A 57204-nucleotide genomic window follows, 5' to 3' on the forward strand; every position below is an offset into this window, starting at 1 on the left:
GCACCGCAACGCCACCCGGCGGGGTGCCGCCGGGCACAACCGGGCCAGCGACCGGCGAAGGCACCGCAACGCCACCCGGCGGGGTGCCGCCGGGCACGACCGGGCCAGCGACCGGCGAAGGCACCGCAACGCCACCCGGCGGGGTGCCGCCGGGCACAACCGGGCCAGCGACCGGCGAAGGCACCGCAACGCCACCCGGCGGGGTGCCGCCGGGCGCGACCGGGCCAGCGACCGGCGAAGGCGCCGGTGCGGCAACGGGCGGGTGGGTCCAGGTGCCGGGAGGAGGGAGAGGGGGAAGGGGCGGCGGCAGGGTGAGGAGGGTCTGGAGGGGGGTCGGGAGCCACGGACTGGGCGGGCGGCGGTGGGTGGCCTGCGTGCACATCGCGATGACCTGCGACGGCGAGGGCCGCAGGGCCGGGTCCTTGATCAGGCAGCGGGTGACGATCTCCCGCAGCTCGCCTGGCAGTTCCGACAGGTCGGGTTCCTCGTGCAGGGCGCGCGCGCCGAACGGTGCCGTGCCGATGGCCGCGTAGGCCGCGATCTGTCCGAGGGCGAAGACGTCGGTGGCCGGGACGGGCGGCTTGTCCGCGGCCTGCTCGGGCGAGGAGTACGCGGGGATGCCGGGGGCGTCGGCGGCCGCGCGGGTGACGCCGTAGCCCGTGACACGCGGCCCGTCCGCGGCGAGCAGCACCGTACCGGGGCCGAGCCCGGCGTGGACGACTCCGGCGTGGTGGACGGCGCGCAGCGCCTCGGCGACACCGGCGACCAGGCGCAGGACGACGGGGACGGGCAGCGGCCGCCCGGTGCCGCTGACGGCGGCGTGCAGGCTGAGCGCGGGCACGTAGCCGGCGGCCAGCCAGTAGCGGGAACCGTCGTGTCCGCTGCCGAGCACCGGAACCGTATACGGGCCGTGCACCCGCCGTACGGCCTGCACGTCGTGTTCGAAGGCGGCGGCGAAGCCGGAGCGGGCGGCGAGTTCCGGGCGGACCGCGGTGAGGGCGACAGGCCGGCCGTCGGGCGCGTAGGCGAGGTAGACCGGGCCGAGGGCTCCGACGCCGAGCCTGGCGGCGATCCGGTGCCCCGCGACGACCGCGGGATCGTCGGGCGTGAGCGGCTGGTACAGCGGCCCCGGGTGCCCGGCGTGCCCGGGACGGACCTCGCCGCCGGTGTGCTGAGCGCCCATCAGTCCCCGATCCTCGGGCCTACGCGGACAAGCCCGCCCGACGCGGTGTGCGGGCACGCTCCCGTGTCGGCCGGTGGGAGGGAGGACTGCGCGGACATGCCCCGTACCGCCCCTCCCGGCCCCTGGCCAGACGATACCGGAACACGCCGACCCGGCTGCGGCCTGTTCCGCTGCGGCCGGGCAGACGGTATGCAGGAGGCATGGACACAAAGGGCGAGGTGGCCGGGCTGCTCTTGGCGGCCGGGGGTGGGCGGCGACTGGGCGGGCGGCCGAAGGCACTGCTGCCGTACGGCGGCCGCCCGCTGGTGGAGCACGCGGTGCGCGCGCTGCGCGACGGCGGCTGCGGGCCGCTGCACGTGGTGCTCGGTGCGGCGGCCGAGGAGGTGCGGGCCACGGCGGAGTTGCCCGACTGCCTGCTGGTCGACAATCCGCACTGGCCGGAGGGCATGGGCTCGTCGCTGCGCGCGGGCCTGGCCTCGCTGGCGTCGGTGCGGCCGCGCCCGGACGCGGTGGTGATCGCGCTGGTCGACCAGCCGGGGGTGGGTGCGGCTGCGGTCGCCCGGGTGGTCGCGGCGGCGCGGGCCGGCGACGACCTGCTGTCGGCGCTGGTGTCGGCCGCTTACGGCGAGCGCCGCGCGCACCCGGTGCTGATCGGCGCCGCACGCTGGGCGGGTGTCGCGGGCAGCGCGGGCGAGGACCGGGGGGCCAGGACGTATCTGCGCGAGCACGTCACCCAGACGATCCTGGTGGACTGCTCCGACATCGCCGACCCGGCCGATATCGACACCCCCATCGACCTGCGGCTTCTGGCGCCCGATGCACCGCGTGCCACAAAACGTTGAACTTCCGCACTGCGAAAACTATGCTCCACCTTGCAGAAGCGCCCGCGGCTCGCGGCGGCAAGGCACCGCGTGCCACCAGTACGCACGACGGCGTGTCGCGCACCCGTTCTGGAGGAATGACCGCATGTCCGCACCGACCCCTTCGTCCGCAGCCGTCGTCACCGGGACGGCCGGGCACCACGTGGCGCGCGAGGAGGAGGTGCTGACCCCCGGGGCACTGGAATTCCTCGCCGAGCTGCACCGCCGCTTCGCGCCCAGGCGCGCCGAACTGCTGGCATTGCGCGCCGAACGCCGCGCGGAGATCGCCCGCACCGCGACCCTGGACTTCCGCCCCGAGACCGCGCACATCCGCGAGGACGGCAGCTGGCGGGTGGCGCCGGCGCCGGCCGCGCTCAACGACCGCCGGGTGGAGATCACCGGACCCACCGACCGCAAGATGACCATCAACGCGCTGAATTCCGGTGCGCGGATCTGGCTCGCCGACTTCGAGGACGCCTCCGCACCCACCTGGGAGAACGTCATCGGCGGCCAGCGGAACCTGATCGACGCCTACGAGCGGCGGATCGACTTCACCTCCCCCGAGGGCAAGACCTACGCGCTGCGCCCCGCCGACGAGCTGGCCACCGTGGTGACCCGGCCGCGCGGCTGGCACCTCGACGAGCGGCACCTCACCGTGGACGGCGAGCAGATGCCGGGCGGCCTGGTCGACTTCGGCCTCTACTTCTTCCACAACGCCCAGCGGCTCATCGACCTCGGCAAGGGCCCGTACTTCTACCTGCCCAAGACCGAGTCCCACCTCGAAGCCCGGCTGTGGAACGACGTGTTCGTCTTCGCCCAGGACCGGCTCGGCATCCCGCAGGGCACCGTCCGGGCGACCGTGCTGATCGAGACGATCACCGCCGCGTACGAAATGGACGAGATCCTCTACGAGTTGCGCGACCACGCCTCGGGGCTCAACGCGGGCCGCTGGGACTACCTCTTCTCCATCGTGAAGAACTTCCGCGACGGCGGCGCCCGTTTCGTGCTGCCGGACCGCAACGCGGTCACGATGACCGCGCCGTTCATGCGGGCGTACACCGAACTGCTGGTCCGCACCTGCCACAAGCGCGGTGCGCACGCCATCGGCGGAATGGCGGCCTTCATCCCGTCCCGCCGGGACGCCGAGGTCAACAAGGTCGCCTTCGAGAAGGTCAAGGCGGACAAGGACCGCGAGGCGGCGGACGGATTCGACGGCTCCTGGGTCGCGCACCCGGACCTGGTGCCGATCGCCCGCGCCTCCTTCGACGCGGTCCTCGGCGACCGCCCCAACCAGAAGGACCGGCTGCGCGAGGACGTCGACGTCACCGCGGCCGAACTCATCGACATCGCCTCCCTCGACGCCAGCCCCACCTACGAGGGGCTGCGCAACGCCGTCCAGGTCGGCATCCGCTACATCGAGGCCTGGCTGCGCGGCATGGGCGCGGTCGCCATCTTCAACCTGATGGAGGACGCGGCCACCGCGGAGATCTCCCGCTCGCAGATCTGGCAGTGGACCAACACCGGTGTCGTCTTCGACAACGGCGATAAGGCCACCCCCGAGCTGGTCCGCCGCGTCGCGGCCGACGAGATCACCGCGATCCGCACCGAGATCGGCGAGGACGCCTTCGCGTCGGGCAAGTGGAGCGAGGCCTACGATCTGCTGCTGCGCACGGCTCTCGACGCCGAGTACGTCGACTTCCTGACCCTGCCCGCCTACCGGCAACTGGCGGACTGAGCAGTCACCCGTCCCACAGCCTGGCCCCGGTCCCGCCCGGCACCGGGGCCAGGGCCGGGCCACCACCGCGGGCCTGTGACAACGCCGATCAGCCGCAGAGCGGCGTGCCCCTTCGGCGCGCCGCGCGCCGGGAGAGGAGCCAGTAGACGAGCGCCGCGGGCGGCGAGCAGCACAGCAGGATGACCAGCAGCCGCGAGTCGACCACATCGACGGGTCGAGCGGGCTCTTCCGGTTCCGCCGGCAGGTCCGCCAAGAGGACGTCGAGTTGCCCGCGGGTCTGCGCTTCGTAGGCCACCGCCACGCGCTCCTCGAGTTCGGGGAGCGTCAGCCGGCCGACCGCGAAGTGGTGTTGCAACCGCGCCTCGACCCGTTCGCGCTCGGCGTCCGAGGCTCGTAACAGGGCACTGGGCGTGTGTTCCTCGCCGTCGTTCACGACGACCTCCCCGGCAGGGTTGTGGTGTCAGAGGACGGCCGGTCCTGAAGGTCGACAAGCGTGATGACGACCCGCGTCCAGATCCCGGGGGCGTCCCGGTCGCCGAATCGGGTGGCGAGGCGGGCGATGTGGCCACGCAGCTCGGCGAGTGCCTCGTCGGTCAGTCGCAGCGCACCACGGTGAAGCTCGACCTCTCGGCGGGCGCCGGCCTGCCGGGACCGGCAGGCCGTGCTGATGTCGGCCCTGGTGGCGTCCAGCATCGAGCCCAGGAACTCGGCCATCTCCTCCGGGCTTCCGGCATCACCTGGCGGTTCCGTCACCGCGGGGGCGTAGATCCGCTCGACTTTGCCGCGCGCCAGCGGCCGGTACTCCGCAATCTCGATCAGCCCCGCCCGCTCGAGCTGCCCCAGGTGGTAGTAGAGCCGGTCAGCCGGAAGATCTGCGCTGACGGCGAGCTCACGTACGGACTGCGGCGTCTCCCAGAGCGCCTCGAGGAGCCGAATGCGCAGGGGATCGGCGAGCGCCTTGTGCACACCGTGCCATTGCCGAGGCGACACCTCGGGCTGCTGGCTGCTCATCGGCTCACCCATTCATCCCACCGTTCTCCACCGGTTGGAAAATCCTACAACCAGGTGTGAAGCGGGGGGAGTTGAATGTCAGCCACCAGTGATCGGTGTTCCGCCGATGTCCGCGGAACTCGTGGGGAAAGTCTGCCGGCCGGGGCCCGGAGTGGCCCTTTCCCGGCCACGGAGGGGGGCCTGGAGGGGCGCGGGGCCGGGGTGCGGAGCGAGGTCCTCGCCGGTCTCGCCAGACACCCGCAGCAGCCCGCTCCGGACCTCGGGAAACATGGTCTGACCTGGCCATTCACCCCCTTCACCCCTACGATCGGCCCTGGTGGAAAGGGGGCCGGATGGACCGGACCGTACGCACCGTCGAGGACCTGTTCGCGCTTTTGGACGGGCTGTTCGCATCCGGGTCCTTCGCCGGCCGGGTGGCCACCGGCGACGGCAAGGACTTCTGGGATCGCTTCTACGCCGACAGGTCGAGGCCGGTTCCCTTCTTCGCGGCAAAGCCCGACGAGAACCTGGCCGCCTACCTCGCCCAGGGCCTCATCGCTCCCGGCCGGGCCCTTGACCTCGGATGCGGGGCGGGCCGCAATGCCCTGCACCTCGCATCGCACGGCTTCGAGGTGGACGCCGTCGACCTGTCCCCGGTGGCCGTCGACTGGGCCGAGGGCCGGGCTCGCGAGGTCGGAGCTGACGTCCGCTTCCTGTGCGGTGACGCTTTCGATGCCGCCGCCACCGACTTGACCGGCCCGTATGACCTGGTTGTGGACTCGGGATGCTTCCACCACCTGCCGCCGCACCGCCGCGTCGGCTATCTGGCTCTCCTCGACCGCGTCCTGGCCCCCGGTGGGCACTTCGCGCTCACCTGCTTCGCCGCCGGCGAGGCCGGAATGGGTACGGCGCTCGCCGACGCGGACCTCTACCGCGAACGCGACTTGCGGGGCGGCCTCGCGTACACGCCCGAATCACTGCGCTGGATCTTCTCCGACCTGGTGGAGGTCGAACTGCGCCGGATGCGGGAAGAGCCTCCCGAGTCGCCGCTCTTCGGCAAGACCTTCCTGTGGGCCGCGCTTTTCCGTCGGGACGTTCGGTGCGCCGCCGCCGGGCGATGACGCACCCGGCATCCGCCGGCTGCACCCCTGGGCAACCGGCGCCGGATCGTCAGGCCGTGCGGGCAAGCTGATGGACGCGCCGCACCCGCCCGTCATCGGCGACCTCGCCCATCAGGATCCAGTCCATCGACACTCTGCCGAGCTTGCGGTGCTCCACGGCCATGCGGCAGCGCGCGGCGAACCGCCCGCCGTCGACGAGGAGTTCGTCGATCAGCAGCTCGCCGCTGATGACGTTCTTTCGCACCGGGGCCGCATGGGCGATCAGCTGCTCCCGGGTGAGGGCGGCGCCGTCGCTGAACCAGACGACATCGTCCGTCATGGTGCGGTCCACGACCACCGCCGGATCCTCGTCGGACTGGCCGATGTCGCGGGTGTAGTCGAGCAGGAGGCGGCGGGCCGCCCGTTCGGTTGCCTCGCTTGTCGCTGTCATGCTCGTCACTCTTGAGCAGCCTGTTAGGCTTGTCAACCGTGTCAGATATAAGGCGCCGCCGTCAGCGGGTGGAGGTCTCCCGCAACCGCGCCGCCCTGGTCTCGGCGGCGATCCGCATCCTCGCCTCGCGCCCGGAGGCAGGCATGGCGGAGATCGCGGCCGCCGCCGGGGTGGCGCGGCAGACCGCATATGTGCACTTCGGCACCAGGGAAGGATTGCTGACGGCAGTACGTGACGAACTGAGCCGCCAGGCGTACACCGCGCTGGAGGCCGCCGCCCCCGAGGCCGGTGGCGCCACCGAGGCCCTCGACCGGTTCCTCGCCGCCGCCGGCACGCTTCTCGCCGATCAGACGGCCCTCGGCGATCCTGAGCCCCACCCCGAGGCGGACGCCGAACGGCACGCGCCGGTCCAGGAGAGCCTCGAATCGCTCATCCGCCGCGGCCGCGAAAGCGGCGAGTTCACCACCACGCTGGACACCGACTGGCTGGTGGCGGCGACAATCGCCCTCGGCCACACCGCTGACCAGCAGGTCCGTTCCGGCCTGGTGGACCCGCGCACCGCTGCGGACCGGTTCCGCGCGTCGGTGATGCTCCTGTGCGGCGCGGACAACCACGGCCCGGCCCCACATCCTCGGCAGCACTAACCCGCAGCAGGCTCCGCGGACGCAGCTTCCGCCTTGCTCGGCACCGGGACCTGGTTGAACGCGTAGTACACGGCGAGCAATCCGTGCACCGCCAGCGTCAGCGGGGCCGAGACGAAGGCGAGGCCGACCGTGATGGGGTACGCGACCGACCCGAGAGCGAAGCGCGCCCGCGTGGCGCGAGCCGCCGCGACGTCGACCCGGTCGTCGAAGAGGTGGCCGGTGCGGGTCAGATGCCACCACAGCGCCTGGAACACCAGTGCATGGAAGACCATGAACAACCCGTAGACGGCGAGGGCGACCTGCGCCGCGTTCCCCTCCCGCAGGTAGCGAGCCACCACCGCCGCCGGCCACGGCAACGCCGCAACACCCATCAACAGCACCAGGTTGAGGAACAGCAGCTTCCGGTCCACCCGGGCGATGGACTGGAAGACGGTGTGATGGTTGACCCACATCACGCCGATGATCAGGAAGGTCACCACGTATGCGGCGTAGGACGGCCACTGGCCGCCCAGCGTCGACCACAGGTTGTCCCGCGCGTCCTCGGGCACCTTGATCTCCAGGATCAGCAGGGTGATCGCAATCGCGAAGACCCCATCGCTGAACGCCTCGACTCTTCCTGACTCATTCATCCTGTCCCCCTGGTGACAAGTCCGAGCGGCACGCGGCCCAGGCTCGCAAGCCTGGCCTCCTGAACCTACCGGCAGGGCCGCATGCGACCGAGCGGGCGTGGCGCCGGGCATCAAGATGGGGGGCTCCGTTATTGGGCTGACGTCACTCGTCAGCACGAGTGACGTCAGCCCAAAGTCTGACCGCAGGCCGGCCGTCCACGCCGCTGGCGCCGTCGCGTCCTGAGCGCCGCGGCCCGCGGCATCAGCTCGGCGAGGGCTCCTTGCGGACGAACGCCCGTCGCAGCGCGTGGTAGGGCGCCGCCGGGTCGAAGAAGACCCGCTTCATCCGGGCGAGTTCCTCGGCCCGGTAGGCCGCCAGCGGTTTGGCCGTCTCATCCCGGGCCCGGGTGTTCTTCTTCTCGGCAAGGCGCTGATGGGTCGCCGGATCCGCGGCCAGGTCCCCGGCCAGCTCCATCACCCGTGCGGCGAAGCCTTCGGGACTGCTCGGCAGGATCCGGTCCACCATGCCGAGCCGCTGAGCGGCGGCGGCGCTCAGCGGCTCGGGGTTGCGCGTCAACCAGTCGGCGGTCTCAGGACCGACCCGGCGAGGCAGCGAGTAGGTCCAGAACTCCGAGCCGGGCAGGCCCATCAGGCGGTAGTGCGGGTTGAGGACGACTCCGCTCCTGCACCACACCTCGTCGGCGGCGATCGCCAGCATCACCCCGCCGGCGGCCGCATTGCCGCCGAGCGCGGAGACGACGAACCGGTCGGTGGTGGTGAGCACCGCCTCCACGAGATCGTCGATCGCCTGGATGTTGGCCCACGACTCGGCCGACGGATCGGCGGCGGCCTCGATGACGTTCAGGTGGATGCCGTTGGAGAAGAAGTCCCGGTGGCCGCCGAGGACGATCACACGTGTGGGCCGCGAGCAGGCGTACCGGTAGGCGTCCAGCAGCCGGCGGCACTGGGCCGTGCTCATGGCGCCTCCGGGGAAGGAGAACCCGACGATGCCGACGCCTTCCTCTTCGCGGTACCGGATGTCGCTGAACGTGTCGCGCCACACGGGCAAGCCGAGCGGTACGGGCATTTCGGGGACCCGCGGCAGTGCGGCGCCGAGCGCGAGGGTGGCGGGCAGTTTGACGCCGGGCGGATCAGCGGGGGTGCGGCGGGCGCGCAACTGGGGAATCCACACGGCGCCGTCGACCGTCGCACGGCAGATCGCCTGTGCACGGGTGGCGATGACCCTGCCTGGTTCCCCGCGCAGCCGGTCCTCGGCGTGGCCACCGTGCAGGTACCACTGACCGCCCAGCAGGTCGTCGAGCACACCCGGCTGGGAGTCCGCCGCACGCAGCCTGCGCAGGACGTCTGCTGTGGCGTCGGTCCGCCAGTCGATGCGGCGCTCGCTCTGCCGCAGGTACGGCCTTGCGCCCCGGCCGCGCGGGGACTGCGGTGCGGGCCGGTGGCAGCCGGAGGCGAAACGGTCGACCGTGACGAGCACGGCGTCCAAGGCCGCGTCGGACGCCTCACCGCGGTACACATCGCTCTTGCCGGTGGGCGGCATGTCGAAGGAGGCCGACGCCCACACGTCTCCCGCGTCCATCTCGGCGTCCGCTTGAAGGACCGTCACACCCCAGGTGGATGCGCCCTCCTGGATCGCCCAGTCCAGAGCCGACGGCCCCCGGTCGCCGGGTGGACCCGGATGCACGATCAGGCAGGTGTGCCGGGACCACACGTCCTCGGGAACGGCGGTCTTGAGCATGGGAGCGATGATCAGCTCCGGGTCGTGCTCGGCGACCGCGGTCCGCACCGTATGGGCGTCACGGACCGGCGCGACGGCCACGGTGTGGCCGCGGTCGCGCAGTTCTGCCTGCACCCGCTGGGTGAGGCTGTTGACCGCGCCGGCGATGAGCAGGACTCGCACCGAACCTCCAGGACTCGCTGTCGCTCCGCCGCGGCCGACGCGATCCCGGCACATCGGGATCCAGCGCCCCGGGGGGTTCGGCCACTTGTCCCCAACATGGCACACCTCTGCTGAGCAGGGCTTCTTCGCCACGACCCACCCCGCATGTGCCGCCCGGTCGGGTGGATTCGCGATGCGGCGGCCACCACGACGAAGGGCCCCGCGGGAGGCGGGGCCCTTCTGGGTCGGGCACTTGTCGGCGGGGCCGGGGCTCAGGAGGTGGGTACGGTCCATTTCGGCGGGGGCCGCTTGCCCCCGGGAGCGAAGATCGCCGGGGGGTCGGTGACGTGCGCCGGGCCGCCCCACTTGGGCAGGCTCGCCGCGGTCACGGTGTATCCGCCCGGCAGATAGCCGGGTGAACGGGTGCCGACCGTGTAGCCGTTGCTGTCGAGCACGATGTCGTACGTGCCAGGCGCCAGGCCCTCGGTGCTGAGCAGCACCGTCAGTGTGGTGCCGTCGGCGCTGACGGAGACGGGAGTCGACATCGTGTAGTTGCTCGCCTGCTCGCCGTCCTTGGCCAGGTCCACCTCGGTGCCGAGCGTCAGGTTGCTGCCGTGGATGACCACCTGGTTCCGCGTCCCGGCCGGCCCCGACGCGGGTGCCACCGAGGTCAGGTCCGCCGCTTTGGGCGGCGTCGAGCAGTGGGAGCGGCACACGCCCTGCATCGTGTACTGGAGGGGAGGCGTGGCGCCACCCGGGCTGAGGACGAAGACCACCTGCGTCGCGGCGACACCACCGCTGACGGAGCACTGGTAGTCGAAGTCGGCCCCGCTCCCGATGCACTGGTAGCCGTAGTCGAAGGACGTGCCGTTCCAGTTGGCGCTGCTGTAGAGGCCGAGCGCCGGTGCGGACGCCGGGTCGCTGTCGGTCCCGTACACGTCGAAGCCCTGCCACGGCTTGACCTGCATCACTCCGCAGTAGGCCGTGGAGGTCTCGGTGAGGGACCCGCTCCGCAGCGAGAACCCGTCAGGGGACAGGGAGTTGGCCGTGCACTGCGACACCCAGCCGGAGGCGGTACCCACCCTCCAGGTGTCCACGTGCGCGGCGATCGGCGTGCCCGCGTAGCCGGAGGCGAGGACGATGACGGCGTATGACGTCGAGCCGCTCACCCTGCACGAGGCGCCCTGCTGCCAGCACACGATCGTGCCGGTGGCATCGACGACAAGGAGGTCCGCACCGCTGTCCGCAGCGGCGGTCGGCGTCCGCACGGACAGCCAGAGCTTGTCCGTGGCGGCGGCCTGGACGCGCAGGCAGCGGGAGTCCAGGGCCGAGGTGAAGGTGTAGCCGGTCGAAGGACCGCCGACGGTCAGCGACGCCGCGGCGGCGCAGCTCGCCGTGGACGAGACGTCCCGGCGCACGAGGTGGTAGGTGTCGGCGCCGCCCGTGCCGACGAGGACAGCGGTGTAGCCCACGCCGGCGGCGAAACGGCAGGTGGTCGCGGAACTTGCGACGGTCGCACACACCTGGTCGCCCGTGGCGTCGTACACCCGCACGGAGGCGTTGACCCGGTTGCCGGTGTTGGTGTAGTCGAACATCTCCGCCGTGGAGTGGCCGTTCGCGGGGAGGGCCAGACAAGCGGTCTGGAGCGCCGTGGTCAGCTGGACCTGGGTGCCGGTGGAGCCCCCGAACGGGGACTGCGGCCACCCGATGCAGCCGGTCGCGTCACCGGTGCGCTGGATGGTCAGCCCGTAGACACCCGCGGGCGCCGTCAGCACGAGGTGGAAGGGGGCGGTGCCGGTCAGCTTGCAGACGCCGAACGAGTACTCGTTCTCGCACTGCTTGACGCCCTCGGCGTCGTAGACCGTCTCGACGGGCCTGTCCCCGTCCTCGGAAGGACTCGCCACCAGGTAGAGGCCGTTGCCCGACGCCGTGGGCAGCGTGAGGCAGTCGCGCACGCCCGCGACGCTCAGGTCGACCCGCAGCGGGCCGCTGCTGAAGCCGGTGTCGGTCGCCGACACGCACCCCTCGGTCTGCGTGGGGGACACGAAGACCGGCGAGAAGACCGTCTCGTCGGAGTGAGCCGGCCGGAAGACCAGGGGGTACGCGCCCGCTGCCGGGAAGGTGCAGGAAGCCGCGCCCTGCACGCACAGGCGCGTGCCGTCCTGACGGTAGACCGACATCCCGCCGACGTCGTACGTGCCGGCCGCGGGCACCTGGAGCAGCCAGCAGGGGTCGGTGGAGGTGGCAGGAGCGGTGCCGTAGGCCTGGGGGGCCAACGGCGTGCAGCCCGCCGGGTCCGAGAGCCTGGTGATGCGCATGCTGTAGGTGCCGACGAAGTCGTTCGTGCTCCGGGTGATCACCCGGTACGGACCCGTGCCGGTCAGGACGCAGCCGTCCTGACTGCTGCCGTCGTCGGTGGCGGTCGAACAGGACGAGGTGCCCGCGGGATCGACGATGGTGGTGACGAGCCCGCCGTAGACGTCGGTGGCGGCCATGAGGTCGATCCGGTCGCCCGGCGCTCCGTCGAAGGGCCGGCAGTCCACCTGCACGGGGGAGCTGAGCGTCTCGTGCATCAGGGGCAGGTCGTAGGCCGTGCCCACGCTTGCCGCGCACCCGGTGGTGGCGGTCAGCGGGACGAGCGCGACCGCGTAGGAGGCGGCGAGGTAGGTCGAGCTGTTCTGCAGCAGCAGGGTGTACGTGCCGGCGCCAGGAAGGGTCGCACAGGTGGCGTCGTCCGCGTCGCCGCAGACCAGGTCGCCCTGCGCGGTGTAGAGCTTCCAGGACGTGCTGCCGCCGTCGGAGGACTGCCCGCCCTTGAGCGAGACCAGCAGGCGCCCTTCGGGCAGCGTCACGGTGTGGCACGCCGCACCGCCGGCCGGGATCGTCCCGGACCCGGCGGACTGGTCCTGGTCACCGAAGCCTGCGGCGGCGAGCACGGCGCAACCGGACGGGTGGGACAACCGGTTCACGGACACGGAGTAGGAGACGGCCCGCGCGTAGGTGTCCCGCAGGAGCAGCCGGTAGGGCGCGCTGCCGGACAGGGTGCAGGTGTCGCCGTACTGCCCGATGTCGCAGACATCGGCGCCGGCGGAGTCGTAGACCGTGCCTTGGAGCTCGTAGGACAGGCCGTCCGTCAGCAGCAGGTCGCCGCTGGCGGCGCCGTCGCCGAACGCGTAGCACGACGAAGCGGCGCCCGCGCCGAGCGAACCGGTCAGCGGCGTGCTGCCGAAGGCCAGGTCGGATTCCGTGAGGCCGGTGCAGGGCGAGGACCTGAGCGAGGACACCGCGAGGGTGTAGCTGCCGGCGCCGAAGTCGTCGGTCACCGTGAGCGTGTAGCTTCCGGGCTGCGTGGTGAGGCAACTCGCGGGCCCGGAGCCGGAGACGTAGCAGTAGAGGTCGCTGCCTTCAGGGCCGGTGAGCACACCGCTGACGTAGGCGTCCGAGGTGGAGGCGAGCTGGATCGTGAGCAGGTCGTCGGCGACGGTGGTGGTGACGGTGTAGGCATCGCTGCCGCCGTCCGGGATCGATGTGCAGGCGTGCACCTCGTCGAGCACCAGCGGACCGCCGCACTGGGCGGCCTGGGTGTCCTTCGCGGTGACCGAGGCCGCGGCGCGTTTCGCAGCCTCGGCGCGCAGGGCCTTGACCTTGGCGGCGGAGGGTGCGGTTGGCGGCTTCTTCGCCGTGCCGGTGCCGGTGGCGGTGGCGGTGGCGGTGGCTTTCGACGATGCGGACGGCTTGGACGGCTTGGACAGTGCCGGGGCCGTCGTCCTGCCGGTGCCGGTGCCGGGTGTCGGGCTCGCCGCGGGTGTGCCGGCAGCCGCGGGCTTCGCGGCAGCCGGCCCTGTGCTGGCGTAGGTGGGCCCCACACATCCGAGAATCGTGACGGCAATGCCGGTGACCAGCGCGGTGAGCGCGGCGGCGCCCGCTCTCCTTCGGTGACGCTCGTGGCGTCGCCCGTGTCCGGGCAGCTGAGACATACGTTCCCCCCCAGGAAACCAAAGCCCGCCCCTGTGACGACCACAGGGGCCTCAGGGCTTGCGAAGTGTAACGACCGCATCCGACAGCTCACCAGGGGGATTCGGCCCGTGATCCGCGCGCAGGCGACGCCTCATACCGAGTCCCCCACTGACCAGGCGGGGTGTCAGCCGACGCACGCCTGCGCGACCGCGACGTCCTCGGAGACCTGACCACCGGAGACGCCGACAGCGCCGATGACCCGGCCGTCGGCGTCGGTGACGGGCAGGCCGCCGCCGAAGCTCACCAGGCCGCCGTTGGTGACTTCGATGTTGTAGAGGTCACCGCCCGGTTGGGACAGTTCGCCGATCGCCGCGGTCGGCATCTTGAACAGTGCGGCGGTCCTGGCCTTCCTGATCGAGATGTCGATCGAGCCGAGCCAGGCGTCCGCCATCCGCGAGAAGTGCAGCAGATGCCCACCGGCATCGACGATCGCGATGTTCTGGGGGACGCCCATCTCGGTGGCCTTGGCGATGCCCGCCGCGGCACGGTCCATCGCGTCCTGCAACGTCATAGCGCTCAATTTCCCTCAGTCCCTTTTCAGTTGCGGCGCATCGCTCCTGACCGGGTGCCGTCGTGGCGGGAGCACGCGGCTGCGCACTGCTTGTCGTGGGGTGCCAATCTCACGATCCCGTGCCTGCTGCCCGGGTACACCTGCCGGGCGGCCGAATCACTCCGGTGCAGTCGCGCTGGTGGTCGCCCAGGCCACACGACGGGGCAGAACGGGTGCAATATTGCACCTCCGAACCGCCCGTCGCACGGCATGCAGATGCCCGGGCCCCGGCGTTCGTGCCGGGGGCCCGGGCAGGGCTCACGATGTCGGTCCCGTGCCGGTCGACGGGGCTGGGTTCACCTCGGCGGCCGGGCCCGGGGTCGCCGTCAGCGCGGGGAGTCGCCGTCCTCCCAGTGCCGGGTCACGGGAGTCGCGATGACGTCGCCGGAGTACACCAGCGCCACACGGTGGTTGAACTGGATCGTGTACATCGTCTTCGCGCCCGTGACGACCGTGCCGCTGGACTTGAAGTAGTCCACCGTCGCGGTCGGCGGCCGGGTCGCGACGTACGCCTGGCCCGCCGGCAGGGAGTACATGCCCAGCGGGGCCTGCGTCGAGGCGCCGAGGCCCGCCGGGTACTCGGAGGCGTCGGGGTAGCTCGAACCGTAGAGGGACACCGGCGCGGTGCCCGCGGTCCTGACGGTCTTCACTCCGTAGGCCTGCCGGGTGTTGCAGCCGCCCGGGTCGAGGAACCACACCTTCGTGCCGCTGTACCAGATCGCGGTCCAGTCGCCCTGCCGGCCGGCGACGACGAACTGCTGGCCGGCCTGCGCGGTGCTGCCCCAGTCGCTGATCCGGTCCGTCCCCGCGGCGGCGCCGTGGATCGCCTGGTCGCCGAAGAGCGGGGCGGACGCGTCCGGTGCGGTGCGCAGGAAGACGAAGTTCGACGCCTGCTGCTGGTCCGTGCACGCGGTGACGGCACCGGTCGGGTCGTCGGACGGGCAGACCTGGACGGTCTGCAGGTTGGTGTCGAAGGCGGGGTCGATGGTCACGACGGAGCCCACGGGCGCGATGCCGTGCGGCCCGGACAGCGGGGCCCGGAGCAACCGCATGAAGTGGTCCCAGTCCCAGCGCGGTCCCGGGTCCCAGTGCATCGCGGACACGGTGGCGGTGCTCGGCCCGGCGACGTTGTCGTGACCCAGGATGTGCTGGCGGTCGAGCGGGATGCCGAACCGCTGGGCGAGGTACGTCACCAGGTCGGCCGTGGCCTCGTACTGCGCCTCGGTGTACCAGGTGGCGCCCTGCGCGGCGAAGCCCTCGTGCTCGATGCCGACGGAGTGCAGGTTGGTGGAGTAGTTGCCCGCGTGGAAGGCGATGTCCTTCGTGGGCACCATCTGGGTCACAGCGCCGTCGGCTGACCGCATGACGTAGTGCGTCGACACGCCGTTCGTCGGGTTGGCCAGGCCCGCGACACCGGCGTCGTAGGAGGTCTCCAGGTCGTGGATGACGATCGTGTCGATCGTGATGCCGTTGGCCGGCCGGTCGGACACCTGCAACCCGGCGGGCGAGCCCGCCACGAACGTGCACTGCACGGACGGCGGGCACTCGGTCCCGGTGGCCGCGGACGCCGCCAGATGGAGGCGGTCCACCTGGGCGGTGGCGGGGCGCGTCGAGGGCGAGGCGTCCAGCCTGACCCGCTGCCGGTCGCCGGCCTCGGTGCTCGCGCCGCCGCGGATCGTGGCGAAGACGCGGTCGGCGAAGCTCGCCGCGGCCTGCTTCTGCGGGGACTGGCTGTAGCGGGCGACGGCCCCGTACCACTGGGCGGGGTCCGCCGGAGCGCCGCCGGTCACCTGCGTCTGGTACGAGGCCAGCAGGGCGGCGCCGCCGCGGATGTTCGCCACCGGGTCCTCGCGCAGGGCGCTTTCCCGCAGGCCGGTCAGCTTCGCGGCGGCCTGCAGGGTGTGCAGCGCCGGGTCGGCGGCCATCGCGCGCAGGTCGCTGCGTCCGACCGCGCCCGCGCCGCCGCCGGCCATCATGGCCGGGGTCACGTCGGTCAGGTGCATGGGGCCGTAGCCGCCGTCGGCGCTCGCCTGCGCGCCGTGCGACTGCCAGGCGGACTCCTGGTAGGCCACCGCCAGCAGTACCGCGGCGGGGACGTGGTACTCCGTCGCAGCGGCGGCGAACTCCTGCTGCAGGGCGGTGTCCGCGGTGCTTGCGGCGCCGTCCGCGGTGTCGGCCAGCGCGGTGATCGGCAGGGCGGCCAGGCCGCCTGCGGCCAGCATGCCCATCGCGATCACGAGGGGCAGCCGCCGCGTCTTCCTCTTGTGCAAGGTGCTCATTCCTCTACGGGGGCCGGAACTGAAAGGTCGTCGAGTCGCCGTGCACCGGGTCGCCACCGGGGACCGTGCGACGGAGCCTCGACGTGTGAGCACATTATCCGACCGGTCATCTATGCCCAAGGGTGCCCCAGGGACGTCTCCCGTCACTGCCGCCACCGTAGTCCCACCCCGCCGCCGTCGACCCCCGGCCCGGCGGGACGTGGATACCGCACCGGCCAAATCCCCGATGGCGGCGATGCCTTCACGCGAGGTCACAGCCGGGTTCGGGGAAGGCCCGGCGCCTCCCCCGACACTTCAGGGCGCGTCTGACCCGTCGGCGAACTCCCGGTGAAAAGAACGGACTTCGCCGCACCCGGGAAGCACCGCCGGCCGCGGCCGACTGCGGTTCAGCGCAGGACGGTGTCGAAGACGACGGTGAAGAAGACCTCGTAGGGGCGGGCGGAGCGCTCGACACGGGCCGCGATCAGCGCGCCCTCCCAGGCGTTGAGGATGAACCGCGCCAGCGTGTCGGCCTCGCAGGTCTGCGGCACGAGCCCGGCCCGCTGGGCGTCGGCCACCGCCGAGGCGATCGCGTCCCGCCAGCCGGCGAACGCCGCTCCTGCCGCCTGCCGGACGACCTCGCTCGCGTCGGCCGCCTCGACCGCGAGGCCGCCGACCAGGCACCCGCGGCGGAAGTCGTACCCGATGTTCTCGTCACGCAGGGACCTGAAGTGGTCGCGCAGTCGTTGCAGCGGGTCCACCGAGGTGTCCAGCAGCCCCTCGATCCCGCGCGTGAGCCCGTAACGCTCGATGGCCACCACGGCGAGGGCTTCCTTGCTCTCGAAGTGGTTGTAGAACGAGCCCTTCGGCGCGTGCGCCGCGTCGGCGATCGCCTTCACACCCGCCCGGTTGTAGCCGAGGATGTGGAACTGCTCCTCGCCGGCCTCGACGAAGTTCTCCCGCAGGCTCTTCCGGGCCATGCGCTCCTCCTTCCGTCGCCGCTTCGCGGCGCGAGCCCGGCAAAACGACCGGGCGCCTTGATCGTACCGCCACCCGCGGGCGGGGCGCCGCGCCTGGCGCACCCCCGGAACCGCCGCCACAGCCCGTGATCGGGCGGTATCCACCCGGAATGTCGCATCGCCGCGATGGGGCACGGTCGTGTTAGCTTTAAGACGACCGGTCATTTTGAGACGGACCGGCGATCATACGGAGAAGGGCTACGGCATGTCCCAGATGGCACCCCGGCACACCGTCGTGGACGGACTGCGCATCCGCTACGCGGAGAGCAGCGGAACAGGGCCCGACGCCCTGCTGCTCAGTCCCTGGCCGGAGAGCCTTTACGCGTTCGACGGCGCGTGGGACGCCCTGTCCGCGCACGCCCGCGTCATCGCCCTCGACCTGCCCGGATACGGCGGCTCGCAGGTGTCGCCCGCGCTGCAGTCCCCCGAGGCGATGGCCGGCTTCGTCCTGCGCGTGGTCGAGGCCCTCGGACTCCAGCGGCCCCACGTCGTCGGCCCCGACATCGGCACCTCGGCTGTCCTTTTCGCGGCCGCGAACAATCCCGGCGCCTTCCGCAGCGTCGTCGTGGGTTCCGGCGGCGCCGCCGTACCGGTGAACGTGACCGGTGTCCTCAAGACCTGGGTGGAGGAACCGGGGACCGACCAGTACCGGGACCTCGACCCCGCCGCCCTCGTGGACACCGTCCTCGGCACGATCAAGGACTTCGAGGCGCCCGCGCACATCCGCCAGGACTACGTGGACTCCTACGGCGAGGGACGCTTCGCCGAATCGGTGAAGTACGTCCAGCAGTACCCGGCCCAGCTCCCCCGCCTCGCGGAACTGCTGCCCTCGATCACCGCACCCGTGCGGATCGTGGCCGGAGCCGAGGATCCCGTCGTCCCGGCCGAGAACGCCCATTTCATCGCCGAGCGTGTCCCGGGCAGCCGCGTCGACCTGATCGAGGGCGCGGGTCACTTCTGCTGGGAGGAGCAGCCCGCGCGGTACGCAGAACTGGTCGCCGACTGGTGGAACACCCACTGAAAGGCCACCCGCCGGGAGGCCGGCGTGCCGCCCCGGGCCGTGCGATCACGGCCCGGGGCGGCACTGCCATGCCCGGCAGGGCATGGCCACCGGTCGGGGGCCGTCCCTCCCCGACCGGTCGTCCGACGGCTGTTCAGGCCAGGCCGGCCAGCGTCGCCAGGCGGCGCGCCTCGGCGCGGGTGAGCCGGGCGACCTCGTCCTCGTCCACCCGGGTCAGCCGCCCCCGCTCCACGACCGGCCGGCCGCCCACCAGCGAGAGGGTGACCGGGGCAGGGGGGCCCATCACCAGGGCGGCCACCGGGTCGGCGATCGACGCGTGGCCGAGGCCGTCCAGCTTCCACAGCACGAGGTCGGCGAGCTTGCCCGCCTCAAGGGAGCCGATCTCGGCGGCCCTGCCGAGGACTTGGGCGCCACCGTAGGTGCCCAGCCGCAGCGACTGCCGGGCGTCGAGCGCCTTCTCGCCGCCGCGGAGGCGGTTGATGAGCAGGGCGTTGCGCAACTCGGTGTGCAGCTCACCGGATTCGTTGGACGCGGTGCCGTCCACGCCGAGGCCGACCGGGATGCCCGCCGCGAGCATGTCGGGCACCCGGGCGATTCCGGCGGCGAGCCGGGCGTTGGAGGACGGGCAGTGGGCGACGCCGGTGCCGGTGCCGGCGAACGCGGCGATGTCGGAGTCGTTCATGTGGACGCAGTGCGCCATCCACACGTCGTCGCCGAGCCAGCCGGTGGACCGGAAGTATTCGGTGGGGCCCATGCCGAACAGCTCGCGGCAGAACTTCTCCTCCTCCACCGTCTCGCTGCCGTGGGTGTGCAGGCGGACGCCCTTGCGGCGGGCCAGCACCGCGGCCTCGCGCAGGAGTTCGGTCGACACCGAGAACGGTGAGCAGGGCGCGGCCGCGATGTGCAGCATCGAGCCGAAGGAGGCGTCGTGGTGGGTGTCGATGGCGGCCTCCGTCGCCAGCAGCGCGCCCTCGGTGGTCTCCACGGCGAAGTCCGGGGGCAGCCCGCCGTCGCTCTTGCCGCGGTCCATGGAACCGCGGGCGGCGGTGAAGCGCACCCCGGTCTCTGCGGCGGCCCTGATCTCGGCCCCGAGCAGGTCGCCGGTGCCGCGCGGGAAGACGTAGTGGTGGTCCATGGCGGTGGTGACGCCGCCGCGGGCCATCATCGCCAGCGAGCCGGCGGCGCCCGCGTGGACGATGTCCTCGTCGATCCGCGCCCACACCGGGTACAGCTCCACCAGCCACTCGAAGAGGTTGCTGTCCTGGGCGAGGCCCCGGGTGAGCCACTGGTAGAAGTGGTGGTGGGTGTTGACCAGGCCGGGGGTGGCCAGGTGCCCGGTGCCGTCGATACGGCGTGCCACGCCGGTCAGGCCCGCGGGCGCGGGTCCTGCGCCCACCGATTCGATGACGTCGCCCGCGACGACGATGTGCCCGGTGGCGTATTCGGTGTCCGCCGCGTCGACGGTCGCGACGGCGCAGTTCTCGATGACGACGCGTTCGGTCGTATCCGTTCCGGTCGTGTCGGTTCCGGTCATGGTGGTCCCCCCTTGTCAGTCCGTCACCGGGATGCGGGCCTCGGCGCCGTCGCGCAGCACTGTGCCCTCGATCAGCCCGTAGGGGCGGTCGGCGGCCAGGTAGACCTCGTTGTCGTTGTCCAGGCCGAAGGGCGCCAGGTCGGCGAGGAAGTGGTGCTTGTTCGGCAGTGACAGCCGCACCTCGTCGATCGCGGCGACCGCGGCGCTGTTGTCGATGACCCGCGAGCCCATCGCGAAAAGGCTCTGCTGGAGCGAGAGCGAGTACGTCTCGGCGAACGCGCCCAGCAGGTCGCCGCGCACCTGTGCGTAGGACTCCTCCCAGCCCGGGACGTCCTGCTCGCCGCCGGTCCAGCCGAACCGCCAGCGGGCGTTGACCTCGGTGGCGAGTATCCGGTCGCGGGTCTCCGCCAGGGTCGTGTACTCGTCCTTGACGAAGCCCCGGAACTCCGAGTCGGTGGAGTTGAGCACCACGAGGCCGGCGAGCCCGGAGACCACCTGCCAGTGCTCGCCGTCGAAGGCGACCTCGGTGGTGCGGGTCTCCTGGCCCTTGCGGACGAAGGAGTGCCCGCCACCGCCGCGGCCGCCGGCCGGTATGCGCTCCCAGGCGTACTCCTGGATCCGTATCCGGGCCCGGTGGATCGACTCCTGGCCGGTCACGAAGTGCCGGGCCAGGTGGATGCCGAAGGCCTCGGCGGAGTCGATGCCGTGCTCCTTGGCGAAGGCGAAGACGGTGTTCTTGGTGGTGTCGGTGGGCAGGACGTTGGCGTTCGACCCGGACAGGTGGACCTCGTCCATGTCGCCGGACAGCGCGACCGAGACGTTCAGGTCCTTGATGTGGTGGGTGTCGCCGTCGCGGGTGACGCGGACGACGCGGTTCTCCGCCTTGCCGTACTGGTTCTGGCCGAGCATCGTGGGCATGTCGCTAGCTCCCTCGGTATACGGAGTAGCCGAACGGGTTGAGCAGCAGCGGTACGTGGAAATGCTCGCCCGGGGTGATGGCGAAGACCACCGCGACCTCGGGGAAGAAGGCTCCGCTGTCCCTTGGACCGTGGTCCGTGCGGGGGGCGTCCTGCTGGGCCTCGGCTGGTCGGGTGTGACGTGCGAGGTACGGCGCCACGTCGAAGTGCAGCCGTACGTGGGATGTGGTCTCCGGCGGCGCGGGAAGGTCCTTGCAGCGGCCGTCGGCGTCGGTCGCGGACGTGCCGTGCGGCTCCCAGGGCGCGTCGGGGCCGCCGCGGACCGACAGTTCGACGGCCACTCCCGCGGCGGGCCGGCCGGTGCTGGTGTCCAGGATGTGGGTCGACACGGACGTCATGACGGATCCTCCTGCGCGGTCTCCGCGAGCCTGCCGAGCCTGATCCTGTTGATCTTTCCCAGTTCGGTGCGGACGATCTCGCGCTCGGTCTCCTCGTCGTTGCCGAGCCGCGCCCGGAGGGCGGCTTTCATCTGCGCACCGGTGGCGCCGGTGGCGCAGATGAGGAAGACGTGGCCGTGGGCCTCCTGGTAGGCGAGGTTGAGCGCGAGCAGTTCCGAGCGGTCCGCGGCGGCGACGCCGCTCTGCTCGCGCGCCGAGGCCGGGTCGCCCGGGGTGGGGCGGCCGATCGGCGGGTGGCCTGCCATGGCCTCGCGCAGGTCGGCGGGTGTCAGCGCCGCCATCGCCGTGTCGCTCGCCGCGAGCAGGTCGTCCACCCGGTCGTACGGCCGCCGCGCGATCACCGCCGCGCCCCAGGCGGCGCTGCCGCACACCTCGTGCAGCAGGGCGGCGGCAGCGGGGGCGGTGGCCGCGTTGAGCCGGCGCAGACCCGGCGGAGCGCTGGAAGTCACACTCGCACGCTAGGAGCCCCCGGCCGCCATCGTCAACAGTTTGTTGAAAACTTATGGTTACGCGCGCAGGTCCCCGCGGTACTGCCCGGCCACCCAGTCGTACCAGGCGTCCATGCCCTCGCCGGTGGTCGCGGACACCGCCAGCAGCCGCAGGCCGGGGTTGACCGAGCGGGCGTACTCCGCGCAGCGGTCGACGTCGAAGTCGACGTAGGGCAGCAGGTCGACCTTGTTGATGACGACGAGGTCGGCCGCCGCGAACATGTACGGGTACTTCAGCGGCTTGTCGGTGCCCTCGGTCACCGAGATGACCACGACCTTGCTGCTCTCGCCGAGATCGAAGAGCGCCGGGCAGACCAGATTGCCGACGTTCTCGATCAGGACGAGCGCGCCCGGCGCCGGTGCCAGGGTGCCGAGCGCGCCGAAGACCATCTCGGCGTCGAGGTGGCATCCCGCCCCGGTGTTCACCTGCACCACCGCGCATCCGGCGCGCTTGATGCGCTCGGCGTCCAGCAGGGTCTCCTGGTCGCCCTCGACGACCGCGACCGGGCGGGTGCCCGCCAGGTCCCTGATGGTGCGTTCGAGCAGCGTGGTCTTGCCGGCGCCGGGGGAGCTCATCATGTTCACCGCCACGACGTCACGCTCGGCGAGCCAGCCGCGGTTGCGCTCCGCCAGGCTCTCGTTCTTGGCGAGCACCCGCTGCTCGAGGGTGACCGTCTCGCCGCCGGGGTGAGGGCCGGGGATGTGCCGGACATCGTCAGCGTGGCTGTGGAGGTCACCGTGGCCGTGCGCGGCGCCGGGGCCGTGGACGTCAGCGTGGGCGTGGTCGTGCGCGGCGCCGGTGTGCTCATGGGGCACCGCGATCCGGATTCCCGCACCCCTGCCGCCGCCCTGATCGGTGCACCCGCAAGTCCCGCACATACCTCAGCCCACTCTCATCGACACGATCTCCAGTTCCCGCCCCGCCGTCACCTCGACGTCGGCACTTCCGCACGCGCACAGCAGTATCAGATCATCCAGGGTGAAATCCGCGCCGCAACTGCGGCACAAGGCCGTTCCCCGCGGCTGGTCGATTTCCAGCACCGCGCCTTCCGCGACCGTCCCGCCGGTCACCAGGTCGAAGCAGAAACGCATCGAATCCGGCACCACTGCGGTCAGTGCGCCCACCCTGACCCGGACCGTCCGCACGGGGCGCCCCGCCGCACGTTCGCATACCGCGTCGACAACGCTCTGCGTGATGGCCAATTCGTGCACGCGACCTCTTCTCCACAGCGCAGGCGACCACCGCCCGAGCCGCGTATTCACTCGCCCGGCGTATCGCCCGCACCATTCGGGTGCGGGCGGCCGGTGAATTCCCGTGTTGACAGGGCATTCACGGCGAGCCTAGATGGTAACAATGTCGCAGCACCGCACTCGCGTGGAAAGTCGGCCCGATTGCGGGACGATCCGGCTGCGAACCGGCAAGGGAGCCACTGGCGATCCCGGAAGGTGGCATGGCTATGCCGACTGACGAGGCAGTTCTTGCGGAAGACACTCTGATCCACGTCCTGTGGATCAATGCCGGTCTCAGCTGCGACGGCGACTCCGTGTCGCTGACCGCCGCCACCCAGCCGAGCATCGAGGAGATCGCCCTCGGCGCGCTCCCGGGGCTGCCGAAGATCGCCGTGCACTGGCCGCTGATCGACTTCGAGTGCGGCCCCACCGGCGGCGCCGACGACTTCCTGGAGTGGTTCTTCAAGGCGGACCGCGGCGAACTCGACCCGTTCGTCCTGGTCGTCGAGGGGTCGATCCCCAACGAGAAACTGCACGACGAGGGCTACTGGTCCGGCTTCGGCAACGACCCCGCGACCGACCAGCCGATCACCACCAGCGAGTGGCTGGACCGGCTGGTGCCCAAGGCCACCGCGGTCGTCGCGGTCGGCACCTGCGCCACCTACGGCGGCATCCACGCCATGGCGGGCAACCCGACCGGCGCCATGGGCGTGCCCGACTACCTGGGCTGGGACTGGAAGTCCAAGGCCGGGATCCCGATCGTGTGCGTGCCCGGCTGCCCCATCCAGCCGGACAACCTCTCCGAGACCCTCACCTACCTGCTCTACATGGCCACCGACCAGGCCCCGATGATCCCGCTCGACGACGCGCTGCGGCCGACCTGGCTGTTCGGCCAGACCGTGCACGAGGGGTGCGACCGCGCGGGCTACTACGAGCAGGCCGACTTCGCGACGGAGTACGGCTCGCCGAAGTGCATCGTCAAGCTCGGCTGCTGGGGCCCTGCCGTGAAGTGCAACGTGCCCAAGCGCGGCTGGATGAACGGCATCGGCGGCTGCCCGAACGTCGGCGGCATCTGCATCGGCTGCACCATGCCGGGCTTCCCCGACAAATTCATGCCCTTCATGGACGAGCCGCCCGGCGGAAAGGTCTCCACCAACGCGGTGGGGCTGTACGGCGCGACGATGCGCCGGCTGCGCGGGATCACCACGCACACCCTGGACCGGGAACCCAAATGGCGTAAGCGCGGAACCGAGCTGACCACCGGAGCCACCCGTACCTGGTGACGCCACCGCTCCCCCGACCATTCACCGCGACAACAGAAGGACGAGACGGCGCAATGACGGCGACGCAGCACAAGGGCGGCAGCGGGAAATCCGGCAAAGACGAACTGGTGGAGATGGCGTGGGACCCCATCACCCGGATCGTCGGCAGTCTGGGTATCTACACGAAGATCGATTTCAAGCAGCGGGTGGTGGCCGAGTGCCACAGCACCAGCTCCATCTTCCGCGGCTATTCGGTCTTCATGAAGGGCAAGGACCCGCGGGACGCGCACTTCATCACCAGCCGGATCTGCGGAATCTGCGGTGACAACCACGCCACCTGCTCGTGTTACGCGCAGAACATGGCCTACGGGGTCAAGCCGCCGCATCTGGGCGAATGGATCGTCAATCTCGGCGAGGCGGCCGAGTACATGTTCGACCACAACATCTTCCAGGAGAATCTGGTCGGGGTCGACTACTGCGAGAAGATGGTCGCGGAGACGAATCCGGGAGTGCTCGAAAAGGCGAACAGGACGCCGTCGCCGCACGGTGAGGCGCACGGCTACAAGACCATCGGCGACATCATGCGGTCGCTGAACCCGTTCACCGGCGAGTTCTACCGCGAGGCACTTCAGGTCAGCCGGATGACCCGGGAGATGTTCTGCCTGATGGAGGGCCGCCATGTGCACCCCTCCACGCTCTACCCGGGCGGCGTGGGCACGGTCGCGACCATCCAGCTGATGACCGACTACATCACGCGCCTGCAGCGGTACGTCGAGTTCATGAAGAAGGTCGTGCCGATGCACGACGACCTCTTCGACTTCTTCTACGAGGCGCTGCCCGGTTACGAGCAGGTCGGCAACCGGCGCATCCTGCTGGGCTGCTGGGGCTCCTTCCAGGACCCCGAGCACTGCAACTTCAAGTACGAGGACATGACCGAGTGGGGCCGGAAGATGTACGTCACCCCGGGTGTCGTCGTCGACGGGAAGCTGGTCACCACCGACCTGGTCAAGATCAACCTGGGCATCCGCATCCTGCTCGGCTCGTCGTACTACGGCGACTGGGAGGACCAGGAGATGTTCGTGACCCACGACCCGCTGGGCAATCCCGTCGACCGGCGGCACCCGTGGAACCAGCACACCAACCCGCGACCGCAGAAGCGGGACCTGGACGACAAGTACAGCTGGGTGATGTCGCCGCGCTGGTTCGACGGCAAGGACTACCTCGCGCTGGACACCGGAGGCGGCCCGCTCGCGCGGCTGTGGACCACGGCGCTGGCCGGTCTCGTCGACATCGGCTACGTCCAGGCCACCGGCAGGAGCGTGAAGATCAACCTGCCGAAGACCGCGCTCAAAGGCCCGGTGGAGCTGGAGTGGCGGATCCCGCAGTGGAGCAACACCATCGAGCGCAACCGGGCGCGCACCTATTTCCAGGCCTACGCGGCCGCCTGCGCACTGCACTTCGCGGAGCAGGCGCTGGCGGAGATCAGGGCCGGCAGGACCAAGACCTGGGAGAAGTTCGAGGTCCCGGACGAGGGCATCGGCTGCGGCTTCACCGAGGCCGTGCGCGGTGTGCTCTCGCACCACATGGTGATCAGGGACGGCAAGATCGCCAACTACCACCCGTATCCGCCGACGCCGTGGAACGCCAGCCCGCGCGACACGTACGGCACCCCCGGACCCTACGAGGACGCGGTGCAGGGCCAGCCGATCTTCGAGGAGAACGACCGGGAGAACTTCAAGGGCATCGACATCATGCGCACGGTGCGCAGCTTCGACCCGTGCCTGCCGTGCGGTGTGCACATGTACCTCGGCGAGGGCAAGAAGCTGGAACTGCTGCACTCCCCGACCCAGTCCGCGGGTGCGTGAGGTGGCCGAGCGTCCTGAGCCCGTCCCGGCCGCGACAGGCACGGCCGAGCCCGCTGGTCCCGCCGCGGAGCGCTGGCGCGCGACCGGTGAGCGTATCGACACCCTGATCGCCGCCAGCTCCTCCGGCGGGGCCGTCGCCCGCGAGCGGAGCGAGGAACTGGTCCGGCTGGTCACCGACTTCTACGGGGCCGGCCTCGAACGGCTGCTGGACCTGCTGCACGAGCAGGGCCGGCTGGACGACGGCGTGCTGGCCGCGCTGGCCGGCGACGACCTGGTCGCCAGCCTGCTCCTGGTGCACGGCCTCCACCCGTACAGCGTGGAGACCCGGGTCGAGCAGGCGCTGGAGAGCGTGCGTCCGTATCTGGGCTCGCACGGCGGCGACGTGGAGCTGGTCGGCATCGCCGACGACGGCACCGTACGGCTGCGCCTGCTGGGATCCTGCGACGGCTGCCCCTCGTCCTCCGCCACCCTTCAGCTGGCCGTGCAGGGCGCCGTCGAGGCCGCGGCGCCCGAGGTCACATCGATCGAGGTCGAGACGCCTGAGGAGGCGGCGGCCGGCGCCGGCACGGTGGTCCCGGTCGAGGCGCTCTTCACCCGGCTGCGCGACGCCGCGCCCGACCCGGCCGGCGCGTCCGGGCAGCAGGCGGCCGGCGCCTCGTGGCAGCCGGTGTCGGAACTGGCGGCGCTGGAGCCCGGGGCGGTGCTGTGCTGCGACGTCGCCGGGGTGACGGTGCTGGTCTGCCGGCTCGGGTCGGAATACTTCGCCTTCCTGGACCGGTGCGTGCGGTGCGAGGGGCCGATGGCGGGCTCCACGCTCGCCCGGCGGCTGGGCGGCGCCTCAGGCGACGTCCTGCTGCGGTGCCCCGGCTGCCGGGCGCACTACGACGTGCGGCGGGCCGGTGCCTGCGTCGACGCGGAGGGCCTGCACCTGGACCCGCTGCCGCTGCTGGCGAACGGCACGGCCGTCTCGGTCGCGGTGCCCACCCCGGTGGCGCCATGACCGTCCACGGCCGCGCGTCGTCCTCCCCTGCCGCCTCGCTGCTGCGCATCAACCGCCGCCGCCCGCCTGCCGCCCCGGGCGAGCGCTGCGAGATGTGCGCGGAGCCGGTCGCGGCGGAGCACTCGCACGTGGTGAACCTGGAAAGCCGGGCCCTGATGTGCGCCTGCCGGCCCTGCTACCTGCTCTTCGCCGCCGAGGACGCGGGGCTGCGCCACCGCGCGGTACCCGAGCGCTACCTGGCCTTCGACGGGCTCGTCCTTGACGACCGGACGTGGGACGAACTGCAGATCCCGGTCGGCCTGGCCTTCGTCTTCCGCAGCTCCGTCCAGGACCGCACCATCGCCTTCTACCCGGGTCCCGCCGGCGCCACCGAGTCCGAACTCCCGCTGGACGCCTGGGACACCATCGCCGAGGCGCACCCCGAACTGTCCGTGCTGCGCCAGGACGTGGAGGCGCTGCTGGTACGGCGCACCGACGACTGCGGCGCGGGCGCGGGGCGGCACGACTCGTGCCATCTGGTGCCCATCGACGCCTGCTATGAGCTGGTCGGACGGCTGCGCACGCTGTGGCGCGGCTTCGACGGCGGCCGGGAGGCGCGTGACGCGATGGACGCCTTCTTCGCGCGGGTGAGCGAGCGCAGCAGGACCGCCACCGCGGCGGGGGTCTCATGAGCGGGCTGGGCTTCTCGGTGCTCGACATCGTCGCGGAGCAGTACACCGCCGCACCGCAGTTGACCGCGCGGCTGCGGATCACCGAGGACTCCGGTGAGCGGGTGCACGCCATGGTGCTGCGCTGCCAGGTCCGTGTCGAGCCGCAGCGGCGGCACTACGACGAGGCGGAACGCGACGGCCTGCGTGCCCTGTTCGGCGGGAACGAGCGGTGGGCCGACACCCTGCGGCCCTTCCAGTGGATGCAGTGCGGCACCACCGTGCAGGGCTTCACCGGCACCACCGACGTCGACCTGCCGCTGCCGTGCACCTACGACTTCGACGTGGTCGGCTCCCGCTACCTGCACGCGCTTCGCGACGGTCACGTGCCGCTCGGGCTGCTGTTCTCCGGGACCGTCTTCACCAAGGGCGCCGCGGGCTTCGGGGTACGCCAGGTGCCGTGGGACTGCGAGGCCCGGTACGCCATGCCGGTCGCGGTGTGGCGGCGGATGATCGCGTCCCACTACCCGGAATCCGGCTGGATCAGGCTCGGCCAGGACGCGCTCGACAGCCTGGCCGACTTCCGCGCCAGGCGCGGGCTGATCAGCTGGGACGAGACGGTGCGCACGCTGCTGGCAGGAATCGGCGAGGTGGTCGCATGACGGCGGTGGACGCCTCCGAGACCGGCGCCCCCACGGATCTGGCCCAGGTCCGTACGATCGCCGACGCGGTGCTCTACGAGGGCTACCTGCTCTACCCCTACCGCGCCAGCTCGCACAAGAACCAGTCGCGCTGGCAGTTCGGGGTCCTCGGGCCGCCCGGCGCGGCACCCGGCAGCTTCGGCGAGGAGCCGGGCATGGCGATGCAGTGCCTGCTCACCGCGCCCGGAGCCGCGCTGGGAGCCACCTCCGAGGCCGCCCCCGGAGCCGCGCCCGAGGCCGCCCCCGCGACGGTCGCGGTCCGGCTGCGATTCCTCCGGTTGCAGGTCCGCGAGGTGCAGCGGCGCGACGGTGACGGCAGCCACCACCCGGTCGCCGAGCTGAGCGTGGACGGGACCTCGGTGCTCAGCTGGGACGAGGCGGTGGAGCACGAGATCGCCCTGCCCGTACGCCCGTTGACGCGGCCCACCGACGAACTCCACACCGTCGTCGGCGGCGAGGACATCGAGACGCTCACCGACGCCCGGGGCGAGCGGGTCGGCCGGATCGTACGGCGGCGTGAGGAGCTGACGCTACGGATCCGCACCACCGCGGAGGTCGACGGCGGCCTCGTCCGGCTGTCGGTGGCCGTGGACAACGAGCACCCGGGCACCGCCGCGGACAAGCACGCCGCGATCCGCGCCTCGCTGATCGGCGCGCACCTCATCGTCCAGGCGCGCGGCGCCCGCTTCGTCTCGCTGCTCGACCCGCCCGCGGAGGCGGCATCCGCGGCCGCCGGCTGCCGGCAGCGGCGCTGCTGGCCGGTGCTGGCCGGGCCCGCCGGTGCGACCGACACCGTGCTCGGCGCGCCGATCATCCTGTACGACCACCCGGAGGTGGCCGAGCAGAGCCCCGGCGCCCTCTTCGACTCCACCGAGATCGACGAGATCCTGACCCTGCGGATCATGACCATGACCGAGCAGGAGAAGGCGGAGGCACGGGCAACCGATCTGCGCGCAGGGGAGATCATCGACCGCTGCGACGCGATGTCGGCCGCGGACCTCCGGCAGCTGCACGGCCTGCTGCGCGACCCGCACGCGCCCCGGACCGTGTCCGGACACGGGCCCGACGTGCGGGACGCCGAGCCCGCCGACTTCGACACCGGCGGCCTTCCCTGGTGGGACCCCGCCGCGGACGCCGCGGTCCACCCGGCCGGCGACACCGTGGTCATCGACGGTGTGGCCGTGGGCAAGGGCAGCCTCGTGCGGGTGCATCCGTCCCGGCGGGCCGACGCGCAGGACATCTTCTTCGCCGGCCGGACGGCACGGGTCACCGCCGTCCTGTCCGACGTCGACGGCGGCACCCATGTCGCCCTGGTCCTCGTCGACGACCCGGCGGCCGACCTGCACGACTGGTACGGCCGCTACTTCTACTTCGCACCCGACGAGCTGGAACCGCTGCCCGCGGACAGCGCCACGCACCATCGAGAGGAGAGCCCGTCATGAGGATCCTGGGCAGGGTCACCGCGGGGCTGGCCGCCGCCACCGCGGTCGCAGGACTCGCCGCCGCAGTTCTGTCGATCCCCGACATCCGCCGCTACCTGCGTATGCGCTCGATGTGACCGGCGTGGGCGGGGGCGTGCTCGTGGCGGGCGTCGGCAACATCTTCCTCGGTGACGACGGCTTCGGCCCCGAGGTCGTCAGGCGGTTCGCGGCGGCCGGCGGCCTACCGCCGCGGGTGCGCGCCGTCGACTACGGCATCCGCGGCATGCACCTGGCCTACGACCTCCTCGACGGCTGCGACGCGCTGGTGCTCGTGGACGCCCTCGGGGGTGACGGGCCGCCCGGCACGGTCACCGTGCTCGAAGTCGGCGCCGACGACCTCGGCGCCGGCGAGTTCGACGCGCACGGGATGCATCCGGCCGCGGTGCTCGGCTGCCTGGAGGCGCTGGGCGGCAGGCTGCCCGCCTGCTACGTCGTCGGCTGTGTGCCCGCCGACGTCGGGGAGGGCATCGGGCTCAGCGAGACCGTCGCCTCCGCGGTGCCGGAGGCCATCACCGCGGTGCGCACGCTGCTGACCAGGCTGTGCCCGGCGGGAACCGGGACCGGGACCGGGACCGGGACCGGGACCGGGCCCGAGCCCGTGACCGCCGCCGTACCCGGGAGCGATGCCGTGCCCGGGACCGATGTCGTGACGCCCCGGAGGCCGTGAGATGTGCCTGGGCATTCCCGGCCGAGTCGTCGGGATCGTGGAAGGTCACGCGGGACAGCTCGCGCTGGTCGACGTGGAGGGCGCGCAGCGGCGGATCAACATCGGCATGCTGGACGCGCCGCCGGACAGCGGCGACTGGGTACTGCTGCACATGGGCTTCGCGCTCGAGGTCATCGACCGGGCCGCGGCCGCCGAGGCGATGTCGGGCCTGGAGATGATGGGGCGCGGCAGGACCGGCCGGATCCGGCGGCGCTTCGAGGTGCACGGCGTCGTCCAGGGCGTCGGCTTCCGGCCCTTCGTCTACGTCACGGCGGCCGAACTGGCGCTCACCGGCTGCGTGGCGAACACCGGGGCCGGCGTGGTCGCCGAGGTCGAGGGCGACGCGGCGGCAGTGGAGGAGTTCGGGCGCCGGCTGCGTGCGGAGCCGCCGCCGCTCGCGCGGGTGGAGTCCGTTGCGGAGTCCGAGCAGGACCCGCTCGGCGGCTCAGGATTCACCATCGGGCCGTCCGGCGGGGACGCGGCGGGCGGTGCCGGGCCGAGGACGCTCGTCTCCCCCGACGTCGCCACCTGCCAGGCGTGCCTGGACGAGATGCGCGACCCGGCGGACCGGCGCCACCGCCACCCCTTCATCACCTGCACCCACTGCGGTCCGCGCTTCACGATCGTCACCGGCACGCCGTACGACAGGGCCGCCACCACGATGGCGGACTTCGCCATGTGCGAGGACTGCCGGGCCGAGTACGAGGACCCGGCCGACCGCCGCTTCCACGCGCAGCCCATCGCCTGCCGCGCGTGCGGGCCGCGGCTCGAACTGGTCGGCAAGGACGGCACACCCCCGCTCACCGACGACGACGCGGTGCGCGCCGCGCGTGTCCTGCTCGCCGACGGCCGGATCCTCGCGGTCAAGGGGCTCGGCGGCTACCACCTCGTGTGCGACGCGCGCGACGCGGACGCGGTCGCGGAGCTGCGGCGCCGCAAGCGGCGCGGCGGCAAGCCGTTCGCGGTGATGGTGCGCGACCTCGGTGTCGCCCGCGGCCTGGTGGCGATGTCCGCGGACGAGGAGGGCCTGCTCACCGGTGTCCGCCGCCCGATCGTGCTGCTCGCCCGGCAGGCGCGGGAGCCGGAACCGGAGGGTGGATCGGGGTCCGGGCGGGAGCGCACCGGGGGTGTGTGCGACGCCGTCGCGCCGGGCAGTCCCGACCTCGGGGTGATGCTGCCCTACACGCCGCTGCACGTGCTGCTCTTCGGGATCGGGGACGACGCCCCGGGTCCCGATGTGCTGGTCATGACGTCGGGAAACCTGTCGGGCGAACCGATCGTCACCGACGATGCCCGGGCGCTCGACGACCTGGCGCCGCTGGTCGACGGATGGCTGCGGCACGACCGGGTGATCCACGTGCCGTGCGACGACTCGGTCAGCCGGTTCGCGGCGGGCGCGGAACTCCCGGTGCGCAGGTCGCGCGGGTACGCACCGCTGCCGCTCGTGGCGCCCTTCGAGCTGCCGCCGACGCTGGCGGTCGGCGCGGACCTGAAGAACACCTGCGCGCTCGGGTCCGGCCGCCACGCCTGGGTCAGCCAGCACATCGGCGACATGGACGACCTGTCCACCGTGGCGGCGCTGACCGCGACGGCCGCGCATCTGGAGGTGATCACCGGGGTGGAGCCGGGGCGGCTCGTCGCCGACCCGCACCCCGGCTACCGGTCAGCCGACTGGGCGCGCCGCCACGCGGCGGGCCGCCCGGTGCGTACCGTCCAGCACCACCACGCCCACATCACGTCCGTCATGGGCGAGCACGGGCTGGGCGCGGACGAGGAGGTGATCGGGGTCGCCTTCGACGGCACCGGCCACGGCACCGACGGTGCGGCCTGGGGAGGCGAGGTGCTGCTCGCCGGGTACGCGTCCTTCCGCAGGGCCGCGCATCTGGCGTACGTACCGCTCGCGGGCGGCGACGCGAGCGTGCTGCGGCCCTACCGGATGGCACTGGCGCACCTGCACGCCGCCGGTGTCGCCCTGGACGGCGACCTGCCGCCGGTGCGGGCCTGCCGGCCGCGCGAACAGGCCGTGCTGCTGCACCAGTTCACCACCGGCTTCGGCTGCGTGCCGACCTCCAGCGTCGGGCGGCTCTTCGACGCGGTCGCCGCGCTGATCGGTGTGCGGCAGGAGGTCGACTACGAGGCCGAGGCCGCCGTATGCCTGGAGGGCCTGGCCAGAGCCGCGGGGCCGCTGCCCGCGGGGGCCGAGGACCGCTACGCCTTCGCGGTCCTGCCCGCGGCCGACCCGGCGGGGCGGGAGCCCGCCGTCGCGGACGCGGGCCCGGTGATCCGCGCGGTGGTGGACGACGTACGGGCAGGTGTACCGCCCGAGCAGATCGCCGCCCGCTTCCACGCCTGCCTGGCCACGCTCGTCGCCGACCTCGCGGACCTCTGCCGCACGCGGTCCGGTCTGCGGCGGGTCGCGCTGGGCGGCGGGGTCTTCCAGAACGCCGTGCTGCTCGATGCCGCCCAGCGCGCCCTCACACAAAGGGAGTTCACCGTCCTGCGGCCCAGGCTGCTGCCGCCCAACGACGGGGGCATCGCCTTCGGCCAGCTCCTGGTCGCGGCGTCGGGCTGACGGCCACGACGACCGCCGCACCGCGGGATCCCGCCCGCACCACCGCCACACCGCACGGAGACGACAGCACAGTTCGCGAGACCTGTACCGCAAAGGAAGAGGCGAGAAAGCCATGTGTCTGGCAGTTCCCGGATGCATTCTCAGTACCACCGAGGTCGACGGCACCGTGATGGCCGACGTCGACTTCGGCGGCGTACGCAAAGAGGTGTGCCTGCAGTACATCCCCGACGCCGCGGTGGGTGAATACGTCGTGGTCCACGTCGGGTTCGCCATCCAGCGCCTCGACGAGGAGTCGGCCCTGCGCACCCTCGCCGATTTCGACCGGCTCGGCATCCTCGCCGAGGAGTTCGGCGACGGCTTCGAAACCCCCGCGCAGCACAAGGGTGTCCGGCCCGCACAGCCGGCACCGGACAGGTCCTGGGTGCCGGGTGCCACCGGCGCCGTCCGCGAAGGAGCCGACTCGTGAAGTACCTCGACGAATTCAGCAATCCCGCCATGGCGGAGAAGCTCCTCGAAGAGATCCACGCCGTCACCACCAGGCCCTGGGCCATGATGGAGGTCTGCGGCGGCCAGACGCACTCGATCATCCGGCACGGCATCGACCAGCTGCTGCCCGACGGCATCGAGATGATCCACGGACCCGGCTGCCCGGTGTGCGTGACGCCGCTGGAGATCATCGACCGGGCGCTGGCGATCGCCGCCAGGCCCGGGGTCGTCTTCTGCTCGTTCGGCGACATGCTGCGGGTGCCGGGGAGCAGCCAGGACCTGTTCGCGGTCAAGAGCGCGGGCGGCGACGTGCGCGTGGTGTACTCGCCGCTCGACGCGCTCAAGATCGCCCGGCAGAATCCGGACAAGGAGGTCGTGTTCTTCGGGATCGGCTTCGAGACCACCGCGCCCGCCAACGCGATGACGGTCCACCAGGCCAAGCGGCTGGGTGTGCGGAACTTCTCGCTGCTGGTCTCCCACGTCCTGGTGCCGCCGGCGATCGCCGCCATCATGGAGTCCTCCACCTGCCGGGTGCAGGCCTTCCTGGCCGCGGGCCACGTGTGCAGCGTGATGGGCACCTCGGAGTACCCCGCGCTCGCGGAGAAGTACCGGGTCCCCATCGTGGTCACCGGCTTCGAACCGCTGGACATCCTCGAGGGCGTCCGCCGCACGGTGCTCCAACTGGAGCAGGGGCGGCACGAGTTGGAGAACGCCTATCCGCGAGCCGTGCGCGACGAGGGCAACATCCCCGCCATGGCGATGCTGCGGGACGTCTTCGAGGTGACCGACAGGACGTGGCGCGGGATCGGGATGATCCCGCGCAGCGGCTGGCAGTTGTCCGACGGATACCGCGACTTCGACGCGGAGCGGCGCTTCGGGGTCACCGGCATCCACACCGAGGAGTCGTCGCTGTGCCGCTCGGGTGAAGTGCTCCAAGGCCTGATCAAGCCGCACGAGTGCGCCGCCTTCGGCAAGGAGTGCACCCCCAGGAACCCGCTCGGCGCCACGATGGTGTCCTCCGAGGGCGCCTGCGCCGCCTACCATACCTACCGCCGGCTCGAGCTGGTGGACGCCAAGTGACCGCGGCCATGCACGACATGACACAGCGGACGGCCGAGGCGCCGGCCGCCGCCCCCGACCTGGACTTCGAGGGCTGGGTCTGCCCGGTGCCGCTGCGGGACACGCCGACCGTCATGATGGGCCACGGTGGTGGCGGGGCGATGTCCGCGGAACTGGTCGAGCACCTGTTCCTGCCCGCCTTCGCCGGCGCGGCCACCGCGGAACTCGGCGACTCCGCCGTCCTCACGGTCGGCGGCTCCCGGCTCGCCTTCTCCACCGACTCCTACGTGGTGAAGCCGATGTTCTTCCCCGGCGGCTCCATCGGCGACCTCGCGGTGAACGGCACGGTCAACGACCTGGCGATGTCCGGCGCGCGGCCGCTCTTCCTGTCGACCGCCTTCGTCCTCCAGGAGGGCACGGAGATCGCCGAACTCGGCCGGATCGCCGCCGCGATGGGCGCCGCCGCCCGGGCCGCGGGCGTGCGGCTGGTGACCGGCGACACCAAGGTCGTCGAGCGCGCCAGCGGGGACGGCGTCTACATCAACACCTCCGGCATCGGTGTGGTCCCCGACGGCGTCGACATCGGACCCCGCCGCGCGCGGCCGGGCGACGCGGTCATCGTCAGCGGCGACATCGGGGTGCACGGGGTGGCGGTGCTGAGCTGCCGGGAGGGCCTGGAGTTCGGCACCGCCGTGGAGAGCGACACCGCCGCGCTGCACGGCCTCGTCGCCGACATGCTCGCCACCGGCGCGGATCTGCATGTGCTGCGCGACCCCACGCGCGGCGGCGTGGCGGCGTCGCTCAACGAGATCGCGCGGGCGTCGTCGGTCGGTGTCGACCTGGTGGAGCGGGAGTTGCCCGTCCCGCCGGCCGTGGCCGACGCGTGCAGCCTGCTCGGCCTCGACCCGCTCCAGGTCGCCAACGAGGGCAAGCTGCTGGCGATCGTGCCCGCCGAATCCGCGGACAAGGTCCTCGCGGCCGTCCAGGCGCACCCGCTGGGACGGTCGGCCCGCAGGATCGGCACCTGCGTGCCGGAGCACCCCGGCATGGTGGTCGCCAGGACAGGACTTGGCGGCACCCGGGTGGTGGGGCTTCCGGTCGGCGAGCAGCTTCCGCGGATCTGCTGAGTGAGCGGCCGCGGCGCTGCGCTCTTCGCGCGATACGCCTACCCGCCCAACGAGCTGGGCTACTGCGGGCCCGAGGACGCCTCGGCCCTGCTGCGGCCCGGCACGGCCGCGGACATCGAGCGGCGGGCCCGGGAGTTCGAGGGAGCGTGGTGCTACCTCGAATTCCTCGCCGAGAGCGCCGGGCTCGCCGACCCGCTGGACGAGCGGGTGGTGGAGGCGTACTGGATCGGCAACGACCTGCTGGACCGGGCGTCGCCCGGCGCGCTGCTCGACCGGATGCGGGACCGCTTCCGCACCCAGTCGGGCGGCACCTGGCGGGAGGCGGGGGACGGCGCCGTGGCCCATCACAGCTTCCAGGTCTTCGACGTCTACCCCTGGGCCGGGATGCTGCGCGCCTCCGGCCACCCGGCCGCGCTCACCGTGCTGGACCGGTGCCGTATCAGGACCGGCCTGGTCCGCGGTGTCGACGGCGAGTCCGCGTCGGTGGAGTCGGCGCCGCTGCTGTGGGACGGCGCCGCCATGGTGACGGGCCCGCCCCGCATCGAGCGGGTCCGCTGGTCCACCGGGGGCCGGTCGCTGATCGAACGCCCCTCACCCGGCGATCTGGTGGCGCTGCACTGGGACTGGGTGTGCGACGTCCTCACCGAGGACCAGGCCGCGCGTATCCGCTCCCTCGAAGCCCGCAGGCGGCAGGGGCAGCAGGCCCCGCCCGCCCTCGGCCCCAGTCCTGGCCCCGGCGTCTGACCGGGGCCAGGGCCCGGCGGGGGCCGGGCCCTCAGGGGCCTTCCTGCTGCGGTTTCCCATCGCGCTGCGCGTTCTCGCGGTTCAGGTAGTTGTAGACGGTGAAGCGGCTGACGCCGAGGGCCGAGGCGACGGTCTCCACGCCGTGCCGCACCGAGAAGGCGCCGCGCTCCTCCAGGATCCGCACCACCTGCTGCTTCTCCTTGCGGCCCAGCGCGGGCAGCGGCCCGTGCCTGCGCTCCAGGTCGGCCAGCAGGTGGTCGAGGGAGTCCGCCAGGTGGGGCAGCCGTACCGCCACCACCGGCTCGCCCTGCCAGCTGAGCACGACATCGTCGCCGCGGGCCCGCGCGGGCGCGACCAGCTCCCCGCCCATCGCGTCCACCAGCGGTTTCACGGCGTCGGCGAAGGGGTGCGACACCTCGTCCGCCGCGGTCACGCCCCGTCCTCCCCCAGCGTGCTGACCTGGAGCGAGACCCGGGTGGCGCCGGCGGCCAGGGTGCGCCGCAGCAGCTCGCACACGGCCGCGAGGACCTCGTCGGCGGTGCCCTCCGCGCTGTTGCCGAACGGCCCCACGTCGACCGCGTCCAGCGTGCCGCCCTCCACGACCTCCCTGGCCACCACCGCGTGGCGGGGCGGCACGTCCAGGTCGAACGGCTCGGTCGTGAATTCCAGCCTCAGTCTCACCAGGTCACCCTTCGGCGGCTGCGGTCGATGTCCGGCTGCTGCCCGCCGCCCCTGCGGCGGCGTCGCAGCCGACCCTATGCGACCTCGGCGGGCACCGTCAGGGCGGCCCGCACCGCGGCCGCCATCGCCCCGATGCCGGTCTCCAGCGTCAGCCGCGGGTGCGGGGCGAACAGCGGCGAGTGGTTCGCCGGCAGCGCCGCGAGCCGTCCCGCCGCGTCCGCGCCCCGGCCGCCCGCGGCGGCGGCCCACTGCCGGGGACCCGTGCCACCGAGCATCCAGTAGGCGGTGCGGACGCCCGGTACGCCGTGCAGGTCGAGGCCCGCGTCGCCGTAGAGCGGGAAGTCCTCGGTGGCCATCGACGGCTGCCAGCGCGCCACCCGGTGCGGCCCGAAGGCGGCCTGGTGGGCGCTCCGCACGGCCGCGGTCGCCGCCGGGTCGGGCACGGTGGGCCGGGAGCGCGAGAGCACCCGTACCGCGGGCTCGGGCGGTGCGGGTTCAGGGGCGGCGGCGGCCTCGGCGCGCACGATGCGGTGCACGGCGGCCACCGCCCGGTCCAGGCCCGCGTCGCTGAAGGCCCGCAGGGTCACTTCGAGCACCGCACGGTCGGCGATGACATTGCCGCCGCCCGGCGTGCCCGCCCTGACCGAGCCCACGGTGACCACCAGCGGCTCCCCGGGGCCGGTCTCGCGGGACACGACCGTCTGGAGCCGCATCACGACCGCCGCGGCGGTGATCACGGGGTCGGCGGCCAGTTGCGGGGCCGCCGCGTGGCCGCCCCTGCCGTGCAGCACCACTTCGAGGGTCACGCTGCCCGCGAGCAGCGGCCCCTCGGCGTGCGCGACCATGCCGGCGGGCAGCGGCACCACGTGCTGGGCCAGCACGTGGGAGGGGGCGGGGAAGCGCCGGTAGAGCCCGTCGGCGAGCATCGCCGCGGCCCCGCTCAGCGTCTCCTCCGCCGGCTGCCCCACGGCGACCAGGGTGCCGCGCCAGGAGTCCGCCGAGCCGGCGAGCACGGCGGCGGCGCCGGACAGCGCAGCCAGGTGCGCGTCATGGCCGCAGGCGTGCATCACCGGCACCGGTGTCCCGTCGGCGCCCGGGGCGGTGACCGTGCTCGCGTAGGGCAGGCCGGTGTCCTCGCGGACCGGGAGGGCGTCGAGTTCGGCGCGGATCATCACGACGGGTCCCGGGCCGTTGCGCAGCACGCCGACCACCCCGTGCCCGCCGACGCCGCCCTCGACCTCCAGGCCACAGGCGCCGAGCGCGGCGGCGAATCGGGCCGCGGTGCGCTCCTCCGCGCCGGACAGCTCGGGTTCGCGGTGCAGGGCGACGTACAGCTCCGCCGCCCGTGCGAGCGCGTCGCCGGGTACGGGGAGGGGCGCGGGCGGGGGGCAGGGCGCGGGCTGGGCCTGCGGGGCGCGAGGGGCTCGCGGTGCCTGGGGGGTCATCGGGTGCTCCTGTGCGTGCAAGCGAAGTGACAGCGGGCGGAAGGGTGATCGGTCAGTGGACGCGCGTAGAAAGGAATCGGCCGGTCCGTTCGGGACCGCGTCCCCTGCCGAGAAAAAGGAGTCACCCATGGCGATCACCAAGATGGACACGCCGCTCGCGTCGCTGGCCCAGGAGATCCTGGAGCTCGAGTCGGAGACCTTCGAGATCACCGACTACTCGGACGCCAGTGAGGTTATGCTCGGCTCCTCGACCAGCTGCTCCAGCACCAGCACCTGCTCCAGCACCACCAGCACCACCAGCTGCACCGCCTGACGGCCTGTCCGCCGTCGACCGCTCCGCGGCCCGCTGTGTGCGGGCCGCGGAGCGGTTGCGTTGCGGGCCCGTGCGCAGCCGCGGGCGTGGCCGCCTGGCGCCTTGGGGCGCCGGTGCACCGCCCGTCACGGGAAGGGGTGCGGCACCCGGCGCACCTCGGACTCGCGCAGGTCGTCGGGGCGCAGCCCGGCGCGCCGCTGCGCGGTGCGCAGCCGCGGCATGGTCAGCGCCCGCTGCCGCGCCCATCCGAAGTCGATCGGCAGCAGCCCCGGCGCGATCGTGCACACCGTCCGCAGCCCCATCGCGCGCTGCTCGGGCGCGGTCTGGTCGACGACGATGACGTCGCAGCCCGCCCGTGCCAGCTCCGCCGTGCACCACAGCACATCGTCGCGCAGGTCGAGGCCGCGCGGGCGGCGGTCCTCCCACTCGGCGTAGACCTCGGCGGGCGGGCGTACCGCGGTGGGCTCCAGGTAGCTGCCGACGTGTCGCGCCATCTGCGGCAGGCCGAAGAGCGCCGCGTGGTCGGGCAGCCGGCGCACCAGTGCGAAGTCCTCCGCCATCGCGGCGAGTTCCGCCGGCCGCTCGGTCACCTGCCGCGGCAGGTGCGGCAGGTAGGTCAGGATCTCGGAGACCGCCGCCTCCACCGCCGTCTCCGGGTCGAAGGCGGCGCCCGCGGCGAAGGCGAGCGTGCCGGGGCCGCCGTCACGGCGCACGGCGAGACCGGTGACGACGGGCACGGCCAGGTCGACGCGGTTGTCGAAGGCGTGCACGTCGTAGCCGCACAGGGCGGCCCGGTCGGTCATGGCGCGCAGCACCGGGCTGCGGCAGGCGCCGAGGTCGATCTCGGTGAGCCGGGCGTCGCCGTACCAGCCGAGCAGGAAGGCGTCCCGCTCGATCAGCTCCAGCAGGCCGAAGAGCACCGCCTCCTCCAGGCAGCTGCCGGTCGCGCAGCCGTTGGAGCACTCGAAGACGAAGTGGTCGGCGGCGGTGCCGGCGCTGTAGTAGACCAGCCGGGCCGGCACCAGCACCGGGCGGTCGTCGCGCAGCGACCAGCCACGCACCCAGGGGATCGGCCGCGACGGGTCGAAGGGGGCGATCATCGGGTCGTCGCGGTAGGTCTCCGGGGCGTAGAGGCCGCAGTCGCGCGGGTCGAGGGCGGCGTCGCCGAGGTTGTCGTACGAGTCGGTGACGATGCCGCCCGCCGCCCGGCGGTGGGTGCCCGCGTAGCGTTCCAGGCCTTCGAGGAAGGCCAGGTCGCGGCTGGCGGTGAAGGAGTGGGACTGGCCGCTCCAGGTGACGTCGGTCAGGCCCGCGTATCCGCGCATGAAGACGCTGCCCGCCACCGGTGCGGTGGTCGGCGAGGTGACGTCGCTCCAGGTGCCCGCGCCGAGCACCCCGCACACCGGGTTGGCCAGCGCGGCGGCGGGCAGGTCGTATCCGGCGGGCGAGCGCAGCCGGTAGCGGTCGGCGGCGGGCTTCTCGCGGGACACCGGGAAGTCTTCGGGCCCGGCGGCGGCCGGAGTGTGCGGGGCGTGCGGGCAGAGCGGGTCGGCCAGCAGCGGCACCGTGCTGACCAGGCCGGTCTCCAGGTCGAGCCTGGTGACCTGGGGAAGCGCGCTGCCGTCCGGCACGCCCGGCTTCCCTGACGCCGCCAGCCCGCACAGCGCCCACACCGCGTCTGCGGTGTAGTCGGGCAGCACCGGCCAGCGGCCGGCGGCGGACCTGGCAAGGCCGGTCTCCAGCGCGTCGCGTTCCGTACGGGTGCGCAGCCGCTGCCAGCGGATGGCCAGGCAGCAGCCGCAGGCCGCGGTGGCGGCGGCGCCGCCCCACGGGCCGATCAGCACGGCGTCGGCGGTGAGGTGGACGGTGGCCGCCGCGCGGGCGTCCGCGGCTGCCGCGCCCTCCAGGCGCAGCACATCGGTGCCGCCGATGACGGCGACGCGGGGTGCGGTGCCGCCCTGCTCCGCGGCCCGCGCGGCGAGCCTGCGCTCCAGGTCGCGGCCCGCGGACTCCAGCGGCAGCGGGTCGGGCGCGTGGGCGGCGCCCGCGGCGGGGCGTACGGCGGTGTCGGTCGTCATGTCCGGTTGCTCCAGCGGAAGATGCGGGCCGCGATGAGCCCGAAGACGACGGTGAAGGCGGCCAGGCCGCCGCAGTCGAGTGCCAGCGAACCGAAGGAGGCGCGTCCGGCCAGCACATCGGTCAGACCGTCGTCGAGGTAGCGCAGCGGCAGCACCCAGGAGGCGGTCCGTATCCAGCCGGGCAGCAGGTCGGCCGGGTAGAAGGAGCCGGAGAGGAAGGCCATCGGCACCATCACGCAGTTGGCGATGGCGGCGACGGCTTCCGGGGTGTCGGCGAGGCTGCCGACGACCAGGCCCATGGCCAGGAAGGCCGCCACGCCGAAGACCAGCAGCGGCAGCGCCAGTGGCCAGCTGCCGTCCAGGTGCAGCCCGAAGAAGGGCAGCAGCGCCACCGCGGTGAAGAGCACCGCCTGCGTCAGGCCGACCACGACGGCGACCACGAAGCGGGAGCCCAGTACGGTCGGCAGCGGCGTGGGGGTGCGCCAGATCAGCCGCAGGATGTCGTCGCGGCGCCAGTGCATCAGCGCGAAGGCGGGGCCGAAGAGGGCCGCGTTGCCGACGCCCCACGACAGCACGCCGGGCGCCACGTAGTTGATGTACGGCAGGCCGCCGTCGACGGACTGGCCGCGGAAGAGCAGCCCGAAGACCACCAGGAAGACCAGCGGGAAGGCGAAGGTGAAGAAGACGGTGGTGCGGTCGCGCACCGACGCCAGGAAGGTGGCCCTGGTGAGGGTGGCGTAGGCGCCGGGGACAGCGCCGGCGGGGGCGCCGGTCGTCGTGGTCATCGGCTGTGCTCCTTTCCGACGGCCGGGGTGCCCGCCTTGTCCGCTGCGGCGGCCGGCGGTGAGGCGGTCAGCCGCAGGTACGCGTCCTCCAGCGTCGCCGTCCTGGTCTGTATGGCGTCCATGTCGACCAGCGCGCCCAGTTCGATCAGCGTCCGGTTGGCGTGCCGGGTCTCGATGACGACCTCGCCGCCCTCGACCAGCACCCGCTCCGCGCCTTCGACGGCGCGTGCCTGCTCGACGGTGATCCGGTCGGCGGGAACCAGCAGCCGGGCGGGCGCCGCCATCGACCTGATCAGCGCTCCCGGGCTGTCGAGCGCGACCACCCGGCCGCCCGCGATGATGGCGACCCGGTCGCACAGCGCCTCGGCCTCGTCGAGGTAGTGGGTGGTGTAGACGATGGTGCGGCCCTCGCCGCGCAGGTCGCGCAGCACGGACCACAGCGACCTGCGGGCCTCGGGGTCCAGTGCGGCCGTCGGCTCGTCGAGGAAGATCAGGTCGGGCTGGTGCACCAGCGCGGTGGCCAGCGCCAGCCGCTGCCGCTGTCCGCCGGACAGGTCGTCCACCCGGCTGCGCTCCTTGCCGCCGAGGCCGACCAGGTCGAGCGCGTGGCGGGCCGCTGCCCGGTCCGCGCCCTGGAGGGAGGCGACGGTCTCCAGGTGCTCCCATGCGGTGAGCCGGGTGAAGAAGGCCGACGTCTGGGTCTGCACGCCGATCCTGCGCAGCAGCCCGGTGTTGCGCGGCCAGGGGCTGAGGCCGAACACGCTGACCGTGCCGGAGTCGGCCTTGCGCATCCCCTCGACGATCTCCACCAGGGTGGTCTTGCCCGCCCCGTTGGGGCCGAGCACACCGAAGAACTCGCCCTGCCCGACGCTCAGCGACACGTCGTCGAGCGCGTGCACCTCGCCGTAGTGCTTGCTGACGCCGTCGAGCACGATGGCGGTCCCCGACGGACGGGGCTGTGGTTTCATGTCGCCTTTCTCCCGCTGCTGTGGTGAGGCGCCCGGCTGCCGTACGGGCTCGGTGGTGTGCGGCTCGGTGGTGTGCGGCGCCGTCTCGTCCCGCACCGGCGCGGCCGGTACGCCCTTGCGGGCGGCGGCGCGTGCGCGCATCGCCGCAGCGCGCAGGCCGAGCACGCGCAGGAGCAGGGCGGCGGCGATCAGGGCGAGCGGCAGGTAGAAGGTCCAGGAGTCGTAGCGGCCGGGCAGGGTGGCGCGGCACAGCAGGCCCGCGCCGACGAGTGCGGCCGCGGCCAGCAGGGCGCAGCAGGCGGCGAATCCGCCGTGGACGACGCGGAGCCTGACCGGGTAGCGGGCCAGCCGTGCGCGGGCGTCGCCCCGGCCGCGGCGGAGCGATCCCGCCGCGACCGCCAGGAAGCTCCGGCTCTCGGTGGCCAGCCGCAGCGTGCCCAGGGCGTAGCCGAGGATCTTGTAGCCGTCCAGCGGCGGCAGCGGCAGCAGGTTGAGCAGGGCCATGGCGGTGCCGAGCAGCAGCAGGCCGCCGAGGGCGGGCAGCGCCTGCGCGGAGTCCGGAAGCAGGGCCCACACCGGCCAGAAGGGCAGCAGGAAGAGCAGGTTGGCCACCGCGCCCGCGACGGCGACGGCCACCTGGCGTGCCCGCCGGTCGAGGAACTGCACGTCGTCGACCTCGCAGTAGAGGTACGTCATCAGGCCCCAGACCCGGCGCAGGCCGATCTCGCCGACCCGCAGCCCGTACGCCCGTGCCACCAGGCCGTGGGCCAGCTCATGCAGGCCGAGGCTGACCCACAGCACGCAGCCGACGGCGGCCAGGGTCACCGGCTGGTGGTACAGCCGGCCTGTCTGGTCGGCCAGTTCGCCGAGTTTCACGGCGACCGCCACCGGCACCGCGGCGGCGAGCACCAGCAGCGGGACCAGTACTCCCGGCCTGCGGGCGAAGGCAGTGGCGTGGTGCAGCCGGTCCATCAGCGCGGGCGCGTCGGCGACCATCCGGGTGGTGCCGCTCATCAGGCCGGACCTGGCCGGCGGCCGGGCCACGGCGGCGGCTGCGGCGGGCGGCACGGTGACCGGGCGCCCGCCGTCGAGCAGTTGGCGGGTGGAGAGCAGCCGCAGCATCTGCTGCCACTGCGCGTCGCCCAGCCGGGCGCCGAAGCCGGCCGCGTACTCCGCGCCGATCTCGGCGAGCGACCGGGTGCCGTCGAGCCGGGCGATGATGAAGTGCTCCTTGGCGCCGACCTCCATCCGCACCCCGGTGACCGGGTCCTTGAGCAGGTGGACCACGGCGGGGCCGCGGGTGAGCGCCGGCCCGACGAGGATGCCGGGCCGCAGCGCGGGCCGCAGGTCGAGCAGGCCGCCGGTGGTCATGGCGCCGCCGTGGGGCGGGGCTCGCGCAGCGCGCGGGCCAGCACGTAGGACAGGAAGGCCTCGTCGCGGACGGTGACCGACAGCCGGTTGTTGGTCATGTGCATGTAGGGCGAGAGCAGCATCGGCAGGGCCTGGCCGGGCTCCGTGACCGGGAGGTCGCGGCTGCCGTCCCAGGACCTGAAGACCAGGTCGCCGCCGCGGGCCAGTGCCACGACCCGCTCCCGCAGGTCGAGGCAGTGCTCGGCCCAGCCGCCGAGGAAGCTCGGCAGCTTCTCGGGGGCCGGCTCCGCGACGGCGGCGCGGATCTGCTGGAAGCGGGCGGGCAGCGCGTCCATCGTGCCGTAGGCGCGGTCGTAGCCGTCCTGGGCGGTGTAGTTGGTGGTGGAGAAGGCGGAGTTCCAGAAGTCGTGGTAGCGGTCGAGGAATTCCAGCAGCGCCTGCTCCTCGCGCAGCAGACAGCCCGACATGGTCATCATCAACTGGGCGGCCACGCCGAGCAGTACGGTCCGCAGGTGCAGGTTCATCGTGCCGAGCGCCCCCGAGACCAGTTCGCTGGAGCGCTGGAAGTGCCACTCGGCCAGCTCGATCCCGGCCGGGCCGCCGTACTTGCCGTACTCCGGCTCGTAGGGCTCGGGGCTGAAGGTGTTGTTGGGCCGCAGCTTCATGTGGCCGTCCGCGTCGACCAGGCCGTTGCGCTCGCCGCCGGGGAACTCCAGCTCGAAGAGGGTGTTGTAGAGGTCGGCGAGGAAGCCGCCCTTGACCTCGTAGAGGGCGGGGCGCTCCCGCAGGAAGGCCTCGATCGCGCGGCTCACGCGGTCGGCGACCTCGGGTGCGGCGGCCGGCGAGGAGGGGCGCATCCGCAGCCGGATGTGCGGGCCCTCCAGCCAGTAGTTGATGAAGAACCAGCCGCTGAGCAGGCCCTCACCCGTCAGCTCCGCGACCAGCGGGCGGACGCAGCGCAGCAGGAAGGGGCGGGGGCTGGCGGCGTAGAAGACGTGGAAGGCCAGCCAGTCGCCGCGGGTCTCGGCGGACCCCCGGCCGCTGACGGCGGCGGGCGCCGCCTCTGAGGTGGTCATACGGCGCTGTCCTGCCTTCCTGTGCGGGCCGCGGCGGCAGGCGCCGCCGCGCGGGGGATGATCTCCACGGCCAGCTCTGCGACGTGGTGGCCGCGCGGGGAGCGCACATGCAGCTCGTCCTCGCCCGGCAGCATCTCCTCGAAGACCGTCCTGGTCCGGCCGCCGCCGGTCAGCGCGTCGAGGGCCATCAGCGACAGCGGGCTGTCGAAGTCGACGTACTGCGGCTTGGAGCCGCCGAAGACGGCGCCGAAGCCGCCCGCGGAGTCGTCGCGTTGCTCGTGCAGCGTGGCGAACACCCGCACCGGCAGACCGTGGTCGCGGCGCCAGCGCTGCCACCGCAGGTAGAAAGCGGCGTCGTCGAGGCCCGGTTCGCGCACCGGCAGGGCGCCCGGTGCGGCTGTCCAGGCCCTGCGGTGCAGCACCAGGCTGCGGTAGCGGACCCGGGGCCTGGCGGTGACGCCGTCGCGCCCGGGTGCCTCGGGGACGCCGCGCCACACGTCGAAGGACGCCCGGGAGGTCGGCGAGAGCAGCAGCAGCGTGCGCGGCACCTCGGGCAGCACCATCGGCACCAGGTAGCCGAGGTAGAGCGGTATCACCTCGCGGTCGAGCCGGCGGGAGCGGAGCACCAGCCGGTCGGCGGCCTCGTCGTGCTCGGCGTAGAGGTCGTCCAGGTCGATCCTGGCCGCCGCAGGGGCGGTGCTGCTCTCGCCAGGGCAGACGATCTCGTAGTCGGTGAGCCGGCCGTGCAGGTTGAGGTTGGTGGTGGCGGAGCCCGCGGTGATCTCGGCGAACACCGCGCCCGGCGGCTGCCAGGCACGAAGCGCGGCTCGCAGCCGCCCGGTCAGGCCGGCGTCGCCCCGCGGGCCCCCGGCGGCGGTGGCACTGTCGGCACCGGCGCCTGGGCCGGTGCCGGCGCCGGAGTCAGTGCCGGGGTCGCGGTCGGCGCCCGCGCCGGTGGCCGCGCCGGAGTCAGTGCCGGAATCGCGGTCGGCGCCTGCGCCAGTGGCCGCGCCGGTGCCCGCGCCGGAGTCGAAGCAGTGGGTGAAGCGGGTGAAGGGGAAGCACAGGCCGCCGTAGGAGTTGTTGAGCACCACCAGCGGGTCGCCGGCGCGGCGGGCGAGTTGCAGGAAGTGGCTGTGCGGGGCGAACGACGAGCCGAGCGGGGCCAGTTCCGCGGTCACCTCGGCCACCGTGTCCTCAGCGATCCGCAGTTCCTCGCCGCCCTCCGGGTGCGCCGCCCAGTGCTCGCGCATCCGCCGGGTGAAGGCGGCGCGGGCGGTGTCGAGGGCGGCGACCTCCGGCATGCCGAGCCAGTTCTCCTCCGGCGCGTGCGATCCGTCCTCAGCCCAGGGCGACTTGAGCGAGGTGAACTGGAGGTACTGCGTGAAGATGTCCTCGTGGAAGTCGTGCACGAGCCGCAGCAGGTCGTCGCAGCGGCCGCCGCGCCCGTGGCGGGCCAGGAAGAAGCCCTTGAGGGTGAGCCGCTGCGGCAGGGCCACGTCGAAGGCGGGCAGCACCCCGGTGAGCGCGTGCAGCGGATCGGCGGCCAGCCGCGTCCACTCGTCGAGGTCGGCCGCGACCGGCTCCTCGCGGACGTCCTCGTAGAGCAGCGTCTGCGGCAGCGAGGGTGCGGCAGCGCCGAGGTCGCCCTGGAGCGCGAGCAGATCGCGGCGCAGAGCGGCGAGCAGCGCGCGGCGGGTGGCGACGTCCGCGTCCCGGTAGCGGTCGACGCAGGCCGCGGGGCCCTCCAGGCGGTCCGCGACGCCGTCCGCCCAGTCGCGGCCGAGCGCGCGCAGGGCGCCGCGGAAGGAGTGCAGCGGGTCGGCGGTGTGCACATCGGTCGCAAGCCCGGTCATCTGCAGGATGCCGAGGTCGAGGAGGGTCGCGGCGTAGTGCGCGGCCTGCTCGCCTGACGCCCCGGTCTCTGTCGTCAGCCAGCCGGTCAACTCCGCGTACCGCAAATGCGGTTGGTCGCGGAAGAGCGAGGTCAGCCGCTCCAGGGTGCCGCTGTTGCGCAGGAAGAACAGCCGGTCGTGGGCCGCGTCGAAGCTGACCGCGGCGCTGTCGTCGCCCGCGGTGACCGAGCGGCGGACGTAGCGGATGCGGTCCTCGTCCAGCTCCCAGCCCGCCGACAGGGTGACCGGCAGGTCGTCGCGCCGGGCGGCGTCGGCGGCGATCAGCTCGGCGAGCCTGGCCAGCACCACGACGTTGAGACGTGGGTGGCTGGTCCAGCCGCCGCCGGTGCGCACCTCGGGGCCGACCTCGCCGAAGGTGCCCTCGCAGACCGCGGTGAAGGTGCTGAACGGGCTGGTCTTGCAGGCCGTGCGGTAGAGGTACGCCAGCAGCGAGCGTTCCTTCTTCCTGGTGCGCTTGTCCGGCACGGGGGCCCGGTCGGCGATGAAGGCGTCGAGTTGCCCGTCGAGGGTGGGCGAGGCAAGGGCGAGGGCCAGCCGCAGCCGGTCCTCGCCGGCCAGGTCGCGCAACTCGGCCCGGCTGCGCTGGAGTTCACCGTCGAGCAGCGGGCCGCCCGCGCCGCGCAGCTCTTCGAGCCGCAGCCGGGCGTCCAGCCAGCCGGTGAGCAGCTCGCCGGTGCCGCCGCCGAGTGCCGCGGCCAGCCGGCGGACCGCGTCGGGGTCCCGCGGCAGGCGGTCGTTGAAGACCTGGCGGCGCAGCGCGAGCACGGCACGGCGGTCCGCGTCGTCCTCCGTGGCCTTGACCAGGACGGTGAGCGGGTCGTTCAAGTCGGCCGCGATGGACGCCAGTTGCTTCTCGGCGGCCAGCACCTGGTCGGCCCATCGCCTGGCGCCGGGGCTGCGCAGCCGGTGCACTGCCTCGACCGGGAGACCGGCCACCCGCAGCATGAAGCGGCGGTGCAGCAGCCAGTCCCGGTGGCTGTCCCCGGTGTCCGGCGCGGCGGCGTTGACGCTCATGCCGCTCCTTTCTCTGTCCTTGGATCCGTCCGTGGATCCGTCCTCGGATCCGCTGTCCTTGCGTGCGGCGGGTTGCCGCGGCCCGGCGGCCGGGGCGGCTCAGGCGAGGTCGTAGCGGAAGTCGGCGGGGCGGGGGCGCTCGTGGCCGATCATCATGATCAGCAGCGGCACCTCGCCGGTCTCCTCGAGCGCGAGTTCCTCGGTGAAGGAGATCGCGTCGAAGCCGAGTGCCACCCCGCAGGACAGTCCTGCCGCGGCCGAAGCGGTGTAGACGGCCTGGGACATGCCCCCGATCACGGCGTTGACCAGCCGGTAGCCCCGGTCGCCCACGGCGTCGAGCACCGCGGCCGTCCGGGCGACGGGCACGATGACGGCGGCCGCCTGCTCCAGGTTGTAGTTGGCCAGGAAGTAGTTGCGCTGCAGGAATTCCCCCGGTGCGCCTGCCTTGACCAGCCGCAGCGAGCCGTCCGTACGGTCGTGCAGATAGCTGCCGGGCTCGACGCCCGCCACGTGGTTGACGAAGACGTAGCAGCGGCTGAGCGGCCCGGCGCCCGGGGTCTCGGCGTCGCTGCCGAGGGAGGCGGCCGCGTCGGCGGCGGCCAGGACGGTCGACAGCGCGTCGGCGGGCAGCGGTGTGGTGGCCTGGAAGCGGCCGAAGCTGCTGCGCCTGGCCCGCAGCGCGGTGCCGACCGGGGTGTCGAGGCTGCGCGGCGCCGGCAGTGCGGTGCGCTCGCCGCCCGCGGGCACCGGCAGCGCGAGCGCGGCGTCCAGCGCCCCGGCCGCCGGCCGGTCGGCGGCGGATTCGAGCGTCGCGGCGTGCATGCGGCGTACCGTCTCGAAGGTCATGGTGGTACGTGAGCGCTCCTGGTCGGTGTACCGCACCCGGGGCGGTACGGCCGGCGGCGCCGAGCCCGCGGCGGGCCGCTCCCAGGCGAGCGGGACGACGGCGAAGACGCCCTCCTCGTCCTGTTCGAGGCCCAGCAGCCGGCCGAGCCTGGCCTCGTCGAACCACAGCGCGGGGCCGATGTGCAGCCCGTGCGCCCTGGCCCAGATCCGCCAGGTCTGGAGCAGGGCTCCGGTGTCCATCGCCACGACGTGGTAGCTGAAGCTGTTGTACTTGAAGGCGTTCTGCCAGAAGCGCACGCCGAGGACCAGGAACTGGTCGTACTCCGCCAGGTCGCCGCCGGCTGCCGCGCGGACCTCGGCCGTGACGTCGCCCGCCAGCAGCCGCCGCATGTCGTGGTGGGGGGTCGAGTAGTAGTAGACGCCGGGCGTCAGCGGGCCCGAGGGCCCGGCCGCCCAGTGGACGCCGACCGGGTAGAGGCCGCCGCCGGACGCGGTGCCGCGCGACCAGTTGGCCTGGGTGTACATCGGCAGCGTGCCCAGGTCGGAGTTGGCCTGCACCGCGAGCCTGCGGCCGACCAGCCCGTAGGACTCCTGGAGCATCCCGGCCAGCAGCGGCAGGGTGAAGGCGCCTGCGCCCCGCGGCCCGAACAGGCCGCGCTGCACGGTCGCCGCCGCCCCGCCGGCCAGGTCCGCCGCCTGCGGCAGCGGGAAGGCACCCGCGCCGGGGAAGTGCTTGCCCTTGCGCGGCCGGTCGGCCCAGTCGGGCACGAAGTCGGCGGGCTCCATGGGATATCTGCCCCGCCGGACGATGGCGGTCGCGTACTCATGGGCGAATCCCACGGGCGTTTCCTCTCTGTGCGGGTTCGGCTGGTGCGATGGCGCGGGTGCGGGTGACGCGGGTGCGGGTGGCGCGTGCGGGGGGGCGCTCAGGGGAAGGGGTGAGGGGCCTGGTTGAGGTCGTCGGCGGTCAGGTCCCGGTCGCGCAGGCCCGCCGCACGCAGCGCGGTCCGCGTCCTGGGCAGGTGGCGGGCGCGCTGCCGGCGCCAGCCGAAGTCGATGGGCAGCAGGCCCGGCACGATCACCCCTGCGGTGTGGAAGCCGAGTTCGCGCTGTTCGGGCATGGTCTGGTCGATGACGACGACGTCGAAGCCGGCCTTGGCGACCGCCCCGACACAGGCCGCGACGTCGTCGCCGAGGTCGTCGGCCGCGGGCAGGGTGCCGGGCCCGGTCGCCGCGAGGCCGGCCGGCGCGACGAGCGGGCGGTCGCCGCGCAGCAGGAAGTCGGCGTGCCCCGCCATCTCGGGCAGCCCGTAGAGCAGCGGATGGTCGTGCAGCACCTGGACCCGGTCGAAGTCGGCGGCCAGGGACCGCAGCCGGGCCTCGTCGCGGGCGGTCCTGCGGCGCAGGTTGACCGCGTCGGTGGCGATCTCGCACAGTCCGGCCGCAATCGCCGCCTCCGGGTCGAGCCCGGCGCCGGCCCCGAAGCACAGCCGGCCCAGGCCGCCGTCGACCCGCTCGGCGACCGCCGTGACCACCGGGATCGGGAAGGTGATCCTGGTGTCGAAGAAGCGGGCGCGGTAGCCGTACATGGCGAGCCGGTCGATCATCGCGCGGGTCTGCGGGCTGCGCACGGCCGCGCCGTCGATCTCGGGCAGCGGCGCCCTGCCGTACCAGGCGAGCAGGAAGGCGTCTCGCTCGACGACCTCCATCAGGCCGTAGTAGACGGCCTCGGCCAGACTGCCGCCGGACGCGCAGCCGTTGGAGCTCTCCTGCACGAAGCGGTGTTCGAGGCCGCCGGGTGCGTGGTAGTAGGCCAGGATCTCCGGTACGAGCAGCGGGCGCTGGTCCCGCAGCGACCAGCCCCACACCCAGGGGATCGGCCGGCCGGGGTCGAAGGGGCGGACCCCCGGCTCGGCCCGGTGGAAGTCGTCCGAATACAGGCCGCAGCTGCGCGGGTCGAGCACCGGCTCCGTGGCGGCGAGTCCGTCGTACGAGGCCGTCACCGCGGTGCGCTTGCCGCGCGGGCGCATCCCGGCGAAGCGTTCGAGGCCTTCGAGCAGGCCGACCCGCTCGCTCGACCGGTAACGCGGGGTGTGGCCGCCCCAGAAGCACTCCCTGAGGTAGTCGCCGGAGCGCAGCAGGAAGGAACCGACGGTCGACGACGTGGACGCCGAGATCAGGTCGGGCACCACGGAGGGGCCGAGCATCCCGGCCGCCGGGTTGACGAACGCCTCGAAGGGCACGTCGTAGTCGTCGGCGGGCCGCAGCCGGAAGACGTCGGGCGCGGGCTTCGGGGCCGGCGCGAACGTGATCCGCGCACCGGCCGCCGTGTCCTCGGGCCGCACCCCGCAGCTCGGGCACTCGGCGTCGGGCACGAAGGCGAAGCGGGTCACCCGCAGCGTCTCGGTGTCCAGCAGGAAGGCGTACGGCAGCAGGCCGTCGCCGCCCGCCCGCTCCCGGTGCGCCGCGATCAGCGCGGCGACGGCGTCCACCCCGAACGCCGGGTCACCGGCGAGGGGGCCGGCGGCCCGGGTACCGGCCCCGGTCTCCAGCGCCTCCCGCAGGGCCCGCGACCTTACGCCCTGCCAGCGCCGCGCCAGACAGCGCGGGCAGCCCGCGTCGCCGTCGGGGGCGAACGGCCCGACGAGCACGAGGTGCCCGTAGCGGAACACCCCGACCCCGCCGCCCGTCACGTCCTCGCCCCCGCCGACGGCCAGTTCGTCCCGCACCCCGAGCGCCCCGACGACGACACCGTCGCCCGTGCGCCCGGCCAGGCCCGCCGCCAGCCGCTCGCAGGCGTCCCGCAGGGGACCGCAGTACCCGACCCGCCCCATCCGCCCGCCGTCCGGCGGGCCGCCGCCGTCACCGGCCGCGCCGGCAGGCCCGGCCACCGGGCCCGGTATCCCGACCGGCACGCCTGCCGCGACCACCTCACCCGTGCCGGGTGACGCCGTGATTGCGGCGGGGGCGACCGCGGGGCCCGCGCCCGCGAGGGCGCCCGCGGAGAAGAGCGCCGCCGTCGCGCCCGCCACGGCACCCGGCCGCGACGTACCGGCCGGAGCGCCGAGCGCAGCCCTCTCCCCCGCGCCGGGCGACACCGCGCCACCTGCTGGAGCGACGGCAGGGCCCGCGCCCGCCACGGCACCCGGCCGGGGCAGGCCGGCAGGTGTCCCGGGCAGCGCCGTGGCGGCCGGGGTCGGGGCGGGTGGCGACGATTCGGGCGGGGGTGGGGTCACCGGTGGGCCTCGGGGGTGGTGAGGAGGACGCGGGTGGTGTGGAGGCGGCCCGCGGCCAGATCGGGGGTGTGCGAAGGGGCGGTCAGCGCGTCGCGGCCCGCGGCGCGCAGGGCCGCGGCGACCGCGGGCCAGTCGGTGTCCCGCGCGGCGGCGGACGGCTCACCGCCCGGGGTGAGAGCTGCCGGGTCGAGGTCGGCCAGCAGCGGGTCGCCGAGGTCGGGCGTGCCGCCGGTCTGTACGGCGCCGAGCAGGTCGCGCACCGCGGTCAGCATCGCGTCGCGGCGGCGCAGGCCCGCGGCCACGGCCCAGCGCGGGCGGCCGCCGGCCGGGTCCACAACCCTGGCGAGGACGACCGGCAGGAAGTACCGCCCCGCGCCCAGCTCCAGGATCTCCAGCTCCACGCCGAGCCCCGCTGCGGAGCGGAGCAGGAAGGTGATCTCGGCGTCGTCCGCGTCCGCTTCCGCCGGTGCGAGCAGTCCCACGGCCAGCGAGCCGCCGAGCGCGGCGCGCAGCGCGTCGTGGGCGAGCGCGGTCCGCAGGCCGCGGGCGGCGGCCGCGGCCGGGGTCGCGCCCGCGCCGGTGCCCGCGGCGGTCGGCTCGACGATGCGGGCCTGGTTGTCGGGGCCGAACGGCCGCAGGGCCGCGGCCGGCACCAGCAGCGTCTCACCGCTGAGCAGCGATGTCGCCGGGCACCAGCGCGCGATCAGCTCCGCCGGTGTGCCGAGCCCCGAGGCGATGGTCAGCCGCGCCGGGTCGACGGCCCGCCATTTGCCGCGGGCGGCCTCCAACTCCGCGCCTGACAGGGCCTGCTGGACCGGGACGACGTGCTCGGCGTACACCTCGGCCGCGCGGTGCAGTGCCCGCAGCCGCGCCCCGGCCACATGGTGCACGTCGAAGGCGGTGACCTCCCGGCGCTCCCGGTGCCCGGTGCCCAGCACCACGGTGCTGACCTTCAACGGCGTCTGCGCCCAGTCCTCGTCCGCGTAGGCGGCGAAGACACCGGCCTGCGGCCGCACCAGCACCGCCCGCTCGGAGATCTCGGCGAGCGCGGCCTGTGCGGCGTCCTCCTCCGCGGCGCCGTCACCGACCGGCCCGCCGAGCGGCGAGACGCTGCCGGGCGTCGTGTCCGCCGCCGCACCGGCCGTCGTGCCGGTGCCCGAGTCGGCTCCCGCGCCGGGCGCCTGTCCGGCCGGCAGGGTGTCCGCGTGCGCGGGCAGTTCCGCCAGCAGTACGGCCTGCTCGGCAGTACCGGGCGCGGTCGCGCAGTGCGGGCAGCGCGGGTGCGCAAGCAGCGGCTCCGCCGTGGTGTCGAGGGAGTCGGTGTGCTGGATGAGCAGCTGGTTCTCGGTCTCGGCAGGCAGCACACCCGTGGTGCGGCGGAAGACCTCGTAGCCGAGGAGGTTGCCGATCATCGCCGCCAGCGGGCCGCCGACCGCGGGCGCGGCGCTCTCGCGCGGGCCGCCCGGGGCCATGGCGCTCCAGACGTCGGCGGCGGCGCCCGCCTCGCCGTTCGCGCCGAGGCGCAGCGCGGCGCAGGTCCAGCAGCCCGCGGCGCCGCGGGACATGAGCGGGCCGATCACCACGGAGTCGCCGAACGGCCAGGCGGGCAGCAGCAGCCGCCCCGCGGGCAGGCCCGCTTCGAGCAGCGCGGCGAGCCGCCGTGGGGCGTGCGCGCCGGTGACCAGCACCATGTCGTAGCCGTCGAGGTCGTCCCAGCCGTACGCGGCCCGGTCGGCGCCCGCGGTGTCGTCGAGCAGGGCGACCTCGGCGGGGCAGCCGGCCTCCCGTAGCGCCGCGGCCTCCGCGGTGACCTCGGCGAAGCCGTTGCCTGGGCGGTCGATGGAGTGCGGCACCGCGACGGCGGCGCAGCCGTTGCGTATCAGGCTCAGCGCGGCCCAGCGGGCGACCGCGTCGTCGCCGACGACGGCGACCCGGGTCTGCCGGAAGCGCAGGAAGCGCTCGGCTGAGCCGTCGGTGTAGTGGTCGATGTAGTCGACCTGTGCGGCGAACCGCTCGGCCACGGCCGGGTCGAGCGGCTCCGCGCCGGGGTCGACTGGGACGGCGTCGCGGGCGAAGCCACGCGCGTAGAGCGTACCGACGAGCCGGACCACCATCGCGCGCTGCTTCTCGCCGAGCCCTTCGCAGAGCGCCGCCACCGTGTGGTCGCCTGTCAGGTGCGGGACCATGAGCGTTGCGAAGCGGTAGGCCGACGGCATGACGACGCTGAAGCCGCCGCGCGCGTTGTGGAAGTGCACGCCGGTGGGCGTCTGGGTGTAGAGCACGTCCCGGCGGATCCGCGGCCGGGTGCCGGCGAGTTCGTCGTAGGTGGACACCATGTCAGTCACGCCTCCGTGGGGTGCAGTCCTGCGGCAGCGGTCCGCTGCGGTTCTGTGGTGGTGTGTCCCGAGCGGGCCGACGCGGACGCGGGCAGGGGCACGGGAAGGGACGGGCGCGGTGGTCCTGGCGGGGCGCCGGCCTCGCGGGCCGCGGCGGCGCGGGTGAAGACGCGCAGGAGTTCGTGCACCCGGTAGAGCCCGCCGGGCCCTTTCTCCAGCAGGCCCGCGCCGACCAGGCTGTCCAGGACCCGGCCGCCGTCGACGGCTTCGCCGGCCACCGGGCCCGGTGCCGCCACCGCGGCGGCCTGCGGCTGCTGCCTGCGCGACGGCCCGGCATCCTGGCCGCTGGACGACTCACCGCGCAGGATGGCCAGTTCGAGCCGCTGCAGGGCGGGCCCCGGGTCGACGCCCAGCACCTGGGCGAGGTGCGACTTGAGCCTGCGGTATTCGGCAAGTGCCTCTGCCCTGCGCCCGACCCGGTCAAGCGCCTCCATCAACTGCTCGGTGAAGCGCTCGTGCAGGGGGTGGGCGCGGGCGGTCGGCCACAGTTCGGCCAGCGCCTCGCGATGCCTGCCGCACTCCAGTTCGAGGTCGAATACCCGCTCGATCGCCCGCAGCCACTCCTCCTGGAGTTTCGGCAGTTCGTCGCGGTGCAGCAGATCCGAGGGCACGTTGGCCAGCAGCGGGGGCTGCCACAGCGCGAGCGCCGCCCGCAACAGGCGCAGTTCGGCCTCCGGATCGCCGGTGGCATAAGCAGAACCGAGCAGTTGGCGGAAACGGACCAGGTCGAGGGTGGCCGCGTCCGCGGTGAGCCGGTATCCGCCGGGCACCGCCTCGATCATGTTTCCCGCGATGCCGTACTTGCCGAACAGCCGGCGCAGCCGCAGCACGCAGCTGTGCAGTGCCGACTTGCCTTGCGCGGGTGTTTCCTCACCCCAGATGACGCGCTGGAGGAAATCCACGGAAACGACCGAGTTGGCATTCAGCAGCAATGCGGCGAGCAAAGCCGCAGGTCGCGAGGGCTGAAGCACCACTGTTTCACTGCCGTCGGTGACGGCCAGCATTCCGAGTACCGTGAAACGCGTATGGTCCACCGCCCGTAGCGGCGATACCCCATTTCCCGATGGTAATCCTGCACTGTTTTCGAGCGCGTTGGACAAGACCACCAATCCACCATCCCCGTAGCCCCGTGTCGACCCCCCGCCCCCGCCCCGCTGGTGTACACGGAGAGCAAGGTCTAAATCCAGTCGGTCCGGCTGGTTGCGGTCAGAGAGGACAGTACGGCAGGCCTCTTTACCTTGTCCAGAGAATCGGCGCGGCCTACGGGCATCAATGTCCCCGGCATCGACCGGAGCCGCAAAGGCGAATTCCTGCCCGCAAACAGGACACACCGGACCGTGCGCACCGTACACGGATGCGAGCAATCGGACATATCCCGCAGAAATTACCGGCATGTAAAGCAGCGTTAACTCTGCCCCATTACCGGAGGGCTTTCCGCGAGCCATCCCCAAGGTATCCACGAGTCATACACCAGCCATCCGCGAGCGGGACGCACCTTGGGCGGAAGGCGGATCCGAGCGAATATGCGGCGGCCCGTCCGCGACCGGGGGCGCCTCATCGCTGAGCTGCGGCGGAACCCGGCGGCCTGCGCCACGACCGGCGGCAGGACGCGGGCCGGGGGCGAACGGCATGCGAGCCGGATGCCAGCCGGGTGCCAGCAGGGGCGGCTCGCGATGGCTTGACATCGCCGCAGGAGCTGTTTCACTCTTCCACGAGACAGAATAATACTTCCGCAATACGGAAGGAGTGCATCTCGTGAGCTTCACCGCCGCGCGCTTCGACGTGAACCTCTCCCTCCTGTTCACCGAACTCCCGCTGCTGGAAAGGCCGGCGGCCGCCGCCGCCGCGGGCTTCGACGCGGTCGAGCTGTGGTGGCCGTGGCCCGAGGAGCCCACCCCGGGCAAGGCCGCGCTCGACGACCTGCGGACGGCCCTGGAGACGGCCGGCACCCGGCTGGTCGGCCTGAACTTCTACGCAGGGCTGCTGCCGGGACCCGACCGCGGCGCGCTGTCGCTGCCGGGCGCCGAGTCGGAACGCTTCCGCGCCAACATCGAGGTCGCTGCCGGCTTCGCCGCCTCCGTCGGCTGCACGGCGCTCAACGCGCTGTACGGCAACCGGATCGACGGGATCGACCCCGCGGAACAGGACGCGCTCGCCTTGGACAACCTCGTCCTGGCCGCGGCCGCCGCGGACCGGGTCGGGGCGACGCTGCTGATCGAGGCGCTCAACGCGGTGGAGTCGCCGCGCTTTCCGCTGGTCGACGCGGAGGCCGCCGTCGCGGTGGTGCGCCGGGTCGACGAGGCGAGCGGGCTCGGGAACGCGCGGCTGCTGCTCGACCTCTACCACCTGGCGATGGGCGGCGCGGATCTCGCAGCGGTGATCGACCGCCATGCCGGCCTCGTCGGGCACGTGCAGATCGCGGACCTCCCCGGGCGCGGGGCCCCGGGTACGGGCGGACTGCCGCTG

Annotated in this window: 48 protein-coding genes (1 of these 48 only partly in view); 20 read left to right on the plus strand and 28 right to left on the minus strand. The window is 73.0% G+C overall.

Features of this window, described 5'->3' with window-relative positions:
- On the minus strand, window positions 1–1183 hold a 1183-nt coding region (locus ACGFMP_RS28180; RefSeq protein WP_393675824.1), incomplete at its 3' end, for a serine/threonine-protein kinase.
- A gap of 200 nt (window positions 1184–1383) precedes the next feature.
- Between ACGFMP_RS28180 and ACGFMP_RS28185 the strand changes: the two genes are divergently transcribed.
- A complete protein-coding gene (locus ACGFMP_RS28185) occupies window positions 1384–2025 on the plus strand; it encodes an NTP transferase domain-containing protein (RefSeq protein WP_393675825.1) in 642 nt (213 codons plus the stop codon).
- Window positions 2026–2149: 124 nt separating this feature from the next.
- Entirely contained in the window at window positions 2150–3778 is a 1629-nt protein-coding gene (aceB, locus tag ACGFMP_RS28190; RefSeq protein WP_393675826.1) for a malate synthase A, read from the plus strand.
- A gap of 88 nt (window positions 3779–3866) precedes the next feature.
- Here the strand turns inward: aceB and ACGFMP_RS28195 are convergent, their stop codons facing one another.
- Together ACGFMP_RS28195 and ACGFMP_RS28200 are read right to left on the minus strand one after the other, a co-directional pair.
- Window positions 3867–4211, minus strand: coding sequence for a DUF1707 domain-containing protein (locus tag ACGFMP_RS28195; protein WP_393675827.1), 345 nt, complete (start codon window positions 4209–4211; stop codon window positions 3867–3869).
- Window positions 4208–4789, minus strand: coding sequence for an ArsR/SmtB family transcription factor (locus ACGFMP_RS28200; RefSeq protein WP_393675828.1), 582 nt, complete (start codon window positions 4787–4789; stop codon window positions 4208–4210). Before ACGFMP_RS28200 ends, ACGFMP_RS28195 begins: the two co-directional genes overlap by 4 nt.
- Window positions 4790–5121: 332 nt before the next feature.
- Here ACGFMP_RS28200 and ACGFMP_RS28205 point away from each other — a divergent pair, with 332 nt between their 5' ends.
- A complete protein-coding gene (locus tag ACGFMP_RS28205; protein WP_393675829.1) occupies window positions 5122–5889 on the plus strand; it encodes a class I SAM-dependent methyltransferase in 768 nt (255 codons plus the stop codon).
- Between the two features lie 49 nt (window positions 5890–5938).
- Here ACGFMP_RS28205 and ACGFMP_RS28210 read toward each other — a convergent pair whose 3' ends face one another.
- Window positions 5939–6319, minus strand: a complete 381-nt coding sequence (locus tag ACGFMP_RS28210) for a nuclear transport factor 2 family protein (protein ID WP_393675830.1) — start codon at window positions 6317–6319, stop codon at window positions 5939–5941.
- A 38-nt stretch (window positions 6320–6357) separates the two neighbouring features.
- Here ACGFMP_RS28210 and ACGFMP_RS28215 point away from each other — a divergent pair, with 38 nt between their 5' ends.
- A complete protein-coding gene (locus tag ACGFMP_RS28215; protein WP_393675896.1) occupies window positions 6358–6963 on the plus strand; it encodes a TetR family transcriptional regulator in 606 nt (201 codons plus the stop codon).
- Here ACGFMP_RS28215 and ACGFMP_RS28220 read toward each other — a convergent pair.
- The 6 genes from ACGFMP_RS28220 to ACGFMP_RS28245 form a co-directional block, all read right to left on the minus strand.
- Window positions 6960–7592 (minus strand): TMEM175 family protein, encoded by a 633-nt coding sequence (locus ACGFMP_RS28220; protein WP_393675831.1) that lies wholly within the window; start codon window positions 7590–7592, stop codon window positions 6960–6962. The genes ACGFMP_RS28215 and ACGFMP_RS28220 overlap by 4 nt on opposite strands.
- 241 nt (window positions 7593–7833) lie before the next feature.
- On the minus strand, window positions 7834–9492 hold the full coding sequence (locus tag ACGFMP_RS28225) for a hydrogenase maturation protein (protein WP_393675832.1): 1659 nt from the start codon (window positions 9490–9492) through the stop codon (window positions 7834–7836).
- A 251-nt stretch (window positions 9493–9743) separates the two neighbouring features.
- Entirely contained in the window at window positions 9744–13337 is a 3594-nt protein-coding gene (locus ACGFMP_RS28230; protein ID WP_393675833.1) for a hypothetical protein, read from the minus strand.
- A 275-nt stretch (window positions 13338–13612) separates the two neighbouring features.
- Window positions 13613–13999: a heme-binding protein gene (locus tag ACGFMP_RS28235; protein WP_393675834.1), complete on the minus strand. Its 387-nt coding sequence runs from the start codon at window positions 13997–13999 to the stop codon at window positions 13613–13615.
- Window positions 14000–14364: 365 nt separating this feature from the next.
- Window positions 14365–16317 (minus strand): N-acetylmuramoyl-L-alanine amidase, encoded by a 1953-nt coding sequence (locus tag ACGFMP_RS28240; RefSeq protein ID WP_393675835.1) that lies wholly within the window; start codon window positions 16315–16317, stop codon window positions 14365–14367.
- 386 nt (window positions 16318–16703) lie between these two features.
- Window positions 16704–17276, minus strand: coding sequence for a TetR family transcriptional regulator C-terminal domain-containing protein (locus ACGFMP_RS28245; RefSeq protein WP_393675836.1), 573 nt, complete (start codon window positions 17274–17276; stop codon window positions 16704–16706).
- A 244-nt stretch (window positions 17277–17520) separates the two neighbouring features.
- On the opposite strand from ACGFMP_RS28245, the gene ACGFMP_RS28250 reads away from it, so the two are divergent.
- Entirely contained in the window at window positions 17521–18336 is an 816-nt protein-coding gene (locus ACGFMP_RS28250; RefSeq protein WP_393675837.1) for an alpha/beta fold hydrolase, read from the plus strand.
- Between the two features lie 133 nt (window positions 18337–18469).
- Here ACGFMP_RS28250 and ACGFMP_RS28255 read toward each other — a convergent pair whose 3' ends face one another.
- The 6 genes from ACGFMP_RS28255 to ACGFMP_RS28280 all read right to left on the minus strand — a co-directional run bounded on the left by ACGFMP_RS28255 (window position 18470) and on the right by ACGFMP_RS28280 (window position 22945).
- Window positions 18470–19870 (minus strand): 8-oxoguanine deaminase, encoded by a 1401-nt coding sequence (locus ACGFMP_RS28255; RefSeq protein ID WP_393675838.1) that lies wholly within the window; start codon window positions 19868–19870, stop codon window positions 18470–18472.
- A gap of 15 nt (window positions 19871–19885) precedes the next feature.
- The gene (pucL, locus tag ACGFMP_RS28260) at window positions 19886–20788 is read right to left on the minus strand and encodes a factor-independent urate hydroxylase (RefSeq protein ID WP_393675839.1); all 903 of its coding nucleotides are present in this window, start codon (window positions 20786–20788) and stop codon (window positions 19886–19888) included.
- 4 nt (window positions 20789–20792) lie between these two features.
- Complete coding sequence (gene uraH / locus ACGFMP_RS28265) at window positions 20793–21185, minus strand: hydroxyisourate hydrolase (RefSeq protein ID WP_393675840.1); 393 nt, start codon at window positions 21183–21185, stop codon at window positions 20793–20795.
- Window positions 21182–21694, minus strand: coding sequence for a 2-oxo-4-hydroxy-4-carboxy-5-ureidoimidazoline decarboxylase (uraD, locus tag ACGFMP_RS28270; protein ID WP_393675841.1), 513 nt, complete (start codon window positions 21692–21694; stop codon window positions 21182–21184). The genes uraH and uraD overlap by 4 nt, the downstream gene beginning before the upstream one ends.
- Before the next feature lie 57 nt (window positions 21695–21751).
- Entirely contained in the window at window positions 21752–22549 is a 798-nt protein-coding gene (hypB, locus tag ACGFMP_RS28275; protein WP_393675842.1) for a hydrogenase nickel incorporation protein HypB, read from the minus strand.
- Between the two features lie 66 nt (window positions 22550–22615).
- Complete coding sequence (locus ACGFMP_RS28280; protein ID WP_393675843.1) at window positions 22616–22945, minus strand: hydrogenase maturation nickel metallochaperone HypA; 330 nt, start codon at window positions 22943–22945, stop codon at window positions 22616–22618.
- Between the two features lie 239 nt (window positions 22946–23184).
- Between ACGFMP_RS28280 and ACGFMP_RS28285 the strand changes: the two genes are divergently transcribed.
- The 13 genes from ACGFMP_RS28285 (at window position 23185) to ACGFMP_RS28345 (ending at window position 36613) form a co-directional block, all read left to right on the plus strand.
- Window positions 23185–24246: a hydrogenase expression protein HypE gene (locus ACGFMP_RS28285; protein WP_393675844.1), complete on the plus strand. Its 1062-nt coding sequence runs from the start codon at window positions 23185–23187 to the stop codon at window positions 24244–24246.
- A 53-nt stretch (window positions 24247–24299) separates the two neighbouring features.
- Window positions 24300–26090 (plus strand): nickel-dependent hydrogenase large subunit, encoded by a 1791-nt coding sequence (locus ACGFMP_RS28290; protein WP_393675845.1) that lies wholly within the window; start codon window positions 24300–24302, stop codon window positions 26088–26090.
- A 1-nt stretch (window position 26091) separates the two neighbouring features.
- On the plus strand, window positions 26092–27090 hold the full coding sequence (locus ACGFMP_RS28295) for a NifU family protein (protein ID WP_393675846.1): 999 nt from the start codon (window positions 26092–26094) through the stop codon (window positions 27088–27090).
- Window positions 27087–27761 (plus strand): DUF5947 family protein, encoded by a 675-nt coding sequence (locus ACGFMP_RS28300; RefSeq protein WP_393675847.1) that lies wholly within the window; start codon window positions 27087–27089, stop codon window positions 27759–27761. Before ACGFMP_RS28295 ends, ACGFMP_RS28300 begins: the two co-directional genes overlap by 4 nt.
- Window positions 27758–28399, plus strand: a complete 642-nt coding sequence (locus ACGFMP_RS28305; RefSeq protein WP_393675848.1) for a DUF6084 family protein — start codon at window positions 27758–27760, stop codon at window positions 28397–28399. Before ACGFMP_RS28300 ends, ACGFMP_RS28305 begins: the two co-directional genes overlap by 4 nt.
- The gene (locus ACGFMP_RS28310) at window positions 28396–29880 is read left to right on the plus strand and encodes a hypothetical protein (protein WP_393675849.1); all 1485 of its coding nucleotides are present in this window, start codon (window positions 28396–28398) and stop codon (window positions 29878–29880) included. The genes ACGFMP_RS28305 and ACGFMP_RS28310 overlap by 4 nt, the downstream gene beginning before the upstream one ends.
- Window positions 29877–29996 carry a DUF6893 family small protein gene (locus tag ACGFMP_RS28315; protein ID WP_393675850.1) on the plus strand — a complete coding sequence of 40 codons (120 nt, stop codon included), beginning with the start codon at window positions 29877–29879 and terminating at the stop codon, window positions 29994–29996. Before ACGFMP_RS28310 ends, ACGFMP_RS28315 begins: the two co-directional genes overlap by 4 nt.
- Complete coding sequence (locus ACGFMP_RS28320) at window positions 29993–30586, plus strand: hydrogenase maturation protease (protein ID WP_393675851.1); 594 nt, start codon at window positions 29993–29995, stop codon at window positions 30584–30586. The genes ACGFMP_RS28315 and ACGFMP_RS28320 overlap by 4 nt, the downstream gene beginning before the upstream one ends.
- Before the next feature lies 1 nt (window position 30587).
- The gene (hypF, locus tag ACGFMP_RS28325; protein ID WP_393675852.1) at window positions 30588–33197 is read left to right on the plus strand and encodes a carbamoyltransferase HypF; all 2610 of its coding nucleotides are present in this window, start codon (window positions 30588–30590) and stop codon (window positions 33195–33197) included.
- 112 nt (window positions 33198–33309) lie between these two features.
- Complete coding sequence (locus ACGFMP_RS28330; protein WP_393675853.1) at window positions 33310–33663, plus strand: HypC/HybG/HupF family hydrogenase formation chaperone; 354 nt, start codon at window positions 33310–33312, stop codon at window positions 33661–33663.
- A complete protein-coding gene (hypD, locus tag ACGFMP_RS28335) occupies window positions 33660–34763 on the plus strand; it encodes a hydrogenase formation protein HypD (protein ID WP_393675854.1) in 1104 nt (367 codons plus the stop codon). Before ACGFMP_RS28330 ends, hypD begins: the two co-directional genes overlap by 4 nt.
- Window positions 34764–34780: 17 nt before the next feature.
- On the plus strand, window positions 34781–35869 hold the full coding sequence (gene hypE / locus ACGFMP_RS28340) for a hydrogenase expression/formation protein HypE (protein ID WP_393675855.1): 1089 nt from the start codon (window positions 34781–34783) through the stop codon (window positions 35867–35869).
- Window positions 35870–36613: a DUF6390 family protein gene (locus tag ACGFMP_RS28345; protein WP_393675856.1), complete on the plus strand. Its 744-nt coding sequence runs from the start codon at window positions 35870–35872 to the stop codon at window positions 36611–36613. It begins immediately after the preceding gene.
- Between the two features lie 31 nt (window positions 36614–36644).
- Here ACGFMP_RS28345 and ACGFMP_RS28350 read toward each other — a convergent pair whose 3' ends face one another.
- The 3 genes from ACGFMP_RS28350 to ACGFMP_RS28360 all read right to left on the minus strand — a co-directional run bounded on the left by ACGFMP_RS28350 (window position 36645) and on the right by ACGFMP_RS28360 (window position 38739).
- Window positions 36645–36983, minus strand: coding sequence for a helix-turn-helix domain-containing protein (locus ACGFMP_RS28350; protein WP_393675897.1), 339 nt, complete (start codon window positions 36981–36983; stop codon window positions 36645–36647).
- Between the two features lie 59 nt (window positions 36984–37042).
- The gene (locus ACGFMP_RS28355) at window positions 37043–37294 is read right to left on the minus strand and encodes a hypothetical protein (RefSeq protein ID WP_393675857.1); all 252 of its coding nucleotides are present in this window, start codon (window positions 37292–37294) and stop codon (window positions 37043–37045) included.
- Window positions 37295–37368: 74 nt separating this feature from the next.
- The gene (locus ACGFMP_RS28360; protein WP_393675858.1) at window positions 37369–38739 is read right to left on the minus strand and encodes an amidohydrolase; all 1371 of its coding nucleotides are present in this window, start codon (window positions 38737–38739) and stop codon (window positions 37369–37371) included.
- A gap of 127 nt (window positions 38740–38866) precedes the next feature.
- On the opposite strand from ACGFMP_RS28360, the gene ACGFMP_RS28365 reads away from it, so the two are divergent.
- Window positions 38867–39052, plus strand: coding sequence for a thiazolylpeptide-type bacteriocin (locus tag ACGFMP_RS28365; RefSeq protein ID WP_393675859.1), 186 nt, complete (start codon window positions 38867–38869; stop codon window positions 39050–39052).
- A gap of 125 nt (window positions 39053–39177) precedes the next feature.
- On the opposite strand, the gene ACGFMP_RS28370 is transcribed toward ACGFMP_RS28365, so the two are convergent.
- From ACGFMP_RS28370 to ACGFMP_RS28410, 9 genes are all read right to left on the minus strand, one after another.
- Window positions 39178–41130, minus strand: a complete 1953-nt coding sequence (locus ACGFMP_RS28370) for a TOMM precursor leader peptide-binding protein (RefSeq protein WP_393675860.1) — start codon at window positions 41128–41130, stop codon at window positions 39178–39180.
- Entirely contained in the window at window positions 41127–41915 is a 789-nt protein-coding gene (locus ACGFMP_RS28375) for an ABC transporter permease (protein ID WP_393675861.1), read from the minus strand. The genes ACGFMP_RS28370 and ACGFMP_RS28375 overlap by 4 nt, the downstream gene beginning before the upstream one ends.
- Window positions 41912–42883, minus strand: coding sequence for an ABC transporter ATP-binding protein (locus ACGFMP_RS28380; RefSeq protein ID WP_393675898.1), 972 nt, complete (start codon window positions 42881–42883; stop codon window positions 41912–41914). The genes ACGFMP_RS28375 and ACGFMP_RS28380 overlap by 4 nt, the downstream gene beginning before the upstream one ends.
- Before the next feature lie 1367 nt (window positions 42884–44250).
- Window positions 44251–45330 carry a lantibiotic dehydratase C-terminal domain-containing protein gene (locus ACGFMP_RS28385; RefSeq protein WP_393675862.1) on the minus strand — a complete coding sequence of 360 codons (1080 nt, stop codon included), beginning with the start codon at window positions 45328–45330 and terminating at the stop codon, window positions 44251–44253.
- Window positions 45327–48260 (minus strand): lantibiotic dehydratase, encoded by a 2934-nt coding sequence (locus ACGFMP_RS28390; RefSeq protein WP_393675863.1) that lies wholly within the window; start codon window positions 48258–48260, stop codon window positions 45327–45329. Before ACGFMP_RS28390 ends, ACGFMP_RS28385 begins: the two co-directional genes overlap by 4 nt.
- Window positions 48261–48359: 99 nt before the next feature.
- Window positions 48360–49946 (minus strand): nitroreductase family protein, encoded by a 1587-nt coding sequence (locus tag ACGFMP_RS28395; protein WP_393675864.1) that lies wholly within the window; start codon window positions 49944–49946, stop codon window positions 48360–48362.
- 86 nt (window positions 49947–50032) lie between these two features.
- Window positions 50033–51940: a TOMM precursor leader peptide-binding protein gene (locus tag ACGFMP_RS28400; protein WP_393675899.1), complete on the minus strand. Its 1908-nt coding sequence runs from the start codon at window positions 51938–51940 to the stop codon at window positions 50033–50035.
- A 398-nt stretch (window positions 51941–52338) separates the two neighbouring features.
- A complete protein-coding gene (locus ACGFMP_RS28405; protein ID WP_393675900.1) occupies window positions 52339–54678 on the minus strand; it encodes a TOMM precursor leader peptide-binding protein in 2340 nt (779 codons plus the stop codon).
- A gap of 5 nt (window positions 54679–54683) precedes the next feature.
- The gene (locus ACGFMP_RS28410; protein WP_393675865.1) at window positions 54684–55742 is read right to left on the minus strand and encodes a BTAD domain-containing putative transcriptional regulator; all 1059 of its coding nucleotides are present in this window, start codon (window positions 55740–55742) and stop codon (window positions 54684–54686) included.
- 751 nt (window positions 55743–56493) lie between these two features.
- Here ACGFMP_RS28410 and ACGFMP_RS28415 point away from each other — a divergent pair.
- On the plus strand, window positions 56494–57204 hold the 5' portion of the coding sequence (locus ACGFMP_RS28415) for a TIM barrel protein (protein WP_393675866.1). Its footprint extends 165 nt past the window's final position; 711 of the gene's 876 nt are visible here — the first part of the coding sequence; the start codon lies at window positions 56494–56496; its stop codon lies off the right edge, out of view.

Origin of the sequence: Streptomyces sp. NPDC049040, assembly GCF_043197715.1 — a bacterium.
Taxonomy (GTDB): domain Bacteria; phylum Actinomycetota; class Actinomycetes; order Streptomycetales; family Streptomycetaceae; genus Actinacidiphila.

Bases quoted from the DNA above. Each gene is read 5' to 3' on its own strand.
- ACGFMP_RS28185 (WP_393675825.1), top strand. From the start codon at position 1,384: ATGGACACAAAGGGCGAGGTGGCCGGGCTGCTCTTGGCGGCCGGGGGT.
- aceB (WP_393675826.1), top strand. From the start codon at position 2,150: ATGTCCGCACCGACCCCTTCGTCCGCAGCCGTCGTCACCGGGACGGCC.
- ACGFMP_RS28200 (WP_393675828.1), bottom strand. From the start codon at position 4,789: ATGAGCAGCCAGCAGCCCGAGGTGTCGCCTCGGCAATGGCACGGTGTG.
- ACGFMP_RS28205 (WP_393675829.1), top strand. From the start codon at position 5,122: ATGGACCGGACCGTACGCACCGTCGAGGACCTGTTCGCGCTTTTGGAC.
- ACGFMP_RS28210 (WP_393675830.1), bottom strand. From the start codon at position 6,319: ATGACAGCGACAAGCGAGGCAACCGAACGGGCGGCCCGCCGCCTCCTG.
- ACGFMP_RS28220 (WP_393675831.1), bottom strand. From the start codon at position 7,592: ATGAATGAGTCAGGAAGAGTCGAGGCGTTCAGCGATGGGGTCTTCGCG.
- ACGFMP_RS28235 (WP_393675834.1), bottom strand. From the start codon at position 13,999: ATGACGTTGCAGGACGCGATGGACCGTGCCGCGGCGGGCATCGCCAAG.
- ACGFMP_RS28240 (WP_393675835.1), bottom strand. From the start codon at position 16,317: ATGAGCACCTTGCACAAGAGGAAGACGCGGCGGCTGCCCCTCGTGATC.
- ACGFMP_RS28245 (WP_393675836.1), bottom strand. From the start codon at position 17,276: ATGGCCCGGAAGAGCCTGCGGGAGAACTTCGTCGAGGCCGGCGAGGAG.
- ACGFMP_RS28250 (WP_393675837.1), top strand. From the start codon at position 17,521: ATGTCCCAGATGGCACCCCGGCACACCGTCGTGGACGGACTGCGCATC.
- ACGFMP_RS28255 (WP_393675838.1), bottom strand. From the start codon at position 19,870: ATGACCGGAACCGACACGACCGGAACGGATACGACCGAACGCGTCGTC.
- pucL (WP_393675839.1), bottom strand. From the start codon at position 20,788: ATGCCCACGATGCTCGGCCAGAACCAGTACGGCAAGGCGGAGAACCGC.
- uraH (WP_393675840.1), bottom strand. From the start codon at position 21,185: ATGACGTCCGTGTCGACCCACATCCTGGACACCAGCACCGGCCGGCCC.
- ACGFMP_RS28285 (WP_393675844.1), top strand. From the start codon at position 23,185: ATGGCTATGCCGACTGACGAGGCAGTTCTTGCGGAAGACACTCTGATC.
- ACGFMP_RS28290 (WP_393675845.1), top strand. From the start codon at position 24,300: ATGACGGCGACGCAGCACAAGGGCGGCAGCGGGAAATCCGGCAAAGAC.
- ACGFMP_RS28300 (WP_393675847.1), top strand. From the start codon at position 27,087: ATGACCGTCCACGGCCGCGCGTCGTCCTCCCCTGCCGCCTCGCTGCTG.
- ACGFMP_RS28305 (WP_393675848.1), top strand. From the start codon at position 27,758: ATGAGCGGGCTGGGCTTCTCGGTGCTCGACATCGTCGCGGAGCAGTAC.
- ACGFMP_RS28310 (WP_393675849.1), top strand. From the start codon at position 28,396: ATGACGGCGGTGGACGCCTCCGAGACCGGCGCCCCCACGGATCTGGCC.
- ACGFMP_RS28315 (WP_393675850.1), top strand. From the start codon at position 29,877: ATGAGGATCCTGGGCAGGGTCACCGCGGGGCTGGCCGCCGCCACCGCG.
- hypF (WP_393675852.1), top strand. From the start codon at position 30,588: ATGTGCCTGGGCATTCCCGGCCGAGTCGTCGGGATCGTGGAAGGTCAC.
- ACGFMP_RS28330 (WP_393675853.1), top strand. From the start codon at position 33,310: ATGTGTCTGGCAGTTCCCGGATGCATTCTCAGTACCACCGAGGTCGAC.
- hypE (WP_393675855.1), top strand. From the start codon at position 34,781: ATGACACAGCGGACGGCCGAGGCGCCGGCCGCCGCCCCCGACCTGGAC.
- ACGFMP_RS28350 (WP_393675897.1), bottom strand. From the start codon at position 36,983: ATGGGCGGGGAGCTGGTCGCGCCCGCGCGGGCCCGCGGCGACGATGTC.
- ACGFMP_RS28360 (WP_393675858.1), bottom strand. From the start codon at position 38,739: ATGACCCCCCAGGCACCGCGAGCCCCTCGCGCCCCGCAGGCCCAGCCC.
- ACGFMP_RS28365 (WP_393675859.1), top strand. From the start codon at position 38,867: ATGGCGATCACCAAGATGGACACGCCGCTCGCGTCGCTGGCCCAGGAG.
- ACGFMP_RS28370 (WP_393675860.1), bottom strand. From the start codon at position 41,130: ATGACGACCGACACCGCCGTACGCCCCGCCGCGGGCGCCGCCCACGCG.
- ACGFMP_RS28375 (WP_393675861.1), bottom strand. From the start codon at position 41,915: ATGACCACGACGACCGGCGCCCCCGCCGGCGCTGTCCCCGGCGCCTAC.
- ACGFMP_RS28380 (WP_393675898.1), bottom strand. From the start codon at position 42,883: ATGAAACCACAGCCCCGTCCGTCGGGGACCGCCATCGTGCTCGACGGC.
- ACGFMP_RS28385 (WP_393675862.1), bottom strand. From the start codon at position 45,330: ATGACCACCTCAGAGGCGGCGCCCGCCGCCGTCAGCGGCCGGGGGTCC.
- ACGFMP_RS28390 (WP_393675863.1), bottom strand. From the start codon at position 48,260: ATGAGCGTCAACGCCGCCGCGCCGGACACCGGGGACAGCCACCGGGAC.
- ACGFMP_RS28400 (WP_393675899.1), bottom strand. From the start codon at position 51,940: ATGGGGCGGGTCGGGTACTGCGGTCCCCTGCGGGACGCCTGCGAGCGG.
- ACGFMP_RS28405 (WP_393675900.1), bottom strand. From the start codon at position 54,678: ATGGTGTCCACCTACGACGAACTCGCCGGCACCCGGCCGCGGATCCGC.
- ACGFMP_RS28410 (WP_393675865.1), bottom strand. From the start codon at position 55,742: ATGCTGGCCGTCACCGACGGCAGTGAAACAGTGGTGCTTCAGCCCTCG.